Source organism: Mesorhizobium muleiense, assembly GCF_900099905.1.
GTDB lineage: Bacteria > Pseudomonadota > Alphaproteobacteria > Rhizobiales > Rhizobiaceae > Mesorhizobium > Mesorhizobium muleiense.
Genome location: NZ_FNEE01000028.1, coordinates 1 through 56545, shown reverse-complemented (window position 1 = coordinate 56545; position 56545 = coordinate 1). Strand labels below are relative to the sequence as shown.

52 protein-coding genes and 3 pseudogenes (1 of these 55 cut by a window edge) are annotated in these 56545 nt (G+C 63.0%); 33 read left to right on the top strand and 22 right to left on the bottom strand.

Annotated features, from left to right (window positions below):
- Positions 1–765 (top strand): annotated as a pseudogene (locus BLT09_RS29635) (4-aminobutyrate--2-oxoglutarate transaminase); it begins 511 nt to the left of the window's first position.
- 171 nt (positions 766–936) lie between these two features.
- Here BLT09_RS29635 and BLT09_RS29630 read toward each other — a convergent pair.
- Entirely contained in the window at positions 937–2190 is a 1254-nt protein-coding gene (locus tag BLT09_RS29630) for an NAD(P)/FAD-dependent oxidoreductase (RefSeq protein ID WP_091600020.1), read from the bottom strand.
- Positions 2191–2660: 470 nt separating this feature from the next.
- On the opposite strand from BLT09_RS29630, the gene BLT09_RS29625 reads away from it, so the two are divergent.
- The 18 genes from BLT09_RS29625 (at position 2661) to trmB (ending at position 20832) form a co-directional block, all read left to right on the top strand.
- Complete coding sequence (locus tag BLT09_RS29625) at positions 2661–3953, top strand: imelysin family protein (protein ID WP_208602558.1); 1293 nt, start codon at positions 2661–2663, stop codon at positions 3951–3953.
- Positions 3954–4051: 98 nt separating this feature from the next.
- Positions 4052–4363 carry a (2Fe-2S)-binding protein gene (locus BLT09_RS29620; RefSeq protein WP_023802096.1) on the top strand — a complete coding sequence of 104 codons (312 nt, stop codon included), beginning with the start codon at positions 4052–4054 and terminating at the stop codon, positions 4361–4363.
- Entirely contained in the window at positions 4329–4814 is a 486-nt protein-coding gene (bfr, locus tag BLT09_RS29615) for a bacterioferritin (RefSeq protein WP_023802097.1), read from the top strand. The genes BLT09_RS29620 and bfr overlap by 35 nt, the downstream gene beginning before the upstream one ends.
- Before the next feature lie 12 nt (positions 4815–4826).
- Positions 4827–6434 (top strand): di-heme oxidoreductase family protein, encoded by a 1608-nt coding sequence (locus tag BLT09_RS29610; protein ID WP_091600018.1) that lies wholly within the window; start codon positions 4827–4829, stop codon positions 6432–6434.
- Complete coding sequence (locus BLT09_RS29605) at positions 6434–7513, top strand: imelysin family protein (RefSeq protein ID WP_091600016.1); 1080 nt, start codon at positions 6434–6436, stop codon at positions 7511–7513. The genes BLT09_RS29610 and BLT09_RS29605 overlap by 1 nt, the downstream gene beginning before the upstream one ends.
- A 2-nt stretch (positions 7514–7515) precedes the next feature.
- Complete coding sequence (locus tag BLT09_RS29600) at positions 7516–8622, top strand: DUF1513 domain-containing protein (RefSeq protein ID WP_091600013.1); 1107 nt, start codon at positions 7516–7518, stop codon at positions 8620–8622.
- A 181-nt stretch (positions 8623–8803) separates the two neighbouring features.
- Entirely contained in the window at positions 8804–9493 is a 690-nt protein-coding gene (tsaB, locus tag BLT09_RS29595) for a tRNA (adenosine(37)-N6)-threonylcarbamoyltransferase complex dimerization subunit type 1 TsaB (protein WP_091600011.1), read from the top strand.
- Positions 9493–9987 carry a ribosomal protein S18-alanine N-acetyltransferase gene (gene rimI / locus BLT09_RS29590; protein ID WP_023802102.1) on the top strand — a complete coding sequence of 165 codons (495 nt, stop codon included), beginning with the start codon at positions 9493–9495 and terminating at the stop codon, positions 9985–9987. The genes tsaB and rimI overlap by 1 nt, the downstream gene beginning before the upstream one ends.
- Positions 9988–10130: 143 nt before the next feature.
- Positions 10131–10931: a lyso-ornithine lipid O-acyltransferase gene (olsA, locus tag BLT09_RS29585; protein ID WP_023802103.1), complete on the top strand. Its 801-nt coding sequence runs from the start codon at positions 10131–10133 to the stop codon at positions 10929–10931.
- Positions 10932–11030: 99 nt separating this feature from the next.
- Positions 11031–12452: a tRNA (N6-isopentenyl adenosine(37)-C2)-methylthiotransferase MiaB gene (miaB, locus tag BLT09_RS29580; protein WP_091600009.1), complete on the top strand. Its 1422-nt coding sequence runs from the start codon at positions 11031–11033 to the stop codon at positions 12450–12452.
- Between the two features lie 83 nt (positions 12453–12535).
- Positions 12536–13528 carry a PhoH family protein gene (locus BLT09_RS29575; RefSeq protein WP_287305617.1) on the top strand — a complete coding sequence of 331 codons (993 nt, stop codon included), beginning with the start codon at positions 12536–12538 and terminating at the stop codon, positions 13526–13528.
- 12 nt (positions 13529–13540) lie between these two features.
- A complete protein-coding gene (ybeY, locus tag BLT09_RS29570) occupies positions 13541–14047 on the top strand; it encodes an rRNA maturation RNase YbeY (RefSeq protein WP_091600007.1) in 507 nt (168 codons plus the stop codon).
- A gap of 27 nt (positions 14048–14074) precedes the next feature.
- Complete coding sequence (locus BLT09_RS29565) at positions 14075–15148, top strand: hemolysin family protein (protein ID WP_023802107.1); 1074 nt, start codon at positions 14075–14077, stop codon at positions 15146–15148.
- A 158-nt stretch (positions 15149–15306) separates the two neighbouring features.
- Complete coding sequence (locus BLT09_RS29560; RefSeq protein WP_091600005.1) at positions 15307–16131, top strand: alpha/beta fold hydrolase; 825 nt, start codon at positions 15307–15309, stop codon at positions 16129–16131.
- Between the two features lie 180 nt (positions 16132–16311).
- A complete protein-coding gene (gene lnt, locus BLT09_RS29555; RefSeq protein WP_091600003.1) occupies positions 16312–17904 on the top strand; it encodes an apolipoprotein N-acyltransferase in 1593 nt (530 codons plus the stop codon).
- 140 nt (positions 17905–18044) lie between these two features.
- Positions 18045–18464 carry a helix-turn-helix domain-containing protein gene (locus BLT09_RS29550; RefSeq protein ID WP_023802110.1) on the top strand — a complete coding sequence of 140 codons (420 nt, stop codon included), beginning with the start codon at positions 18045–18047 and terminating at the stop codon, positions 18462–18464.
- 326 nt (positions 18465–18790) lie between these two features.
- On the top strand, positions 18791–20104 hold the full coding sequence (gene metK, locus BLT09_RS29545) for a methionine adenosyltransferase (protein WP_236473663.1): 1314 nt from the start codon (positions 18791–18793) through the stop codon (positions 20102–20104).
- Between the two features lie 26 nt (positions 20105–20130).
- The gene (trmB, locus tag BLT09_RS29540; protein WP_091599999.1) at positions 20131–20832 is read left to right on the top strand and encodes a tRNA (guanosine(46)-N7)-methyltransferase TrmB; all 702 of its coding nucleotides are present in this window, start codon (positions 20131–20133) and stop codon (positions 20830–20832) included.
- A gap of 76 nt (positions 20833–20908) precedes the next feature.
- Here trmB and BLT09_RS29535 read toward each other — a convergent pair whose 3' ends face one another.
- Positions 20909–21073 carry a hypothetical protein gene (locus BLT09_RS29535; protein ID WP_091599997.1) on the bottom strand — a complete coding sequence of 55 codons (165 nt, stop codon included), beginning with the start codon at positions 21071–21073 and terminating at the stop codon, positions 20909–20911.
- A gap of 321 nt (positions 21074–21394) precedes the next feature.
- Between BLT09_RS29535 and rimP the strand changes: the two genes are divergently transcribed.
- The 10 genes from rimP to BLT09_RS29485 all read left to right on the top strand — a co-directional run bounded on the left by rimP (position 21395) and on the right by BLT09_RS29485 (position 33811).
- On the top strand, positions 21395–22039 hold the full coding sequence (rimP, locus tag BLT09_RS29530; RefSeq protein ID WP_091599995.1) for a ribosome maturation factor RimP: 645 nt from the start codon (positions 21395–21397) through the stop codon (positions 22037–22039).
- A 48-nt stretch (positions 22040–22087) separates the two neighbouring features.
- Positions 22088–23683: a transcription termination factor NusA gene (nusA, locus tag BLT09_RS29525; RefSeq protein WP_023802116.1), complete on the top strand. Its 1596-nt coding sequence runs from the start codon at positions 22088–22090 to the stop codon at positions 23681–23683.
- A 38-nt stretch (positions 23684–23721) separates the two neighbouring features.
- Positions 23722–24372, top strand: coding sequence for an RNA-binding protein (locus BLT09_RS29520; protein WP_091599993.1), 651 nt, complete (start codon positions 23722–23724; stop codon positions 24370–24372).
- A complete protein-coding gene (gene infB / locus BLT09_RS29515) occupies positions 24369–26936 on the top strand; it encodes a translation initiation factor IF-2 (RefSeq protein ID WP_091599991.1) in 2568 nt (855 codons plus the stop codon). The genes BLT09_RS29520 and infB overlap by 4 nt, the downstream gene beginning before the upstream one ends.
- 226 nt (positions 26937–27162) lie before the next feature.
- Positions 27163–27600 carry a 30S ribosome-binding factor RbfA gene (gene rbfA / locus BLT09_RS29510; RefSeq protein ID WP_091599989.1) on the top strand — a complete coding sequence of 146 codons (438 nt, stop codon included), beginning with the start codon at positions 27163–27165 and terminating at the stop codon, positions 27598–27600.
- Positions 27600–28562: a tRNA pseudouridine(55) synthase TruB gene (gene truB / locus BLT09_RS29505; protein ID WP_091599987.1), complete on the top strand. Its 963-nt coding sequence runs from the start codon at positions 27600–27602 to the stop codon at positions 28560–28562. Before rbfA ends, truB begins: the two co-directional genes overlap by 1 nt.
- 43 nt (positions 28563–28605) lie before the next feature.
- Positions 28606–29700 (top strand): magnesium/cobalt transporter CorA, encoded by a 1095-nt coding sequence (gene corA / locus BLT09_RS29500; protein ID WP_091599985.1) that lies wholly within the window; start codon positions 28606–28608, stop codon positions 29698–29700.
- Positions 29701–29777: 77 nt separating this feature from the next.
- On the top strand, positions 29778–30152 hold the full coding sequence (gene rpsO / locus BLT09_RS29495; protein WP_274609416.1) for a 30S ribosomal protein S15: 375 nt from the start codon (positions 29778–29780) through the stop codon (positions 30150–30152).
- 406 nt (positions 30153–30558) lie between these two features.
- Positions 30559–32706, top strand: coding sequence for a polyribonucleotide nucleotidyltransferase (gene pnp, locus BLT09_RS29490; RefSeq protein ID WP_091599983.1), 2148 nt, complete (start codon positions 30559–30561; stop codon positions 32704–32706).
- 91 nt (positions 32707–32797) lie between these two features.
- Entirely contained in the window at positions 32798–33811 is a 1014-nt protein-coding gene (locus BLT09_RS29485; protein ID WP_091599981.1) for a class I SAM-dependent methyltransferase, read from the top strand.
- 46 nt (positions 33812–33857) lie between these two features.
- Here BLT09_RS29485 and fabI read toward each other — a convergent pair whose 3' ends face one another.
- The 3 genes from fabI to fabA form a co-directional block, all read right to left on the bottom strand.
- Positions 33858–34670 (bottom strand): enoyl-ACP reductase FabI, encoded by an 813-nt coding sequence (gene fabI, locus BLT09_RS29480; protein WP_023802125.1) that lies wholly within the window; start codon positions 34668–34670, stop codon positions 33858–33860.
- A gap of 12 nt (positions 34671–34682) precedes the next feature.
- Positions 34683–35903, bottom strand: a complete 1221-nt coding sequence (gene fabB, locus BLT09_RS29475; protein WP_091599979.1) for a beta-ketoacyl-ACP synthase I — start codon at positions 35901–35903, stop codon at positions 34683–34685.
- 129 nt (positions 35904–36032) lie between these two features.
- A complete protein-coding gene (gene fabA, locus BLT09_RS29470) occupies positions 36033–36551 on the bottom strand; it encodes a 3-hydroxyacyl-[acyl-carrier-protein] dehydratase FabA (RefSeq protein WP_023802127.1) in 519 nt (172 codons plus the stop codon).
- A gap of 243 nt (positions 36552–36794) precedes the next feature.
- Between fabA and irrA the strand changes: the two genes are divergently transcribed.
- The gene (gene irrA, locus BLT09_RS29465) at positions 36795–37226 is read left to right on the top strand and encodes an iron response transcriptional regulator IrrA (RefSeq protein WP_023802128.1); all 432 of its coding nucleotides are present in this window, start codon (positions 36795–36797) and stop codon (positions 37224–37226) included.
- A 70-nt stretch (positions 37227–37296) separates the two neighbouring features.
- Here irrA and BLT09_RS29460 read toward each other — a convergent pair whose 3' ends face one another.
- Positions 37297–37854 carry an SH3 domain-containing protein gene (locus tag BLT09_RS29460; protein ID WP_091600050.1) on the bottom strand — a complete coding sequence of 186 codons (558 nt, stop codon included), beginning with the start codon at positions 37852–37854 and terminating at the stop codon, positions 37297–37299.
- Between the two features lie 158 nt (positions 37855–38012).
- On the opposite strand from BLT09_RS29460, the gene BLT09_RS29455 reads away from it, so the two are divergent.
- Complete coding sequence (locus BLT09_RS29455; protein WP_023802130.1) at positions 38013–39014, top strand: 2-hydroxyacid dehydrogenase; 1002 nt, start codon at positions 38013–38015, stop codon at positions 39012–39014.
- Between the two features lie 28 nt (positions 39015–39042).
- Here the strand turns inward: BLT09_RS29455 and BLT09_RS29450 are convergent, their stop codons facing one another.
- The 15 genes from BLT09_RS29450 to BLT09_RS29380 all read right to left on the bottom strand — a co-directional run bounded on the left by BLT09_RS29450 (position 39043) and on the right by BLT09_RS29380 (position 53421).
- Entirely contained in the window at positions 39043–39525 is a 483-nt protein-coding gene (locus tag BLT09_RS29450; protein WP_091599978.1) for a GNAT family N-acetyltransferase, read from the bottom strand.
- 18 nt (positions 39526–39543) lie between these two features.
- On the bottom strand, positions 39544–40299 hold the full coding sequence (locus BLT09_RS29445; RefSeq protein WP_091599976.1) for a molybdopterin-synthase adenylyltransferase MoeB: 756 nt from the start codon (positions 40297–40299) through the stop codon (positions 39544–39546).
- Positions 40300–40487: 188 nt separating this feature from the next.
- On the bottom strand, positions 40488–41642 hold the full coding sequence (gene recF, locus BLT09_RS29440; RefSeq protein ID WP_091599974.1) for a DNA replication/repair protein RecF: 1155 nt from the start codon (positions 41640–41642) through the stop codon (positions 40488–40490).
- Between the two features lie 128 nt (positions 41643–41770).
- Entirely contained in the window at positions 41771–42889 is a 1119-nt protein-coding gene (gene dnaN, locus BLT09_RS29435; RefSeq protein ID WP_023802134.1) for a DNA polymerase III subunit beta, read from the bottom strand.
- 333 nt (positions 42890–43222) lie between these two features.
- Positions 43223–44695 (bottom strand): chromosomal replication initiator protein DnaA, encoded by a 1473-nt coding sequence (dnaA, locus tag BLT09_RS29430; RefSeq protein ID WP_023802135.1) that lies wholly within the window; start codon positions 44693–44695, stop codon positions 43223–43225.
- 934 nt (positions 44696–45629) lie between these two features.
- A complete protein-coding gene (gene rpsT / locus BLT09_RS29425) occupies positions 45630–45896 on the bottom strand; it encodes a 30S ribosomal protein S20 (RefSeq protein ID WP_023802137.1) in 267 nt (88 codons plus the stop codon).
- Positions 45897–46099: 203 nt separating this feature from the next.
- Positions 46100–46873, bottom strand: a complete 774-nt coding sequence (locus tag BLT09_RS29420) for an enoyl-CoA hydratase (protein ID WP_091599972.1) — start codon at positions 46871–46873, stop codon at positions 46100–46102.
- Positions 46874–46948: 75 nt separating this feature from the next.
- On the bottom strand, positions 46949–47851 hold the full coding sequence (gene mutM / locus BLT09_RS29415) for a bifunctional DNA-formamidopyrimidine glycosylase/DNA-(apurinic or apyrimidinic site) lyase (protein ID WP_091599970.1): 903 nt from the start codon (positions 47849–47851) through the stop codon (positions 46949–46951).
- Positions 47844–49076 (bottom strand): phosphopentomutase, encoded by a 1233-nt coding sequence (locus tag BLT09_RS29410; protein ID WP_091599968.1) that lies wholly within the window; start codon positions 49074–49076, stop codon positions 47844–47846. The genes mutM and BLT09_RS29410 overlap by 8 nt, the downstream gene beginning before the upstream one ends.
- Before the next feature lie 234 nt (positions 49077–49310).
- Complete coding sequence (locus tag BLT09_RS29405; RefSeq protein ID WP_091600048.1) at positions 49311–49931, bottom strand: TadE/TadG family type IV pilus assembly protein; 621 nt, start codon at positions 49929–49931, stop codon at positions 49311–49313.
- 35 nt (positions 49932–49966) lie between these two features.
- Complete coding sequence (locus tag BLT09_RS29400) at positions 49967–50524, bottom strand: TadE/TadG family type IV pilus assembly protein (RefSeq protein ID WP_091599966.1); 558 nt, start codon at positions 50522–50524, stop codon at positions 49967–49969.
- Positions 50525–50676: 152 nt separating this feature from the next.
- A complete protein-coding gene (locus BLT09_RS29395) occupies positions 50677–51099 on the bottom strand; it encodes a pilus assembly protein N-terminal domain-containing protein (RefSeq protein WP_091599964.1) in 423 nt (140 codons plus the stop codon).
- 246 nt (positions 51100–51345) lie between these two features.
- Positions 51346–51705, bottom strand: a complete 360-nt coding sequence (locus tag BLT09_RS29390; protein WP_091599962.1) for a DMT family transporter — start codon at positions 51703–51705, stop codon at positions 51346–51348.
- Positions 51706–51709: 4 nt separating this feature from the next.
- On the bottom strand, positions 51710–52411 hold the full coding sequence (locus tag BLT09_RS29385; protein ID WP_091599960.1) for a class I SAM-dependent methyltransferase: 702 nt from the start codon (positions 52409–52411) through the stop codon (positions 51710–51712).
- A 23-nt stretch (positions 52412–52434) separates the two neighbouring features.
- Entirely contained in the window at positions 52435–53421 is a 987-nt protein-coding gene (locus tag BLT09_RS29380) for a glycosyltransferase (protein WP_091599958.1), read from the bottom strand.
- Between the two features lie 129 nt (positions 53422–53550).
- On the opposite strand from BLT09_RS29380, the gene BLT09_RS29375 reads away from it, so the two are divergent.
- Positions 53551–55356, top strand: a complete 1806-nt coding sequence (locus BLT09_RS29375) for a hypothetical protein (protein WP_091599956.1) — start codon at positions 53551–53553, stop codon at positions 55354–55356.
- 115 nt (positions 55357–55471) lie between these two features.
- Positions 55472–55861, top strand: a pseudogene (locus tag BLT09_RS35595) (diguanylate cyclase domain-containing protein); the annotation flags it as partial.
- On the opposite strand, the pseudogene BLT09_RS35965 reads toward BLT09_RS35595, so the two are convergent.
- A pseudogene (locus tag BLT09_RS35965) lies at positions 55855–56130 on the bottom strand (transposase); the annotation flags it as partial. The pseudogenes BLT09_RS35595 and BLT09_RS35965 overlap by 7 nt on opposite strands.
- Positions 56131–56545 lie beyond the last annotated feature (415 nt).

The following is a 56545-nucleotide window of genomic DNA, read 5'->3' as shown; positions in this document are numbered from 1 at the left end:
CGGTGGCGCTGCATGGGATCACGGTCGCCGATTCGCTGGCCGCGCTCGACCGGCTGTTCAAGGCCGATGTCGATCCGGCCCGCGTCGCCGCCATCATCGTCGAGCCGGTGCAGGGCGAGGGCGGATTTTACGAGGCGCCGCGCGACTTCATGACGGCGCTGCGCAAGATCTGCGACCAGCACGGCATGCTGTTGATCGCCGACGAGGTGCAGACCGGTTTTGCCCGTACCGGAAAGATGTTCGCCATGGATCATCACGAGGTGGCGCCCGACATCACCACCATGGCCAAGAGCCTTGCCGGCGGCTTCCCGCTGTCGGCGGTCACCGGCCGCGCCGAGATCATGGATGCGCCCAGCCCCGGCGGGCTCGGCGGCACCTATGGCGGCAGCCCGATCGGCGTTGCCGCGGCGCATGCCGTGCTCGACGTGATCGAAGAGGAAAAGCTCTGCGACCGCGCCAACACGCTGGGCAACCGGCTGAAGCAGCGGCTGCAATCGATCCGCGACGACACGCCGGAGATCGTCGATATCAGAGGCCCGGGCTTCATGAACGCTGTCGAGTTCAACGATGTGAAGAAGCCTGCCGTCGGCCGAGATCGCCAATGCGGTCCGGCTGAAGGCGCTCGACAAGGGCCTGATCCTGCTCACCTGCGGCGTCTACGGCAACGTCATCCGCTTTCTCGCGCCAATCACCATCCAGGACGGCGTCATGAACGAAGCGCTCGACATCCTGGAAAGCTCGATCCGCGAGGTCCGCGCCGCCTGAGCGGATCTTTCCGGGCGTTGGCGCTGCCCCTCACCCTTACCCTCTCCCCGTGAAAAACGGGGAGAGGGGCGCCAGCGTTGCGATCAGCCCTTCTCCCCGTCCTTCACGGGGAGAAGGGCCCGGCAGGGCGATGAGGGGCAGCGCCGAGATCGACAATTGGCGGGCGGCTCCCTACTCCGCGGCGCGGACGGGCTCTACCTGCTGGAAAGCGGCGAGCGCCGCCTTCAATCCGTCCGGTCCTGTCGCGACCGTCTGCGGCGTCGGCGAAAAGCCGGCGCCGAGCATCTTGCGGCCAAGCATGTGGTCGCCAGGCCGGTTGACCGATTCGATGCCGAGCAGACGATTCCCAGCATAGTGGTAGATGGAGAACCGGTTCTCGTTGACGTCGCCCAGCACGACATGGCTGTCGCCGCCCGAAATCAGGCCGACCATCTGCAGCTTGATGTCACCGATATCGGACCAGAACCACGGCACCGCCGCAAAGGCGTCCGCATGGCCGACAACGGTGCGTGCTGCAAGACGCGCCTGGTCGGTCGCATTCTGCACCGATTCCAGCCGCACATCGCCGCCGGTGAGCCAGTGCCGGTAGGAAGCGGCATCGCCAATGGCGAGGATTTCGGGCACCGACGTGCGCATCTGCTGGTCGACGCGGATGCCGTTGGCGATAATGATGCCGGCGGCTTGCGCCAGTTCGACATTCGGCACGACGCCGATGCCGATGATGACCATCTGGGCCGGCAGCCGATCGCCGGATGCGGTGATTGCCGCCGAGACATGGCCGTTCTCGGCTTCGAGCCGTGCAATCGTGGTGCCGGTGAGAATGCGCACGCCGGTCGCTTCCAGCCGCTGCCGCACGTGGCGCGCGATGATCGGCGCCACCGCCCGGCCGAGCAGCCGGTCGACCGCCTCGACCACGATGACCTTGCGGCCGGCCGCTGTGAGCGTCGCGGCGATCTCCAGCCCGATGAAGCCGCCGCCGAGGATGACGACATCCTCGCTCTGCGCGCTCAATTCGCGGATCAGGCGCGCGTCGGCGAGCGAGCGCAGCGACACCACGCCCGAAAAATCCGAACCCGGCAGCGACAGCATGCGCGGCCGCGAACCGGTCGCCAGGATCAGCCGGTCGAACGGCAGTGTGCCGCCATCCGATAGCTCCAGCCTGCGGCCGCCGGCATCGATGCGATCGATGCGGACGCCCGGCCGGTAGTTGATCGCGCTGCCGGTATAAAAAGCCTCGCCGCGCAGCGGCTGCGGTCTGGCCTCCTGATCCTTGATGAAGGTCTTCGACAGCGGCGGCTTGTGGTAGGGCAGTTCGTCCTCATCGCTGATGAGGATCACGGGTTCGTCGTAGCCGTCCTCGCGCAGGCTGGCGGCCGCTTGCACGCCCGCATGACCCGCACCGACAATGACCACACCGTTTTTCATCGCAGCCCCAATTCCTCATCTCTCCTAGGCGTTATCCAAGTCTAGGACGTCTCGCCAAGTGGCGATTGTCTGACGCCGCCGCAAGACCACCCTTGCGGGTCGCACCCGGAATGGCGGTCTGTCAATCGTTCGTTCGACGGCGGCGCGGCAAATACGGCTAAAGTTGATACTTGCAGTTTAGAATAATTCTAAACTGTTGTTTCAATTGGCTTTTCTCTCTGAAATTGGTTGACTTCCGGCACCTTCATCGCTTTATGGAAGCGTGCGCGTCAAGCGCATCCCTTTGATGTCTGGGCCTTGAACCCTTTCGATTGGAGGCATTTCGATGTCTTTCTTCCGCAAACCGCGCTATGCCGCGGCCTGTATCTCGCTCAATGGCATGGACCTGCCTTGGCGCCGATTGCCTGCCGACGCGCCTTTGGCGCCGGCATTTCACTGAATTCCCGAGGGAGAAGACAATCATGAGAGCGATGATCACGGCGCGATATGGCAGCAGGCTTGCAGCGATCGGCGCCACGGTGGCCTTGACGGCGGCGATATTCGTGCTGCCGGCCAAGGCGGAAACCGATGCCAAGGCGGTCATCAAGACCTATTCCGATATTGCGCTCGCCAAATATGAGGATTCGCTGACCGCGGCGCAGGCGCTCGACAAGGCCGTCGACGCGCTGCTCGCCAAGCCTTCGGTGGAAACGCTGATTGCCGCCCGCGAGGCCTGGAAAGCGTCGCGCGTTCCCTATCAGCAGACCGAAGTCTATCGCTTCGGCAACGCCATCGTCGACGACTGGGAAGGCAAGGTGAACGCCTGGCCGCTGGACGAAGGCCTGATCGATTATGTCGCCGAGAACTACGGCACCGAGTCGGACGCGAATGCGCTGTATACCGCCAATGTGATCGCCAACAAGTCGATCGAGATCGACGGCAAGAAGATCGACGCCACCAATCTTACTCCCGAGTTCCTCTCCGGCACGCTGCAGGAGGCCGGCGGCATCGAGGCCAATGTGGCGACCGGTTATCACGCCATCGAATTCCTGCTGTGGGGCCAGGACCTGCACGGCACCGGCCCGGGCGCTGGCGAACGGCCCTATACCGACTACGACCTCGCCAACTGCACCGGCGGCAATTGCGATCGTCGCGCGCAGTACCTGAAGTCGGCGAGCGAGCTTCTGGTTTCCGATCTGCAGGACATGGTCGACGACTGGAAGGAAGGCGGCGCCGCCCGCAAGAACCTTGCAGATGGCGAGCCGAAAGCCGGCGTCTCGACCATCCTCACCGGCATGGGCTCGCTGTCCTATGGCGAACTCGCCGGCGAGCGCATGAAGCTCGGCCTGCTGCTGCACGACCCGGAAGAGGAGCATGACTGCTTCTCCGACAACACCTACGATTCCCATCTCTACGATGCCGTCGGCATTCGCGCCGCCTATAAGGGCAGCTACACCCGCCTCGACGGCACCGTCGTCGAAGGACCGTCGGTATCCGACATGGTCAAGGAGGCCGATCCGGCGGTCGACAAGGAATTGTCGGACAAGCTAGATGGCACCGTCGCCAAGATGGAAGCCATCAAGGCGCGGGCGCTTGGCGGCGAGGCCTATGACCAGCAGATCGGCGAAGGCAATACGCAAGGCAACGCCACCGTGCAGGCAGCGATCGACGCGCTGGTCGATCAGACCAAGTCGATCGAACGCGCCGTCGGCACCCTGAAACTCAATGCCATCGCCTTCGAGGGCTCGGACAGCCTCGATGCGCCGGACAAGGTGTTTCAGTAAGGCGTCGATGCCCGGAGCCCGAACCGAAAGCCCAGGCTCCACTAAGAAAATAAGCCACATGGCGCCGAGCACGCGCCGTCAGCCACACAGAGCAAATAATGCTGATCTGCCATTGCAACATCATCACCGAGAAGGAGATTGAGCAGACGATCGTCGGGCTGCTGGATCAGGACCCTTGGCAGCTTATCGTGCCGGCGAAGATCTATCATGCCATGCAGAAGCGTGGTCGCTGTTGCGGCTGCTTCCCAAATGTGGTCGAAACGATCATTCGGGTAACCGAAAATTACCACGCCCGCTCGGAGGCGAGCGGCGTGGATGTCGTTTCACACCTGGATCGCGTCAGAGGCCTGCGCGTCCAATACGGGAGCAGAACCCATGAAAGGCGAACAACAGATCATAGAGCGGCTTAACGAGGCTCTGTTTCTGGAACTTGGAGCAGTCAATCAGTACTGGGTGCATTTCCGCCTGCTGGAAGACTGGGGATACGCCAAGCTGGCAAAGAAGGAACGCGCGGAATCGATCGAGGAGATGCACCATGCCGACCGGCTCGTGGCCCGCATCATCTTCCTTGAAGGCCATCCGAACCTGCAGTCGGTAGCGCCGCTGCGCATCGGACAGAATGTCAAGGAAGTGCTCGAATCGGATCTTGCCGGCGAGTATGACGCGCGCACTGCCTACAAACGGTCGCGCGAGATTTGTGACGAAGCAGGTGACTATGTGACGATGAAGCTGTTCGAGGATTTGTTGTCCGACGAGGAAGGTCACATCGACTTCCTCGAGACGCAACTCGACCTGCTCGCCTCGATCGGCGAGGAAAAATACGGCCAGCTCAACGCCGCATCGGCCGACGAGGCGGATTAGGGACATGCCGGAATGCGGCGCCGCTTAGACTACTTGCGCCGCTTGCGGCGGGCCGAGGATTGCGGCCTGTCGTCCCAGCACAACCTGCGATACAGCTGGCTTCGTGGGCTTTCGCCTGCCGTAGTGGTCGCGCTGACCGCCACGGCGCTGGCCGGCGCGCCCGAACCGGCGGGTCTCGCCACCGGCCGTGCCGATCTGACGCCGAAGGATCTGGCGCGCGTCATTGCCATCACCAGGCCGACCAGGGATTTCTCCAAGCCCGAGCAGTTCGAGCCGATGCAGGGTGGCGCCGGCACGTCGCGGAAAGGCGCCAACAAGGACGCTTTCTCGCAATCTTCCGCCAATATCACTTTCGAGGAACAAGGCACCTTCAAGCTCGGCAATGCTCTTTTCCGCAAGAACTGGGTGTCATCGCCCTCGTCGACGCAGGCATCGGACGGGCTTGGTCCGCTGTTCAACGAGCGGGCGTGCCAGAATTGCCATCTGAAGGACGGTCGCGGTCATCCGCCGCAAGCCGACAGCGGCACCACCTCGATGTTCCTGCGGCTGGCGCGGCAGGCGAGCACCGAAGAGGAGAAAGCAGCGCTCGCCGCCGGCAAGGTGCTCAACTTCCCTGATCCGGTCTACGGCTCGCAATTGCAGGAACTGGCCGTTCCGGGCCTTCGCGGCGAAGGCAGGATGCGTGTCGTCTATCAGGAGCAAAAAGTCACCCTGCCGGACGGCACCGTGGTTTGGCTGCGCAAGCCGAGTTATTCGGTCGATGATCTTGCCAACGGGCCGCTCGATCCGCACACCACGCTTTCGCCGCGCTTGACGCCGCCGATGATCGGCCTCGGCCTGGTCGAGCAAATCGCGCCGGCCGACATTCTCGCCAGTGCCGATCCGGACGATCGCAACAGTGACGGCATCTCCGGAAAGCCCAATATTGTGCGCGACGGCCACAGCGGCGAGCCGACGCTCGGCCGCTTTGGCTGGAAGGCGCAGACCCCTTCGATTCGCCAGCAAGCGGCGGACGCGTTCGCCGGCGACATCGGCATTTCGACGCCGGAAGTGCCGAACCACTGGGGCGATTGCACCGCGGCCGAAAAGAACTGCCTTGCCATGGCCAACGGCGTCCAGGAGCGCCTTGGCCCAGTCGAGGCGCCGCCGCCGGTGATGGACCTGGTCACCTTCTATTCGCAAAACCTCGCCGTGCCGGCGCGGCGCGATCTCGACAAGCCCGATGTGCTGGCCGGCAAGAAGCTGTTCTACGACATGGGCTGCATTGCCTGCCATACGCCGAAATTCGTCACCCGCCGCGGCACGCCCAACAAGGCGCAGGCCTTCCAGCTGATCTGGCCCTATTCCGATTTTCTGCTGCACGACATGGGGCCGGGCCTCGCCGACGGGCAAGCGGTGGGCGATGCCAGCGGGAGCGAATGGCGCACGCCGCCGCTGTGGGGCATCGGTCTTACCCAGACCGTCAACGGCAACACCTTCTTCCTGCACGACGGGCGGGCGCGCACCCTGACCGAGGCGATCCTGTGGCATGGCGGCGAGGGGCAGAAGGCGCGCGACCGCTTTGCCGCCGCCGCCGCGCCCGATCGCGCCGCACTGGTCAAATTCCTGGAGTCTTTGTGATGTCGAAGCGTCTGGCGTTTGTTCTGGTTCTCCCGCTGGTCCTCGCCGGCGCATTGCCGGCGTCCGCAGCGGTGAAGGCTTCCGACGTGATCCAGCGAGCGATCGACGGCTTTGTCCGCCCGGCCTATGCACGCCTGAAAGACCATGCCGACAGCCTGAGCAAGGCAGTGCGGACGCTGTGCGACGCGCCTTCGCAGGACCATCTCGATGCGGCGCGTGCCGAATTCTCCGGCACCGTGGATGCCTGGTCGGTCGTCGAGATCATCCGCATCGGACCGATCACGCAGAACAACCGGCTGGAACGCATGCTGTTTTGGCCGGACCGCAAGAGCATCGGCCTGAGGCAGGTGCAGGCGGCGTTGGCCAGTAAAGACCGGACCGCCGCCGATCCGGCCCATCTGGCGACAAAGAGCGTCGCCATGCAAGGGCTCGGCGCGCTGGAATTCGTGCTTTACGGCGATGGCGCCGAGCGGCTCGCCGGCAGGGACGATCCCTATCGCTGCGCTTACGGCGCGGCCGTCGCCGGCAACATCGAAACGATTGCCGCCGAGGTCAGCGACGCCTGGAACAAGCCCGACGGCTTTGCAGCACTTTGGGCCAATCCGGGGCCGCAGAACGCACTCTATCGCGACGGCACGGAAGCGGTGACCGAATTGGTCGGCGTCTTCATCAACGAACTGGAGATGGTCCGTGACGTGCGCCTGAAAGGTTTTCTGGGCAGTAGCCCGCAGGCCGACAAGCCGAAACAGGCGATCTACTGGCGTTCACAAAACACCGCGCGTTCGCTGACCGGAAATCTTTCGGGGATGGACGCTCTGTTCCAGGCTTCGCAGCTTGGCGACGCGCTGTCGCCCGATGCGCGCTGGATGGCGGAATCGATCCACATCCAGCTCGTCAACGGCGCCGCCGACGCCACCGCCATCAGAGGCCCGATCGACAAGGCGCTTGCCGATCCGGCGCTGCGCCAGAAGCTCGACCACTTCTCGCTGGTGACATCCAGCCTCTCGACCCTGATTGGCACCAGGCTAACCGCCGAATTCGGCCTGACCGCCGGGTTCTCGTCGCTCGACGGAGACTGATTCTGAAAACGTCGCTGATCGACCGCCGCGACTTCCTGAGGGCTGCCGGGGCAGGCTTTGTTGCGGCGATGGCGCCGCCGGCATGGGCGAAGACGCTTAGCACGGACGCCGTCTTCGCCACCGCTTTCGTCAAGCGCGACGGCAGCTATGGCGCGGCGATCCTGTCCGAGGCCGGCAAGGTGCTGCATGCCATCGACCTGCCCGCCCGCGGTCACGACGTCACCTTCGATCCGCTGTCGAAACGCTCGGTCGTCTTTGCCAGGCAGCCCGGCACTTTCGCGGTTGTGTTCGACCATACCGGCCGCGACGAGCCGCTGACCTTTGCCAGCATCAGTGGCCGGCATTTCTTCGGCCACGGCGTGTTTTCGACCGACGGTGCGCTGCTCTACGCCACCGAGAACGATTTCGACAATGCCGCCGGCGTGGTCGGCGTCTATGACACGCGTGCGAAATTCAAGCGCGTTGGCGAGTTCCCGACCTATGGCATGGGTCCGCACGAGCTGCTGCTGCTCGGCGATGGCAGGACGATTGCCGTCGCCAATGGCGGCATCGAGACGCATCCCGATTATGGCCGCGCCGAGCTCAACATCGCGACGATGAAGCCATCTTATGTGCTGGTCGACCGCTTTACCGGCGACCTTGTCGAAAAGCACGAATTGCCGCCGGCGCTGCACCAGCTTTCGATCCGGCATATGGATACCGACAAATCCGGCGCGGTCTGGTTCGGCTGCCAGTACAGGGGGCCGGGCGGCGATCGTCCGTTGCTGGTCGGCCGCGCCGCGCGCGGCAAGGATCTGCAACTGCTCGACATGCCGCAGGACGTGCTGTCCGGCTTCAGGAATTACATCGGCTCGGTCGCCGCCAACCCTGCTGCCGGTACCGTCGCAGTGTCCTCGCCGGAAGGCAACTCGCTTGCCATCATCGATGCGGCCAGCGGCCGGATCGTCGCCACCAGCGCACTGGCAGAGGTCTGCGGCGTGGCGCCCGACGGGACGAGCTTCATGGCGACGACCGGCACGGGGCAGATAGCCCAAGCCGGCGGCGCGACACGGTCCGAGCCGGACTATGTCTGGGACAATCACATGCTGCGCATCGACCAGGCCGCATAGTGCGGCACTGGTTCATTGACGGTTGTGGTCGCCGAGAGTTACCTCTTTTTGGGCGAGGTCGAAGCGAAGCCGCCAAACGATTTATGCATTATCCCCTTGCAGGGACGAGCCATGGCAGGCACAGGGAAATTGTCTTTCGAACCCCCTGTGCCCCAAGCGGGCGCTGCCAACCGGCCGTCTCATGAAGTTGCTTGCCATCGATTGTGCCGCCAATCTCTGCGCCGCCTGTGTCTACGACGCGGCGGCCGGGAAGGAACTCGGCCGCTCGGTGCTCGATCTCGGCAAGGGCCATGCCGAACATCTGATGGCAGTGATCGAAGAGGCGTTGACGATCGGCGGCACCGACTATGCCGGTCTTGGCGCCATCGCTGTCTCCACCGGCCCGGGCTCCTTCACCGGCCTGCGCGTCGGCGTCTCGGCGGCGCGGGGCCTGGCGCTGGCGCTGAAAATCCCGGCAATCGGGGTGACGACGCTGGAAGCGCTGGCGGCGCAGGCGAAAGAGACATTTCCCGGCCGCGCCGTGCTGGCCGCGCTCGACGCCGGCCGCGAGGAGATCGATGCAGCGCTTTACGACGAAGCATCCGTTTTGATTTACGGTCCCGCGGTGGCCACGCTTTCGCAAGCCGCCGCCATGGCGGTTGACGGGTTTCCGGTTCTGGCCGGCACCGCGGCCACGCAAATTGCTGCATCGGCCGGGCGCGCCTTCGACGTCGGCCCGACAAGCGCCACTACGGATATCGCAATCTATGCCCGGCTGGCCGCTGCCAAGGGTGAAGGCGAAAAGCCGAAACCGCTTTATCTGCGCGGAGCTGACGCCAAGCCGCAGGCCGGGTTTATCCTGTCCAGGAAGAGAGCCGGGAAGATAAACTGATGCGCATTCCTTTCCTCCAGCCGCGCCGCAGGGACTTTGCGCTCGAGCCGCTGACGGTCGCCGACAGTGCGGCCCTGTCGGTGCTGCATCGCGAGGATTTCGTCCGGCCGTGGAGTGATGACGAATTCGCCGCGCTGATCGAGCAGGACACGGTGTTCGGCTATGCCGCGCGCGAGACCGGCCAGGGTGCCAAGCCGCCGGTCGGTTTCGTGCTGGCGCGCCTGGCGGCCGGCGAAGGCGAGGTCCTGACTGTCGCGGTGGCGCGCTCCCATCGCCGCCAGGGCCTTGGCTGGCAACTGATGGATGCGGTGCTGCGCGAACTGCATGCGCAACGCGCCGAGGCGCTTTTCCTCGAGGTCGACGAGACCAACGTCGCCGCGATCGCGCTCTATCGGCGGCTGGGATTCCGCGAGGTCGGCAAACGTGCCAACTACTACAGATCGCCCGAGCACGGCCCGACCGGAGCGCTTGTCATGCGCCGCGATCTTCGCTAGCGCATCGGCCCGCAAATCGGAACCGATTCTCGGAAAGCACGATGCGCAGGTTGAGATGCGTAGATTAAAAAGCGCTAGAGCGTGCTTGGACGTCCAGTTGGACGCGTCGCTCCAGCCAGAACTCGGGACAGGGCCAAGAGCGAATGATCGGAAAAATCAGGATTTTCCTGGCGCTGGGCCTCGTTGTCGCAGGCTCGTTGATCCTCGTGCCGTTGCAGATCCTGTCGATGAAGACCGGCCTGTGGCGCGAGACGTTCATCCTGAAGATCTGGCACCGGCTCATCATTCGGGCGCTCGGCATGCGCATCCACGTCAAGGGGACCTTGTCCAATCAGCGCCCGTTACTGGTTGCGTCGAACCACGTTTCATGGACCGACATCATGGTGCTGGGGTCGATGGCCGACGTGACGTTCATCGCCAGGGCCGACATGGCCGGCTGGCCGTTGATCGGCATGTTGTCGAAGCTGCAGCGCACCGTTTTCATCGAGCGCGAGCGCAAACGTTCGTCGGGCGACCAGGCGAGCGAGATCGCCAGCCGCATGGCCAAGGGCGACGCCATGGTGCTGTTTGCCGAAGGTTCGACCAGCGACGGCAACATGATCTTGCCGTTCAAGAGCACGCTGTTCGGCGCCGCCTCGATGGCGATTTCGGAAGGGGCGGCCGAAACGGTCTTCATCCAGCCGGTGGCGATCGTCTATACGCGCCTGCACGGCGTGCCGCTCGGCCGCAGGCACCGGCCGATTGCCGCCTGGATCGGCGACGAGGATTTGATGCCCCATCTCAAGGTGCTGATGGCGGAGGGCGGGCTCGATGTAGAAGTGCATTTCGGCGAGCCGGTCGCCTTCTCCAAGGGCTCCAGGCGCAAGGAAACGGCCAGGCTGATGGAAAGTCAGGTGCGTGATATGGTGCAGGCGGCGCTCGCCGATCCGCGCCCGAGCCGGTAAGCCGGAAAAGCTCCAGCGCTTTGCGCGTCCAAAGGAGGCGCGGCGCTGTAAGGCAGAATCGTCTGTTTTTTGTCGGGGAAAGGCGTTAGAAGCCGCCAGATGGAATTGAACACGATCGAACGGGACGACATCGATACTGCGACCGAAACTGCGGTCGTGCCGCCTGCCGCGAGCCGGAAGGTCTTCGTCAAGACCTATGGCTGCCAGATGAACGTCTACGATTCGCAGCGCATGACCGACGCGCTGGCCGCCGACGGCTATACTGCGACGGATGCGATCGGCGAGGCCGATCTGGTGCTGCTCAACACCTGCCATATCCGCGAGAAAGCCGCCGAAAAGGTCTATTCCGAACTCGGCCGCATTCGTGAGATGAAGGCCGAACGGGCTCGGGCCGGCCGCGAGATGCTGGTCGGCGTCGCCGGCTGCGTGGCGCAGGCCGAGGGCTCCGAGATCATCCGCCGCTCGCCTTCTGTCGATCTGGTCATCGGCCCGCAGACCTATCATCGGCTGCCCGACGTGCTGGCACGGGTGCGCGGCGGCGAAAAGATCGTCGAGACGGACTACGCCATCGAAGACAAGTTCGAGCATCTGCCGCAGCCGAAGCGCGCCGAGATCATCAGGCGCGGCGTCACCGCGTTCCTGACGGTGCAGGAAGGCTGCGACAAGTTCTGCACCTTCTGCGTGGTGCCCTATACCAGAGGCTCGGAAGTGTCGCGGCCGGTGGCGCAGATCGTCGCCGAGGCCGAGCGGCTGGCGCAAGCCGGCGTGCGCGAGGTGACGCTGCTTGGACAGAACGTCAATGCCTGGCACGGCGAAGGCGAAGCCAAAGGGGGCAAGACCGAGGAATGGGGTCTTGGCCGCCTGCTGTTCCGGCTGGCCGAGATTCCCGGGCTGGCGCGGTTGCGCTACACCACCAGCCACCCGCGCGACATGGACGACGAATTGATCGCCGCTCACCGTGACTTGCCGGCGCTGATGCCCTATCTGCATTTGCCTGTGCAATCCGGCTCCGACCGCATCCTCAAGGCGATGAACCGCAGGCATACGGCAAAAGATTATTTGACGCTGCTCGACCGGATCCGCGCCGCACGGAGCGATATCGCCCTTTCGGGCGACTTCATTGTCGGCTTTCCCGGCGAGACGGATGCGGATTTCGAGGCGACGATGGACCTTGTCCGCCAGGTGAACTATGCCTCGGCCTTCTCGTTCAAATATTCGCCGCGCCCCGGCACGCCGGGCGCGGAAATGGCCGATCATGTGCCGGAAGCGGTCAAGGACGAGCGCCTGCAGCGACTGCAGGCGCTGTTGCTGACCCAGCAGCAGGAGTTCGGCGCCAGCCTGGTCGGCAGCACCATCGACACGCTGATCGAGAAGCCGGGCCGCCAGGCTGGCCAGAAGGTCGGCCGCTCACCGTGGCTGCAGCCGGTTATTGTTGATGAAAAGTCCGGCGAAATCGGTGAGATTATCCAGGTACGAATCACGAAGACGGGTTACAACAGCCTGTTCGCCGAATTGGCCTGAAGGTCTCGGCAGATGAGGAGAGACGGTTGAGCGCTGCGGAAGTGAAGAACCTGCCCCAGAATCTACCATCGGGGGCTTCGGATATGGCGCACATCGTTCTGACTTTCGACAACAACAAGCTTGCCAGCGCCCTTTATGGCCAGTTCGACGAGAATCTGGCCAGGCTCGAGCAGAAGCTTGGCGTCGATATCCGCTCGCGCGGTAACCAGCTGACCATCAAGGGCTCCGCCTCGGCCGCCGAGCAGGCGCGCCGCGCCCTGGATAATCTCTACGGCATTCTCCAGAAAGGCGCTGACATCGGCCAGTCGGACGTCGACGGCGCCGTGCGCATGGCGATCGCCGCCGACGACCAGCTGACGCTGCCGACGCTGGAGCGCAAGGGCAAGGTGTCAGCCGCCCAGATATCGACGCGCAAGAAGACGATCTATGCCCGCTCGCTCAACCAGGACGCCTATATGCGCGCGCTGGAGCGGTCCGAGCTCGTCTTCGGCATCGGCCCGGCTGGCACTGGAAAAACCTTCCTGGCGGTGGCGCATGCGGCGATGCTGCTCGAACGTGGCATGGTCGAGCGCATCGTGCTGTCGCGGCCTGCCGTCGAGGCCGGCGAGCGGCTCGGCTTCCTGCCCGGCGACATGAAGGAGAAGGTCGATCCCTATCTGCGGCCGCTCTATGACGCGCTTTACGAGATGATGCCGGCCGACAAGGTCGAGCGGGCGATTGCCGCCGAGGTGATCGAGATCGCGCCGCTGGCCTTCATGCGCGGCCGCACACTGGCGCACTCCGCCGTCATCCTCGACGAGGCGCAGAACACCACGCCGATGCAGATGAAGATGTTCCTGACCCGTCTCGGCGAGAATTCGCGCATGATCGTCACCGGCGATCCGACCCAGATCGACCTGCCGCAAAACACCAAATCCGGTCTGGTCGAGGCGCTCAGGATCCTCGACGGCGTCACCGGCATGGTGACGGTGCGCTTCAACGAAGGCGACGTCGTCAGGCATCCGCTGGTCGCCGAGATCGTCAAGGCCTACGACCGCGACGGCAAGCTGGCCCGGGGCCTGGGCGCCGAAGGCTGAAGATGCAGCCTTATGGCTGAGGACAAAAAATCTGTAGGCGGGGATCTTCCGGTCCCCGTCGACATCGATATAGCAGTCGAAGCGGGCGACTGGCCCGATGAGGCCGCGCTGACGCGGCTGGTCGATCGCGCCGTTGCCGCCGCGTTTGCCGAAACCGGCGCGGCCGGCCGTTCCGAGCTCAGCATCGTTTTTTCTGACGATGCCCACATCCGCAGTCTCAATGCGGGATGGCGCGGCAAGGACAAACCGACCAACGTCCTGTCTTTCCCGGCTTTTCCGCTCGCCAAGGGCCGTCCGCTGCCGCCCATGCTCGGCGACATTGTGCTGGCCGCCGAGACGGTCGCGCGGGAAGCCGCACTGGAAGACAAGCCTGTCGACAACCATATCACCCATCTCGTCATCCATGGCCTGCTGCATTTGCTGGGCTACGATCACGAGACCGACGCCGAGGCCGAAGAAATGGAAGCCGTCGAACGCGCAGCACTTGCAAGGCTTGCCATTCCCGATCCCTACGCGTAACTAAAAAGATCAAATGACCGGACGACGATGAACGACAAACCAGAGACTGCCGCCCACCCAGACGCCGGCAGTGCGACCAAGCCATCCGAACAGACGGAAGAGGACTCTAGTCCGAGTACCACGACCGGCAGCTTCGCCAGCGAGCCATCGCCTGCCGGTCCTTCCCTGTTCGATCGCGTGCTCGGCCTGTTCAGGCAGCGCAACGGCACCAGCCTGCGCGAGGAGATCGCCGACGCGCTTGCCGAAACGGCGAGCGATGCCGGCGCCTTTTCGCCCGGCGAACGGGCCATGCTCAACAACATTCTGCGCCTGCGCGAGGTTCGCGTCGAGGATGTCATGGTGCCGCGCGCCGACATCGAGGCGGTCGAGATCACGACGAACCTGGGCGATCTTCTGGGGCTGTTCGAGCAGTCCGGCCATTCCCGCATGCCGGTCTATTCGGAGACGCTCGACGACCCGCGTGGCATGGTCCACATCCGCGACGTGCTCGCTCACATCACCAAGCTGGCCCGCGTCAGAAAGAGCAGGACGACCAGGAAAGCCGCCCCTGCCACGCTTCTCGATCTCGCCAAGGTCGATCTCACGCGCACCATCGGCGACCTGACCCTGATCCGCCCGGTGCTTTTCGTGCCGCCGTCGATGCTCGCCTCCGATCTGATGGGGCGGATGCAGGCGATGCGCACCCAGATGGCGCTGGTCATCGACGAATATGGCGGCACCGATGGTCTGGTCTCGCTCGAGGATATCGTCGAGATGGTGGTCGGCGACATCGAGGACGAGCACGACGAGGACGAGCCGATGATCACCCAGACCGGCGAGGGCGTGTTCGTCGTGGACGGCAAGGCCGAGATCGACGATGTCGCCAAGATGATCGGCGAGGATTTTGCCGCCGGCGAGCATGGCGAATATGTCGACACGATCGGCGGCATGATCTTCAACACGCTTGGCCGGGTCCCCGCACGCGGCGAAGTGGTGCAGGCCATCCCCGGCTTCGAATTCCATGTGCTCGACGCCGATCCACGCCGCGTCAAGCGTGTGCGCATCGTGGAGACCCAGAAAAGCGAGCGCCGGCGGCGCGCCGTCCGCGCCGAGCAGGCGTGAAAGACGCCGCTCGCCAGATGACGGTCGACGATCCGTTCAAGCACTTGCGAACCAATTCGTACGGACGGCTCTGTCCTGAATACCAGCTTTATTTGAGCGTCGGATTTTCCCAAAAACCGGTTTCCACCTTTAGGGCCGACGCTCTATGAGAATATCTGATGTCGTGGAAACTCGATGAGACCGTGGAAACATCTGCGGGCACTGTGGCAGCGGGGCGATCTGGTAGCGGGCCTGCGCTCATGCTGGCGCACGGCCGGCCGTGGTCTTCGTTCTCATGGCATCGGATTATTCCAGATCTTGCAAGGCGGTATCGTGTCCACTGGTACGATATGCCCGGATACGGGCGATCGGACAAAGGCGCGGAGCAACGCACCTCACTCGACGTGCAAGGAGAAGTATTCGCCGAGATGCTCGCGCATTGGGACCTGGAGCAGCCCATCGTTGTTGCCCATGATTTCGGCGGAGCGACGACGCTACGGGCGCATTTGCTGCATGGCTGCGACTTCGAGCGGTATGTCCTGATGAATGTCGTCGCCATGCGCCCTTGGGGATCGGAGTTCTTCGATCATGTCGGTCGCCATGTGGATGCCTTTCTGGGCCTGCCGCCGCATATCCACAGAGCGGTCGTGGAAGCATATATCAAGGGGGCGATCGTAAATGACATCGCGCCCGGAGATTTCGAGAGGCTTGTCGAGCCGTGGCTTGCCGAAGAGGGACGCGGAAGCTTCTATCGGCAATTCGCGCAAGCCGACGAAAAATATACCGCCGAAGTCGAGCCGGCGTTCGGGGATATCAGGTGTCCGGTAAAGATAATTTGGGGCAAGGACGATCCATGGATCCCGCTGGAGCGAGGCAAAGCGCTTCATGCGCTGATCCCGCAGGCATCGTTCGAAACATTACCTGGCGTCGGTCACTTGCCTCAGCTCGAAGCCCCGGATCTCGTGCTGGAGCGGCTGAACGCTTTTCTATCGCGCGCATTATAGTGATACACCGGCACGAGCGGTCTGCGCGACAATTCACATGCGACACTTATCTTGCCGGCGTCGGTCGCCCCACCTATCCAGCAGACCTAATCCGGCACGCTGGCTGAAGTCGTGGCGTTTGGAGCGCGGACTGCGGCCTGATAAATCTTCTGCCGTGATTCGCACGACTCGGAAGCATCGATGAAGCGCCTGGCCGGCCGGATAATTCTGCTGTGGGGCTGGCGCCGCGCGCTTGTGGCGTTTCTTGCCGGTGCGCTGGCGGTTCTTGCCCAGGCGCCTTACGATTTCTTCGCCGTCTGTTTCGTTTCGTTTCCGCTGCTGGTCTGGCTCCTCGACGGCGCAACCGGCGAAGCCTCCGATGGCTGGTTCCGGCATTTGCGGCCGGCCTTCGCCGTCGGCTGGTGGTTCGGCTTCGGCTATTTTCTAGCCGGCCTATGGTGGATCGGCTCAGCACTTCTGGTCGAGGCCGACAGTTTCGCCTGGGCGCTTCCCTTCGCAGTGGTCGGAATTCCGCTGGCGCTCGCTTTTTTCTATGGCTTCGCGACAGCGGTTGCCCGGCTGCTGTGGAGCAACGACATCGGCCGCATCGCCGCCCTTGCCTTCGGCTTCGGCCTGGCGGAATGGCTGCGCGACTTTCTGTTCACCGGCTTTCCCTGGAATGCCGTCGGCTACGCGGCGATGCCGGTGCCCTTGCTTATGCAGAGCGTGTCGGTGACCGGCATGGTCGGCATCAACGCGCTGGCGGTCTTCGTCTTTGCCTTGCCGGCCCTGCTTGCGGCGCGCCGGCATATCCGCCTTGGGGGTGCACTGGCTGCCGTCCTCGTCGCGGCCCATGTCGGCTTCGGCTATGTCAGGCTTGCTGCCAAGGTCGAACCCGCAACCCGCGCAATCGACGTCCGCATCGTGCAGCCGGCCGTCGACCTCAGCGAAAAGTGGGACCCTTCAGTGCCCGACCGGATTTTCGCTACACTGATGGGGCTTTCGGCCAAGGCGCCAGAGACTGGTCATGCCAAGCCGCAATTGATCCTGTGGCCGGAAACCTCCGTGCCGTTTTTTTTCGCCGAACGTCCCGATGCGCTGACCGCGCTGGGAGAGATGCTTGGCGACGGCCAGACGCTGATCGCCGGCGTCGTCCGGGAGGAAGGCGGGTCGGCGGAAGATGCCGACAGGCGGTACTACAATTCGGTGGTGGCAATCGACGACAAGGGTCAAATCGCCGATGCAGTCGACAAGGTTCATCTGGTGCCCTTTGGCGAATATCTGCCTTTTGCCGACCTGCTTGGCCGTTTGGGGCTCAAACAACTCGTCGCCGGGCCGACAACCTACGCGGCGGGCAATGAGCGGCACCCGATCGCGTTGCCCGGCGGCATCCGCGTGCTTCCGTTCATTTGCTACGAAGTCATCTTTCCCGATCTGGTGGCGGTTGACGCAACGTCAGCTGAGCTTATTGTGAATGTCACGAACGACGCGTGGTTCGGTGACACGCCGGGTCCGTACCAGCATTTCAGGCAGGCGCAGATTCGTGCGGTGGAGAACGGGGTGCCATTGTTGCGTGCAGCCAATAACGGCATTTCCGCTGTCGTCGATCCGCGCGGACACATCCTCGACGCGCTGGCAATCGACGCCCGCGGAGCCATCGATGTCCACGTGCCGATTTCCAATCGAGCCATCGTTTCTTCCAGCCAAAGACGCATTAATGGACTGATGATCATGTTGCTGTTCGCTCTCGCCGCTTTCACAATGAATGTAAGGCAACGGCTACGGGCGAATTGACAGTCGACACATTAGAAACTCATACTGTAACCGCCTGAAATTTCTCGAAGTCAGCACGTCGGTTCTGTTGGGGCACTGGCCGCCGGCTTCGTTTTGGGCAGAAAAAACACAAAAAGCCGGAAAAATTCGGCGAGGAAAAAATGGCAGAAGAAAACAAGAAGAAGCCGAATCCTATCGACATCCATGTCGGAAGTCGCATCAGGCTTCGTCGCAATATGTTGGGAATGAGCCAGGAAAAGCTGGGCGAGAACCTCGGCATAACGTTTCAGCAGATACAGAAATACGAAAAGGGTACCAATCGCGTTGGCGCCAGCCGTTTGCAGGCAATCGCCTCGATACTGGGTGTGCCTGTCGCTTTCTTTTTCGAGGACGCGCCGGGCCAGGAGGCCGTGGGCAACCGCGGATTTGCGGAGGATGCATCAATGGCTTCTGCCGTCGAATTCTGCGGCAGTCCTGAAGGTCTTCAACTCAACCGGGCCTTCGTCAAGATCACCGACGTGAAGATACGCCGCAAGGTTATCGAGCTTGTGAAGGCCCTTTCCTCCGACGCAGTCGATTGATTACGCAGATTGGTCTGGGTCGATTGATTGGCAGCCGTTGAAACGTCGAAGATAGCAAAGCCGTCATTGCGGGCATGCAAATTCTTGCGATCTCGCGCATCGTGGAATTTACATCCCGCAGGTATGCCGGAGAGCGGATCGATTTTGCTCGACAGCCATGCTTAAAGTCTTTCTCATCAACGTGTTGAAGCTAAAGCACGTGCTGGAGCCAGGCAGGCTGGCGGCATCCTGCCGGCGGTCAAAGTGGTACAAGATAATGGCACCCACCGCTTGACGAGCGCTGCTCGGCACAGCTAACACGTGGCGCGCCAATCGGCAGCGTGCCGATGATTTTTCAAGAGGGGACACCCGTGACGCGGCAAAACTATCTATTCACCTCGGAATCCGTTGCCGAGGGTCATCCCGACAAGGTCTGCGACCGTATCTCCGACGAGATCGTCGATCTGGTCTATCGCGAGGCCAGAAAGACCGGCATGGACCCCTGGAAGGTCCGCGTCGCCTGCGAAACGCTGGCGACCACGAATCGCGTCGTCATCGCTGGCGAGGTGCGCGTCCCCGAGACCCTGCTCAAGAAGGACAAGGCCGGCAACATCCTGATGGATGCCGCCGGTCATCCGCTCGTCAATCCGGCGAAGTTCAAGTCGGCCGCCCGCAAGGCGATCCGCGAAATCGGCTATGAACAGGCCGGTTTCCACTGGAAGACGGCAAAGATCGAGGTTCTGCTGCACGGCCAGTCACCGGATATCGGCCAGGGCGTCGACAATGCCTCCGACCGGCAAGGCGAGGAAGGGGCTGGCGACCAGGGCATCATGTTCGGCTATGCCTGCCGCGAGACCCCGGATCTGATGCCAGCGCCGATCTACTACAGCCACAAGATCCTCGAACTGCTGGCCGCCGCGCGCCATGAAGGCAACGGCGATGCCGGCCGGCTCGGGCCGGACGCCAAGAGCCAGGTCACCGTCCGCTATATCGACGGCAAGGCGGCGGAAGTGACGCAGATCGTGCTGTCCACCCAGCATCTCGACGCCAACTGGGATTCGAAGAAGGTCCGCAACGTCGTCGAACCCTATATTCGTGAGGCGCTGGGCGACCTTAAGATCGCCGACAACTGCAACTGGTACATCAACCCGACAGGCAAGTTCGTCATCGGCGGGCCCGACGGCGACGCCGGCCTGACCGGGCGCAAGATCATCGTCGACACTTACGGCGGTGCTGCGCCTCATGGCGGCGGGGCTTTTTCCGGCAAGGACACCACCAAGGTCGACCGTTCCGCGGCCTATGCGGCCCGCTACCTCGCCAAGAACGTGGTGGCGGCGAAGCTCGCCGATCGCTGCACCATCCAGCTTTCCTATGCCATTGGCGTGGCCCAGCCGCTGTCGGTCTATGTCGACCTGCACGGCACCGGCAGGGTCGATGAGGCAAAGCTCGAGCAGGCGCTGCGCACCGTGATGGATCTGTCGCCGTCCGGCATCCGTCGCCATCTCGATCTCAACAAGCCGATTTATGCCAAGACGTCGTCTTATGGTCATTTCGGCCGCAAGGCCGGCCGCGACGGGTCCTTCTCCTGGGAAAAGACCGACCTCGCCAAGGCTCTCAAGGACGCACTCGCCGAAGCGCCTGCCGAAGCAGTCGCGGCCTAGCCGCGGCGTCCATAGATCCGGAAGACATGGATCCGAAAGACCGGCCAAGCCGTGCGACCGAAGCATTTTTCGGTCGCCGGCGCGGCAAGGCCATCCGTCCGCAGCAGGCAGCGGCACTGGAAAGCGGTTTTAGCACTTACCGGCTTGATCTGACGGCCGGACCGCCGGCCGACTTGCGCAGCCTGTTCGAAGCCGATGTCCGCGCCATTCATCTCGAAATTGGTTTTGGTGGCGGCGAGCACCTGCTGCATCGGGCGACGGCGGCTCCTGAGACCGGTTTTGTCGGCGTCGAGCCTTTCGTCAACGGCATGGCCAAGATGATGATGGCGGTCAGGGAACGGCCGCTTGCCAATCTTCGGGTCTATGACGACGACGCCACGCGCCTGCTCGACTGGCTCCCGCAAGCCTCGCTCGACGGCATCGACCTTCTCTATCCCGATCCCTGGCCGAAGAAGAAACACTGGAAGCGCCGCTTCGTCAGTCCGGTCAATCTCGACCGTTTCGCGCGCGTGCTGAAGTCAGGCGGAACATTCCGCTTTGCGTCCGATATCGATAGCTATGTGAACTGGACGCTGCTGCACTGCCGGGCACATGAAGCGTTTGCGTGGCAGGCTGAAGAGGCAGCCGACTGGCAGCGGCCCTATAAGGGTTGGCCGGGCACACGCTACGAGGCGAAGGCCGTTCGCGAAGGCCGGCGGCCAGCCTACCTCACCTTCGTCCGAAGATAGTCCTATTCAAAGCGCGCCTAGGCGCGCTTTGACGTCGACGAGGACCAGAGATGTCCTCGTCCCTGCGTCGCCGGACTTAGACGCGGCCGATCTTGTTGAAGGCGGCCGGATCCATGCCGAGATTGCGCAGATCGCGTGCGCGCGGCTTGCGGCCGGCTTCGACGGCGTGCGAAGCGGCGACAGCGCTGCCGAACACGGTGAAGAAATCGCCGATAGCCGAGAAAACCTTGCGGTTGGTCATGATTATGCCCTTTCGCCTGCTGCAATGAGTGATTGATTTTGTGCAACGCAACATAGATAGGCGTGTACCGCCTGATATCACAGGGACGTTGGCGCATGGCCGCCATGCACCCTGTGCAACGCTGCCGCCCCCGACAGTTTCGCCCACCCTGCAAGCGGACAATTCATCTGCTTACCGACACGGACTGCATGCGGACTTGAAACGACGGCTGCGATCGTCTATATCAGGCTCAAATTCTTGGTCGGTATGGCGAAGAGTGGGTCCACCCGGTCCCGCTCTTTTTTGTTACCTTCCGGCCGCCGACGAAGCGACAGGAATAGAATGACGGCAACGGTACCCGACAGCGACGACCGCATCATCCGCGAAAGCGGCATCGATGCACGCATCGCGCTGATCGTGCAGCCGGTTCTGCGTGCCATTGGATTCCGCCTTGTCAGGGTGCATCTGACGGGCCAGAACGGGCTGACGCTGCAGATCATGGCCGAACGCGAGGACGGCACCATGACCGTCGAGGATTGCGAAGAGGTCAGCCGGGCGGTGTCGCCGGCGCTCGATGTCGATGATCCGATCGAAAAGGCGTATCATCTCGAAGTGTCGTCGCCGGGAATCGACCGGCCGCTGGTCCGCAAGTCGGATTTCGCGACCTGGACGGGTCATCTGGTGAAGATGGAAACCTCGGTCCTCGTCGCCGACCGCAAGCGCTTCAAGGGCAAGATCGCCGAGAGCGACGCGGACGGCGTGCTGATCGAGCGCGACAAGGCGGCCTATGGCGAACAGCCGACGGTGCGTGTGCCCTACGATGCGATTGCCGAAGCACGGCTGATCCTGACCGACGACCTTATCCGCGACGCACTGTCGAAGGACAACAGGGCGCGCAAGGAAGCCAAGAAGCGCCGCGGCGAGCCCGAAGACGCGCCAGAGGGCGTGGAAGCGGGCGTAGAAGATGAAACCGAACAGGAAATGTGATTGGGCTGCCGGGCGCAAAGCCACGGCAACAGGCTCGGGAGAAAAGAGATGGTTGTAAGCGCCAACAGGCTTGAACTGCTGCAGATCGCCGATGCGGTCGCGCGTGAGAAGTCGATCGACAAGTCGATCGTCATCGCCGCCATGGCCGATGCGATCCAGAAGGCGGCGCGCTCGCGCTATGGCCAGGAAACCAACATCCGTGCCGACATCAATCCGAATACCGGCGAGATGAAGCTGCAGCGGCTGATGGAAGTGGTCGAGAAGGTCGACGATTATGCGACGCAGATCGCCATATCCTCGGCGCGTGAGCGCAATCCCGACGCCCAGCTCGGCGACTTCATTGCCGAACAGCTGCCGCCGATGGATTTCGGCCGCATCGCCGCCCAGTCGGCCAAGCAGGTCATCGTGCAGAAGGTGCGCGAGGCCGAGCGTGACCGCCAGTACGACGAGTACAAGGACCGTATCGGCGAGATCGTCAACGGTACTGTCAAACGCGTCGAATACGGCAACGTCATCGTCGATCTCGGCCGCGGTGAGGCGATCATCCGTCGCGACGAGCTGATCCCGCGCGAAAATTACAAATATGGCGATCGCGTCCGCGCCTATGTCTATGACGTGCGCCGCGAGCAGCGCGGTCCGCAGATATTCCTGTCTCGCACCCATCCGCAGTTCATGGCGAAGCTGTTCACCATGGAAGTGCCGGAGATCTACGACGGCATCATCGAGATCAAGTCGGTCGCCCGCGATCCAGGTTCGCGCGCCAAGATCGCCGTCATCTCGCGTGACAGTTCCATCGATCCGGTTGGCGCCTGCGTCGGCATGCGCGGCAGCCGCGTTCAGGCGGTGGTCGGCGAATTGCAGGGCGAGAAGATCGACATCATTCCGTGGTCGCCTTCGGCCGCTTCCTTCATCGTCAACGCGCTGCAGCCGGCGGAAGTCGCCAAGGTCGTGCTCGATGAGGACGCCGAACGCATCGAGGTCGTGGTGCCGGACGACCAGCTGTCGCTGGCCATCGGCCGCCGCGGCCAGAACGTCCGGCTCGCCTCGCAGCTCACCGGCTGGGACATCGACATCCTGACCGAACAGGAAGAGAGCGAGCGCCGCCAGAAGGAGTTCGTCGAACGCTCGGCGCTGTTCATGGATGCGCTCAACGTCGACGAGATGGTCGGCCAGGTGCTCGCCTCCGAAGGCTTCACCAGCGTCGAGGAAGTCGCCTATGTCGATGCCGACGAGATCGCGTCGATCGATGGCTTCGACGAGGACACCGCCTCGGAAATCCAGGCCCGCGCCCGCGAATATCTGGAGAAGATCGAAGCCGAGCATGACGAGAAGCGCAAGGCGCTCGGCGTCAAGGACGAGTTGCGTGAGATTCCAGGCGTGACCACCGCCATGATGGTGACGCTCGGCGAGGACGGCGTGAAGACGATCGAGGATTTCGCCGGCTATGCGGCCGATGATCTGACCGGTTGGAAGGAACGCAAGGACGGCGAGACGAAGGTATTCCCGGGCGTGCTCGCCAATCACGGCGTGTCGCGGGCCGATGCTGAACAGATGGTTCTGGCTGCCCGCCTCAAGGCCGGCTGGATCACCGAAGACGAGCTTGCAGCCGAAGACGTGCCGGCTGACGAAGCCGTTGGTGCGTGAGGTGAAACCGCATCGCACACAAGCCGCCCTTGGACGAGATGAACGATCGCACTTGCATCGTCACGCGCAAACAGGCCGAACCGGATGAACTGATCCGTTTCGTCGTCGGCCCGGATTCGGCCGTCGTTCCGGATATCAAGAAAAACCTGCCCGGACGCGGTTGCTGGGTGACTGCCGACCGCCTACATATCGACAAGGCGGCAGCGAAAAACCTGTTCGCTCGCGCCTTCAAGGCGCAGGTGACCGTGCCGACCGACCTCGGCGACATGGTCGACGGGCTGCTTTCCAGATACGCTCTGGGCATGCTCGGTCTTGCCCGCAAGGCAGGCGCGATCGCGCTCGGCGCCACCAAGGTTGAGAGCGCGGTGCGTGGCGGGCTGGCGCTTTTCGTGTTGCATGCGACCGAGGCGTCAGATGACGGCGTCCGCAAGATCAGCCAGGCGCGACGGGCAACCGTCCACCTCGGTGGCCCCGCCATCCTTGCCTACAAACTTTTCTCCGAGGCCGAGTTGAGCTTGGCATTGGGGGGTACAAATGTGATACATGCTGCCGTTCTCGCGGGAGACGCGGGCAGGGCGGTCCAGAAGCGCATGGTTGCGCTCGACCGGTATCGGGGCGGTTCCCCGGACGATCTGGCAATGCTTGCGGCCGTTGCTGACGAAGATGATGCCGCAGAGGATATGGAATGAGCGATACGAAATCGGGCGACGACAAGACGTTGAGTGTTACGCCGAAGAAGACTTTGACGCTGAAGCGCCCCGGTACGGAACAGGGCACCGTGCGCCAGAGCTTCTCGCATGGCCGCACCAAGGCGGTCGTGGTCGAGACCAAGAAGCGCAAGTTCTCGCTGCCCGGTGACAAGCCGGAGCCGGCTGCTGCCCCTGTGTCCGTCCTCACGCCGAAGCCACCGGTCGCGGCAGCGCCGGTTGTGCAGGAAGCGCCCAAGGCGCCGCCGCCTCCGCCGCCGGTCGAACGCGGCGGCATGGTGCTGAACCAATTGTCGCGCGATGAAATGGAGGCGCGCCGCCGGGCTCTTGAGGGTTCGAAGGTGCGCGACGTCGAGGATCGACAGCGCGCCATCGACGAGGCCAAGCGCCGCGCCGAGGATGAAGAGCGCCGCCGTCGCGAGCGCGAGGAATCCGCGCGCCGCCAAGCCGAGGAAGAAGCCCGGCTGCAGGCCGAGGCCGAGTCCCGCCGGCGTGCCGAGGAAGAGGCGCGCCGCCGCGCGCCGCTGACCGCCGAACTGGCGACAGTCGACGACGAGGACATCAAGCCGAAGCGGACCGGCGCCGGCGCCCCGGTGCGCCGTCCGGTCACGCCGGAAGTGGCGCGTCCGGCCAAGCCGACCAAGGGCGAGGAAGATCGCCGCCGCGGCAAGCTGACGCTGAATGCCGCACTTTCCGATGAGGATGCGCGTGCGCGTTCGCTGTCGTCGATGCGTCGGCGCCAGGAGAAATTCAAGCGCGCGCTGCATAACGAACCGCGCGAGAAAGTCATGCGCGAAGTGATACTTCCCGAAACCATCACCATCCAGGAACTGGCTCAGCGCATGTCCGAGCGCGCCGTCGATGTGGTCAAATTCTTCATGAAACAGGGCCAGATCCTGAAGCCGGGCGACGTCATCGACGCCGACACGGCCGAACTGGTCGCTACCGAATTCGGCCACACGGTTCGCCGCGTCGCCGAGTCCGACATCGAGGAAGGCCTCTTCAACATCGCCGATCGTCCCGAGGATCTCGAGCCGCGTCCGCCGGTGGTGACCATCATGGGCCATGTCGATCACGGCAAGACGTCGCTGCTCGATGCCATCCGCAATGCCAATGTTGTGTCCGGCGAGGCCGGCGGCATCACCCAGCATATCGGCGCCTATCAGGTCGAGAAGAACGGTAACAAGATCACCTTCATCGACACGCCTGGCCACGCCGCCTTCACGGCGATGCGCGCCCGTGGCGCTCAGGCGACCGACATCGCCATCCTGGTAGTGGCGGCCGACGACAGCGTGATGCCGCAGACGATCGAATCGATCAGCCATGCCAAGGCGGCCGGCGTTCCGATCATTGTGGCGATCAACAAGATCGACAAGCATGACGCCGACCCGCAGAAGGTGCGCTCGGAACTGCTGCGCCACGAAGTCTTCGTCGAATCGATGGGCGGCGAGGTGCTGGACGTCGAAGTGTCGGCGACCAAGGGCACCAATCTCGACAAGCTACTCGAAGCGATCCTGCTGCAGGCCGAAATCCTCGACCTGAAGGCCAATCCGGACCGCACCGCCGAGGGCGTCGTCATCGAAGCCCAGCTCGACAAGGGCCGCGGCCCCGTCGCCACGGTGCTGGTCCAGACCGGCACGCTGATGCCTGGTGACATCCTTGTTGCCGGTAACGAATGGGGCCGGGTGCGCGCGCTGGTCAACGACCGCGGCGGGCAGATCAAGGAAGCGCCGCCGGCGATGCCCGTGGAAGTGCTCGGACTGCAGGGAACCCCGCAGGCCGGCGACCGCTTCGCCGTCGTCAACAACGAGGCCCGCGCCCGCGAGATCACCGAATATCGCCAGCGTCTGGCGCGTGAGAAGGCGGTGGCCAAGCATGCCGGCCAGCGTGGTTCGCTCGAACAGATGATGTCGCAACTGCAGACGAGCGGGCTGAAGGAATTCCCGCTGGTCATCAAGGGCGACGTGCAGGGCTCGATCGAGGCGATCAGCGCGGCGCTGGACAAGCTCGGCACCGACGAGGTGCGTGCGCGCATCGTTCATGCGGGCGCCGGCGGCATCACCGAAAGCGATGTCTCGCTGGCGGAAACCTCGGGCGCCGCAATCATCGGCTTCAACGTTCGCGCCAATGTGCAGGCGCGTGCGGCGGCCGCGGCTGCAGGCATCGAGATCCGCTACTACTCGATCATCTACAACCTTGTGGATGACGTGAAGGCGGCGCTGTCCGGCCTGCTGTCGCCGGAGCGTCGCGAGACCTTCATTGGCAATGCCGAGATCCTTGAGATCTTCGACATCACCAAGGTCGGCAAGATCGCCGGCTGCCGTGTCACCGAAGGCAAGGTCGAGCGCGGTGCGGGCGTTCGCCTGATCCGCGACAACGTCGTCATCCACGAAGGCACGCTGAAGACGCTGAAGCGCTTCAAGGACGAAGTTGCAGAGGTTCCGGGTGGCCAGGAATGCGGCATGGCGTTCCAGAACTACGAAGACATGCGCGTCGGCGACGTCATCGAGTGCTTCCGCGTCGAGATGGTGACCAGGACGCTCTGAGTTCGAGCAACTTGAGTTCGAGCATTTACAGACCGGGCGGTGGTCGAAAGGCTGCCGCCTAAACCATGATCCCGAAAAGTGGTATCCGGTTTTCGGAGAAGATCATGGTCAACAAAAAATAGAGCCTGATCCATCCCGATTTCTATCGGGATGGATCAGGCTTTAAAGCATATGAGACATGCGGCGCGGTCCCATCCCGTGCCTCACGATTTCAGGATAGAGAAAAATGCCCCGTTCAACCACGTCAGGTCCATCCCAGCGCATGCTTCGCGTCGGCGAGCAGGTGCGGCATGCGCTGTCGGAAATCTTGCAACGTGGCGAGATCCTCGATCCGCTGATCGAGAATTCGGTGGTTTCGGTCTCGGAGGTGCGCATGTCGCCCGATCTGAAGATCGCCACCGCTTTCGTCTCGCCGCTTGGCGCCAGTGATGCCGATGCGGTGGTCGAGGCGCTCAACAAGCATGCGAAATTCGTGCGCGGCCGCGTTTCCGGCGCGCTCCGGCAGATGAAGTACATGCCGGAATTCCGCTTCCGGCTCGACACCAGCTACGACAATTTCCAGAAGATCAACGAATTGTTGCACTCGCCCGAAGTGGCGCGCGATCTCGGCCCAGACGCCCAGATCGGCGACCAGAACAAAGACAACGACAAGGACGAAAAATAGTGGCGCGTCGCGGCAAGAAGACGGGTCGGCCGATCTCCGGCTGGCTGGTGCTGGACAAACCCGTCGGCATGGGTTCGACCGAAGCCGTCTCCAAGATCAAATGGCTGTTCCAGGCGGAAAAGGCCGGCCATGCCGGCACGCTCGACCCGCTCGCTTCCGGCATGCTGCCGATCGCGCTCGGCGAAGCGACCAAGACCGTCCCCTATGTCCAGGATGGCGCCAAGGTTTACCGCTTCACGGTTGCCTGGGGTGAGGAGCGTTCGACCGATGACCTCGAAGGGCCGGTGACGAAAAGCTCCGACCAGCGTCCGGCTGAAGCCGATGTGCTTTTGCTGATGCCGAAATACACCGGCGTCATCATGCAGACGCCGCCGCAATTTTCGGCCATCAAGATCGCAGGCGAGCGCGCCTATGATCTTGCCCGCGACGGCGCGACGGTCGACATTCCGGCGCGGGAAGTCGAGATCGGCCGCCTCGACCTGATCGAGCACAGTGCTGACAGCACCATTTTCGAGGTCGAATGCGGCAAGGGCACCTATGTCCGCTCGCTGGCCCGCGACATGGGCCGCGATCTCGGCTGTTTCGGTCACATCGCCCAACTGCGCCGGATCGAGGTCGAGCCGTTCACGCAGGAAGACTTCGTCACCATCGCCGAGCTGGAAGCCGCCCGCTTCGGCGAACAGCCCGATGAGGGTTCGGATTCAGCGGCCACTATGCCGGTCGACTTCGACGCCATCGACGCGTTTCTGGTCGACACGTCAGCCGCGCTCGACTGCCTGCCGCAGATCGCGATCAGCGACGACGCGGCAACAAAAATCCGCCTCGGCAACCCGGTCATCATCCGTGGCCGCGACGCGCCGGTGGAAGCCGAGGAGGCCTGCGCCACGGCGCGCGGCAAGCTGGTCGCCATCGGCGCCATCGAGCAAGGCATGTTCAAGCCGAAGCGGGTCTTTGCCGGCTGAGCCCCCTCGTCTAATCTCGATCAGAGGTACATTCGAGGGGCACATGGCAAAGGCCGAGACGATCAGGAAGCGGGCGCCGGTGACAGCACGGCGGCCGCCGATCGGCGCATCACCAGGCACACTGATCGCCGACCCTGCGGCGCGGCGCAGTGAACTGCGACTGACACTGATGTCGCCCGACAAATTCGAGACAATCGAAGATGCCAGCATCAACGACCTGAATGCTCATTGCAACGCATGGCCGGTCGTCTGGCTCGATTGCACCGGTCTCGCCAACATCCCGCTGATCGAGGAGATCGGCCGGATTTTCAGCCTGCATCCGCTGGCGCTGGAAGACGTCGTCAACACCGGCCAGCGGCCGAAGGTGGACTTCTTCGAGGACCATGCCTTCGTCGTCGTCAGGATGATCGACGACGTCACCGCGCATCGCTACGAGCAGATCGCGGTCTTCTTCGGCAGGAACTTCGTCGTCACGTTCCAGGTGCGCGAAGGCGATCCGTTCGATCCCGTGCGCAAGCGCATCGAAAGCTCGATGCCCAACCGGCTGCGCTCACGCGGCGCCGACTATCTCGCCTATGCGCTGATCGACGCCATTGTCGACAGTTATTTCCCGCCGATCGAGACCGCCGGCGACTTGGTCGACAGCATCGAGGACCAGATGCTGCGCGCGGCGGACAGGCACCAGATGCGGCGGCTTCACGAGTTGCGGCGCGACGCCAACGTGCTGAAGGGGGTGCTTTGGCCGATGCGCGACGCGCTGGCGACGCTGATCCGCAACGACGTGCCCTACGTCAAGCCCGAGACCAAGATCTTCCTGAACGACACGCTCGATCACTCGCTTCGGCTCATCGAACTGGTCGAAACCCAGCGCGACATGCTGACCGGTCTGATCGAGATGCATCTGTCGCTGAGTCAGGCACGCACCAGCGACGTCATCAGCTATCTGACGATCGTCTCGGTGATCTTTATCCCGCTCACCTTTCTCGCTGGCGTGTGGGGCATGAACTTCGATCCCGAAGCCTCGCCATGGAACATGCCGGAGCTGAAGGCCCAATACGGCTATCCGGCAGCGCTGGTGTTCATGGCCGTTGTCGCGCTCGGGCTTGTCGCCTTCTTCAGATGGAAGAAGTGGCTTTAGCCGAGGCGAAATCTTCGTTTGTGCAGCAAAAAGCCGGCTTGTGAATTGGGCTGGTGTTTTTGCCTGAATTGCCCTATATGCGCCGCAGCATCGTGCAATGCCACGTTGCTTGTACCGGCCCCTGCTGGACGACATCCCGGCCGAGGGCGTCCCGTTTCCTCAAACAGATAAGGAAAAACACGATGTCGATTACTGCCGAGCGCAAGAAGGAATTGATGGGTGAATTCGCAACCGCCAAGGGCGATACCGGGTCTCCGGAAGTCCAGGTGGCCATCCTTTCCGAGCGCATCAAGAACCTGACCGACCATTTCAAGGACCACAAGAAGGATAACCATTCCCGCCGTGGTCTGCTCGCTCTCGTCTCCCAGCGCCGCAGCCTGCTTGATTATCTCAAGCGCAAGGACGACGCGCGCTATCAGACGCTGATCGAGAAGCTCGGTCTGCGCCGTTGACGAATTGACCGGCGGGTTCTTTCGAGAGCCCGCCGGTCGCGCATTGGAGCAGTCCATTGCTCCAATGAAGGAAGTAGAGCGCCGCGCTTCGAGTTGCACGCGCACATGGGACGCTCTGAAACTTTGAATTTGCGCAAGGCATTTCCGAGAGCCGCGGTTTTCGGGTCATGCGCAAGGCCAGTCGGATCGATTGGCCAGACCCGGTTTCGATATAGCACAGGGCCATTCGAAACCGCCCATGGACGGTCATGGGGCAGGATTGCAGGACGCTCGCGCGGCACCCGCGCCGGATTTACCCGAGCTTCCCGTTGTCTTGCCCGTGGCTGCCCGAGAAACGAAGCCAAGGGAAAGGGGCACTCGCGCACGGTGAAATGGCGCGGCCCTTTCCGCATATGAAGGACAAGACATGTTCAATCACCACAAAGTGGAAATCGAATGGGGCGGCCGTCCGCTCATCCTCGAAACCGGCAAGATTGCGCGCCAGGCTGACGGCGCGGTGCTCGCCACCTACGGCGAAACCAAGGTTCTCGCCACCGTCGTTTCGATGAAGGAACCAAAACCCGGCCTCGATTTCTTCCCGCTGACCGTCAACTACCAGGAAAAGACCTATGCCGCCGGCAAGATCCCGGGCGGCTATTTCAAGCGCGAAGGCCGTCCGAGCGAAAAGGAAACGCTGGTTTCCCGTCTCATCGACCGTCCGATCCGCCCACTCTTCGCTGACGGTTACAAGAACGACACGCAGATCGTTGTCACCGTCGTCCAGCATGATCTCGAAAACGACCCGGACATCCTGTCGATCGTCGCCACCTCGGCGGCTTTGACGCTGTCCGGCGTCCCTTTCATGGGCCCGATCGGCGGCGCCCGCGTCGGCTACATCAACGGCGAATATGTGCTCAATCCGCATGTCGACGAGATGCAGGAATCCAAGCTTGACCTGATCGTCGCCGGCACCTCCGACGCCGTGCTGATGGTCGAGTCCGAAGCCAAGGAACTCGGCGAGGATCTGATGCTCGGCGCCGTCATGTTCGGCCATCGCGGCTTCCAGCCGGTGATCGACGCCATCATCAAGCTTGCAGAAGTCGCCGCCAAGGATCCGCGTGACTTCACCGCGCCGGATTATTCGGCGCTTGAAGCCGAGATGCTGAAGATCGTCGAAGGCGAGCTTCGCGATGCCTACAAGATCACTGACAAGCAGAAGCGCTATGCCGCCGTCGACGCCGTCAAGGCGAAGGTCAAGGCTGCGTTCGCACCCGCAGAAGGCGAAGAAGCCAAGTATACGTCCGAGCAGATCGGCACCGTGTTCAAGGAGCTCCAGGCCAAGGTCGTGCGCTGGAACATCCTCGACACCGGTTCGCGCATCGACGGCCGCGATCTGAAGACGGTTCGCAAGATCGTCTCCGAAGTCGGCGTCCTGCCGCGCACCCACGGCTCGGCGCTGTTCACCCGCGGCGAGACCCAGGCGCTGGTCGTCGCCACGCTCGGCACCGGCGAGGACGAGCAGTATGTCGATTCGCTGACCGGCATGTACAAGGAGAAGTTCCTCCTTCACTACAACTTCCCTCCCTATTCGGTCGGTGAAACCGGTCGCATGGGTTCGCCCGGCCGCCGCGAAATCGGCCACGGCAAGCTCGCCTGGCGCGCGATCCGCCCGATGCTGCCGACATCGGACCAGTTCCCCTACACGCTGCGCGTCGTCTCGGAGATCACCGAGTCCAACGGCTCGTCGTCGATGGCTACCGTCTGCGGCACCTCGCTGGCGCTGATGGATGCCGGTGTGCCGCTGGCCAAGCCGGTCGCCGGCATCGCCATGGGTCTGATCAAGGAAGGCGAGCGCTTCGCGGTGCTCTCCGACATCCTCGGCGACGAGGACCATCTCGGCGACATGGACTTCAAGGTTGCCGGCACCGCCAACGGCATCACCTCGCTGCAGATGGACATCAAGATCGAGGGCATCACCGAGGAGATCATGAAGATCGCGCTGGATCAGGCCAAGGACGGCCGCCAGCATATCCTCGGCGAAATGGGCCATGCGCTGTCCGGCGCGCGCTCCGAACTCGGCGAATTCGCGCCGCGCATCGAGGTCATGCACATCCCGACCGACAAGATCCGCGACGTGATTGGCTCGGGCGGCAAGGTCATCCGCGAGATCGTCGAAAAGACCGGCGCCAAGATCAACATCGAGGACGACGGCACGGTCAAGATCGCTTCGTCCAACGCCAAGGAGATCGAGGCGGCGAAGAAGTGGATCCACACCATCGTCGCCGAGCCGGAAGTCGGCGAAATCTACGAAGGCACGGTCGTCAAGACCGCCGAATTCGGCGCTTTCGTCAACTTCTTCGGTCCGCGTGACGGCCTCGTCCACATCTCGCAGCTTGCCAATGATCGCGTCGCCAAGACTTCGGACGTCGTCAAGGAAGGCGACAAGGTCTGGGTCAAGCTGATGGGCTTCGATGAGCGCGGCAAGGTCCGCCTGTCGATGAAGGTCGTCGACCAGGCCACCGGCAAGGAAATCGCCCGCGACAAGAAGGCCGACGGCGAAGAAGACGCCGCCTGAGCGATCTGACCGAACAATCGAAACGGGCGCGCCGACAGGTCGCGCCCGCTTTCATTTTTTGATCAAGCCAGCTGCACTTCGAGATCGAAAAATGTCCGCTGAGCCGCTGAAGACACTGTTCCATCCGTTCGAGGCGGAGGCTGTTTCCTTGCCGCGTAAGGGCGAGCGTGTCCTCTTTCTGGGCGCTGAGCCGGGCTTCCGCCTGCCCGAAGGTTTTGATGCAGCACTGCATCTTGTGCAAGGCTTCCGGCCGCACTTTCGCGCGCTGCAGGCGGCCGGTTTCACCGTCACGCCGCGCCTGGAGGGCGAAGGTTTCGATGCGGCATTGGTGCTTGCCGGCCGCCATCGCGGGCAGAACGAATTGCGCATCGCCGAGGCGATTGAGCGTGTGCGGCCGGGCGGATCGATTGTCGTTGCCGGCGCCAAGGACGATGGCATTGCCAGCCTGCGCAAGCGCATCGACGAGCTTGTGCCGCTCGACGGCCATTTGCCGAAACATCACGGGATCGCCTTCTGGTTTCATCGACCTGCCGATGCTGCGGTCGCGGCAGCGCTTCGCGCTGCCAATCCCGCCCTTCTGGTCGAGGATCGGTTCCGCACCGCACCAGGCATGTTTTCTTTCGACAAGATCGATGCAGGTTCGAGATTGCTGGTCGACAATCTCCCCGGCGACCTGCGTGGCAGCGTTGCCGATTTCTGCGCCGGCTGGGGCTATGTGGCGGCCGAGGTCGCCGCCCGCTCACCTGGCATATCGGCGCTTGATCTCTACGAGGCCGAGTTCGATGCGCTGGAGGCGGCGAAATTCAATATCGGCAACACGGCGGCGGAACCCAACTTCTTCTGGATCGATCTTTTGAGCGAGCCGGTCGAGCGGCGCTATGACGCCATCGCCATGAACCCGCCCTTCCATCGCAGCCGGGCGGCCGAGCCCGAGATCGGCGCCGGCATGATCCGCGCCGCGGCAAAGGCGCTGAAGCCGGGCGGTCGGCTGTTCGTGGTGGCGAACCGCCAGCTTCCCTACGAGCCGGTGCTGGCGGCCGCCTTCTCCAGCCATGCCGAGATTGCCCGCGACGGCATGTTCAAGGTTTTCGCGGCGCGCCGCTGAAGGCTGGTTCACGCGGACAACGGCATCTTCTGCGGCCGAAATTAAATTACTCTCGTCCGCTGTCGGTCCGCTTCAGCTCGTCGAGCGCCGGCATCGATACGATGTGGTAGCCGGAATCGACATAGTGGATTTCGCCGGTGACGCCCGACGACAGGTCGGACAGCAGATAGAGCGCGGAACCACCGACTTCGTCGATGGTCACTGTGCGGCGCAGCGGCGAGTTGCGCTGCTGGTAGGAAAACATGTGGCGTGCGTCGGAAATCCCGGCGCCGGCCAGTGTCCGCACCGGTCCGGCGGATATGCCGTTCACCCTGATGCCGCGCGGGCCGTAGTCGTTAGCGAGATAGCGGACGCTGGCTTCAAGCCCGGCCTTGGCGACGCCCATGACGTTGTAGTTCGGCATGACGCGGACCGAACCGGCATAGGTCAGCGTGATCATCGAGCCGCCGTCCTTCATCAGCGCGGCCGCATGACGGGCGACCTCGGTGAAGGAGTAGCAGGAGATGACCATGGTACGGACGAAATTGTCGCGGCTGGTGTCGGCGTAAAGGCCTTTCAACTCGTTCTTGTCGGAAAAGCCGATGGCGTGGACGACGAAGTCCAGGCCGCCCCAGGCCTCGCCCAAGGTCTCGAAGGTGGCGGCAACCGATGCGCTGTCCTCGACGTCGCAAGGGACGACCAGCGAGGAGCCTAGCTTGTCGGCGAGCGGCTTGACCCGGCGGCCGAAGGCTTCGCCCTGATAGGTGAAGGCGAGTTCCGCCCCATGTTCGGACAGTTTCCGGGCGATGCCCCAGGCGATCGAATGGTCGTTGGCGACACCCATGACAAGCCCGCGCTTGCCCTTCATCAATCCGTCCATGGTTGGCAGTCCTTATGCGGAATAGCGCTGGAAAATCAGCGTTGCGTTGGTGCCGCCGAAACCGAACGAGTTGGACAGGACGGTGTCGATCCTGGCATCGTCGATGCGCTCTCTCACGATCGGCATACCCTCGAATTCCGGATCGAGCTGCTCGATGTGGGCGCTCTCGCCGATGAAGCCGCCTTGCATCATCAGGATCGAGTAGATCGATTCCTGCACGCCGGCCGCACCCAGCGAGTGGCCGGTCAGCGATTTCGTCGAGGTGATGAACGGCATGTTTTCGCCGAACACCTCGCGGATCGCGCCCATTTCCCTGGAGTCGCCGACCGGCGTCGAGGTGCCGTGCGTGTTGATGTAGTCGACCGGCGAAGAGACGGTCGCCAGCGCCTGCCGCATGCAGCGCACCGCGCCTTCGCCCGAGGGCGCCACCATGTCGAAGCCGTCGGAGGTCGCGCCATAGCCGACGACCTCGGCGTAGATCTTGGCGCCGCGCGCCTTGGCGTGCTCGAGCTCTTCCAGCACCAGCACGCCGGCGCCGCCGGCAATGACGAAGCCGTCGCGATCGACGTCATAGGCGCGCGAGGCAGCCGATGCCCGGTCGTTGAACTTGGAGGACATGGCGCCCATCGCATCGAACAGGTCCGACATCGTCCAGTCGAGGTCCTCATGGCCGCCGGCGAAGACCATGTCCTGCTTGCCCCACTGGATCAGTTCGTAGCCATTGCCGATGCAATGCGCCGAGGTCGAGCAGGCCGAAGAGATCGAATAATTGACGCCGTGGATCTTGAACCAGGTGGCGAGCGTCGCCGAAGCGGTCGACGACATCGCCTTCGGCACCGCGAACGGGCCGATGCGCTTGGGGCTGCCGTTCTTGAGCGTGGTTTCAGCGGCTTCGACGATGGTTCTGGTCGATGGTCCGCCCGATCCCATGACGATGCCGGTGCGCTCATTGGTGATGTCGTTCTCGCCAAGTCCAGCGTCCACGATCGCCTGGTCCATGGCGACATGGTTCCAGGCCGCACCTTGCGACAGGAAGCGCATGGCGCGGCGATCGATCAGCGCGGCGGGGTCGAGCGTCGGCGCTCCCCAGACCTGGCAGCGGAAGCCGTGTTCGGCGAAGGAATCCGAGAAGCTGATGCCGGATCTGGCATCATGCAGCGAGGCCTGCACCTCGTTGGCATTGTTGCCGATCGACGACACGATGCCGAGGCCTGTCACTACGACCCGTCTCATTCGCTACTCCTTCCAGCGCGTGAACCCGAAACCTGCCGGACCGAAACCTGCCGGACAAGGATGCGCAAATTAAGTTCTACAGCTTCCTTTGCGCCTCCCGCGGACTTGGCGGTGCTGCGCAGGCGCCGGTCAGGCGGCAGCCGATTGCTTGGACAGACCCACCTTGAGATCCGTTGCTGCGTATATGGGTTCGCCATCGGCCTTCAGCCAGCCATCGGCGATACCCAGCACCAGCCGGCCGCGCATCACGCGCTTGAAATCCACGCCATATTCTACCTTCTTGACCGACGGCGTCACCATGCCTTTGAATTTCACTTCGCCGGTCGACAGCGCCATGCCCTTGCCCGGCTCGCCGAGCCAGCCAAGGTAGAATCCCGTCAATTGCCACATGGCGTCGAGGCCCAGGCACCCCGGCATGATCGGGTTGCCGATGAAGTGGCAGGCGAAAAACCACAAGTCCGGCTTGATGTCGAATTCGGCGCGGATGAAGCCCTTGTCGAAGGCGCCGCCGGTCTCGCTGATTTCGGTGATGCGGTCGAACATCAGCATCGGCGGATAGGGGAGCTGGGCGTTTCCAGGTCCGAACAGCTCGCCGCGGGCGCAGGCAAGCAGTTCCTCGTAATCGTAGCTGGATTTCGAAACCGCCATCAGTCTCCGTCCCCAATAATCGTCCGGGCGGTAGCGCGCCCTTGTCGTTGGTTTCCTAACACAATCTATTTCAGGCCGGAAACCGGCGTTTGCGCTTAACCTGCCCGCCTGCCGGGGTCAATGCGCGCTATTGATCGTATTCGGCCGACAGAATATATGTCGGGTTATGTCCAGGTTCGGTCAATGTTCGTTTTTTGCCGTTCTGGGCAGCTCTTGAGGCGAAACTTGAGCTTGGACGGATAGATGGATCTGGGCTGCCGGAAGGAAAATGTCGCTGTGGACAAGCGGGTTCGCGAAGCTGGCCTGAGGCCGACGCGTCAGCGCATTGCGCTGGCCGATCTGCTTTTTGCCAAAGGCGACCGCCATCTGTCGGCCGAGGAACTGCACGAGGAGGCGATCGCCGCCGGCGTGCCGGTATCGCTCGCCACCGTCTACAACGCCCTTCATCAATTCACCCAGGCGGGCCTTCTGCGCATCCTGGCCGTCGAGGGGTCGAAGACCTACTTCGACACCAACACCTCCGATCACCATCATTTCTACATTGAGGGCGAAAACAGGATTTTCGACATCGCCAGCGGTCCTGTCACGGTTTCCAACCTGCCGGAGCCACCGGAGGGGATGGAGATCGCCAATGTCGATATCGTGGTGAGGCTGCGCCCCAAACGCTGCGAGTGATCGGCTCGTCATAAGGCCGCGAGATACCGTTTCGCCGGTATCGGCCTCCGGACTCGACCGGCAAGAAGAGTCAGTCCTTGACCCGTTCGCCGGGATAGGCGCCCCAGACCAGCGACTGGGCGAGCCAGCCGGTGTGGCCACTGAAGGTCATTTCGCACCACTGGCCGTCACAGGACTTGATCGTGCCCATGGCGCCAGGCTCGACGATTGCGACGATGCCGGCATCCTTTTGCGGGTCGTCGAGTAGGTTGATTCGGGCATCTTTGCCGCGCTGCCAGGGTGCTACGATCGCCGTGCGGCGACCTGAAAGCAGCGACTGGTTGATCCAGCCTTCCGAGCCGTCGGCATCGCGCACCCGACGCCAGGTGTCGAATTCCTGGATGATCTCCATCGGCAAGCCGGGCTTCATATACATCCAGTCGACGGAATAGTTGACGCCTGGTCCGACGCGGGAGTTGACGCGGCCGGCTTTCAGGCTGACGAAGCGCGGCAGCGGCAGGCCGCTCGGCCCGAGCGTGACGCTCTGGGTCGGTGCTGCCGCATTCTGTGCCGCCAAATCCGGGGAATAAAGCAGAGCGCCGAGAAATGCTGCGCTGAGGGCCAGGCGGAGCGACGCGAAACCAGACACTTTCGTTCCCTTTCGGCGCCGGCTCATCGGCCCTGGCGCCCCTTTTTCTTTGTCTTCGGCGGAACCTCTTGTTACATGGAGAACTGGCACCGCGACCGGCCTGCAGTTTCGCCTGTCTTGGTTAAAGAGGTCTCAACGAGGTCGGGTTCGAGGAAACAATGGTAGGCAGAAAAAGGCCCCTCGTCGTCATCACGCGCAAGCTGCCCGACCCGGTCGAGACCCGCATGCGTGAGCTGTTCGACGCCCGGCTGAATGTCGAAGACCGGCCGATGACGCAGCCGGAACTGGTCGCGGCGGTCAAGGAAGCCGACGTGCTGGTGCCGACCATAACCGATCAAATCGACGCGGCGCTGATCGCCCAGGCCGGCGACAACCTCAAGCTGATCGCCAATTTCGGCAACGGCGTCGACAAGATCGACGTGTCAGCAGCAGCGAAGAAGGGCATTACCGTCACCAACACGCCGAACGTTTTGACCGAAGATACCGCCGACATGACCATGGCGCTGATGCTGGCGGTGCCGCGGCGGCTGGCGGAAGGCGCCAATGTGCTGACCGGCGACAAGAAATGGGCCGGCTGGTCGCCGACCTGGATGCTCGGCCGGCGTATCTGGGGCAAACGCCTCGGCATTGTCGGCATGGGCCGCATCGGCACCGCCGTCGCCCGGCGGGCCAAGGCCTTTGGCCTGTCGATCCACTATCACAACCGCCATCGCGTGCTTGCCGCGGTCGAGGACGAACTGGAGGCGACCTATTGGGAAAGCCTCGACCAGATGCTTGCCCGCATGGACATCATATCGGTCAATTGTCCGTCGACGCCGGCGACCTTCCATCTGCTTTCGGCGCGGCGGCTGGCGCTTCTGCAACCGTCCGCTTACATCGTCAACACGGCGCGCGGCGACATCATCGACGAGGACTCCCTGGTCAAGCTGATCCAGGACGGCAAGATCGCCGGCGCCGGGCTCGACGTCTACGAGCATGAGCCGGCGCTGAACAGCAAATTGCTGAAGCTCGCCGCCAAGGGCAAGGTCGTGCTGTTGCCGCATATGGGGTCGGCGACGCTCGAAGGCCGGATCGACATGGGCGAGAAGGTGATCATCAACATCCGCGCCTTCTTCGATGGCCATCGGCCGCCGGATCGCGTGCTGCCGCTGCGGACGTGACCGGCTACCATCGTAAGTTAGCGTAGGCTTACGAAAGCACCTTGCGCATGGTGATCGAGGTCGGACGGTCATAGCCACTGTGCGCTGTCCGTGCCGTTTCGTGAAAGCCGAGGCGGGCAAAGGCCGCGTGATTCGCGGTCAGTTCGATCCGCGTCTGAAGCTCGATCGCAGGCTTGCCGCGGTTGCGGGCAAGATCCTCGACAGCTTGCATCAGCCGCCTGGCAATGCCTTGTCCCTGAAAGTCCGCTTCGACCGCGAGCTTTCCGACATAGAAATCGTTGGCCTGCTCCAGGACAAAAACGCAGCCGACAGTCCTGCCGCCCTTCAGCGCCGCAAAGCCCGTCTCCTGCCGGGCCTTGTCCCGGAGATTTTCGACCGTGAGCCGATGCGCCGAGGATGGCGGATCGATGACGCCATCCATGGCAGCGAAGGCGCGCATGATCAGCGCCAACACCTCGTCCCAACGGTCGAAATCGGCCGGAAGCTGCGCGACGGAATCCAGGCTGTCCAAAATCTAGCTGCTCTTGTTCTAGCTGCTCTTGTAGCGGATCGTGTCGAAGCGGGCGGCCAATGCATCGTAAAGCAGCAGCCGGCCGACCAGCGGTTCGCCGATGCCGGCGATCAGCTTGATCGCCTCCATGGCCTGCAGCGTGCCGACGACGCCGGTCAGCACGCCGAGCACGCCGGCCACGGCGCAGGATGGCACCAGGCCGGCCGGCGGTGGTTCCGGGAAAAGATCGCGATAACTCGGATTCGGCCTGCCATCCGTGCCGGTTTCGAACGGTTTCAGCACGGTCACCGAGCCGTCGAAGCGGCCGACGGCGGCATGGACCAGCGGCCGCTTTTCCGCGGCGCAGGCGTCGGCCATCGCATAACGGGTTTCGAAATTGTCGGAGCCGTCGACGACGATGTCATATCGGGCGACTAGGGCAGGGGCGTTGTCCGCCGTCAGCCTGAGATTGTGCAGTTCCACGGCGACGTTGGGGTTGATGCGGGCGATCGCCGCCTTGGCGCTGTCGGTCTTCGCCATGCCGACAGCGCCGGTGCCGTGGATCACCTGCCTTTGCAGGTTCGACAGCGAGACGCTGTCGTCGTCGACGATGCCGAGTGTGCCAACGCCGGCTGCGGCAAGATATTCAAGCACCGGCGCTCCCAGCCCGCCGGCGCCGATGACCAGGACCCGAGCCCGCTTCAGTCGCTGCTGGCCGGCGCCGCCGATCTCGGGCAGCACGATGTGGCGGGCGTAGCGTTCGAGTTCTTCGTCGGTGAGCGCGGTGGTGATCATCGCCGGACCATATAGGGGGTGAATAGTGAATAGTGAATGGTGAATGGTGAATAGTGAGTAGTGAGTAGGGAGTAGCTGGTAGCCGGTAGTGGGGGACAGTGGACAGTGGACAGTGGACAGGGGAGTGAGGGTACACTCACTACCATTCACCATTCACCATTCACCATTCACCATTCACCATTCACCATTCACCAAACCGTGCCATGATCGACGGTCAAAAACTGCGCGCGTCCGTTGAGACTGGAAAACAGCGCCGCATCGGTCCCGGTCATGAAAGCCTGGCAATTCAGCTCTTCGAGGATCGAGAACAGCGCGGCGCGTCGGCCCGCGTCGAGATGGGCGGCGATTTCGTCGAGCAGCAGGATCGGCGTCATGCCAGACATCTCGCCGGTCAGCCGGGCGTGCGACAGGACCATGCCGACCAGCAGCGCCTTCTGCTCGCCGGTCGAGCAGAGTTCGGCCGGCATCGCCTTTGGCCGGTGCCGCACCACGAGATCCGACCGGTGCGGGCCGTCGAGCGTGCGCCCGGCGGCGCGGTCGCGATCGCGGCCGTCGGCAAGAGCGCGGCGGAATCGCTCCTCGACATCGACAGCCGCGGAGGTGCCGACCTCGCTTTCCAGCCCGCCGGACAGGCCGATGTCGGCTTGCGGAAACGGACCGGAGCTTGGCAGCCTGTCGATCATGGCGGCGAGCAGGCGCACCAGTTCGGCACGCGCCGCGGCAATCGCCACACCGGTTTCGGCCATTTGCGTCTCGATCGCATCGAACCAGGCGCCGTCGCGCGAGCCTTCGGCGAGCAGTCGATTGCGGCCGCGCATCGCTTTTTCGTAGTCGAGCGCGCGCTGGCCGTGGCCCGGATCGATCGCCAGCACCTGCCGGTCGAGAAAGCGCCGCCGATCCGCGGCCGGCCCGGTGAACAATGCATCCATCGCCGGTGTCAACCAGACGACGCGCAGCCATTCCAGCATGTCCTCGGCCGAGCGCGCCGCCGCGCCGTTGATCCGCACCCGCCGGCCCCCTTCGGCGGCGTCGCCGCCTGCGATGCCGGTGCCGATCTCGACCGGGCCGTCCGGTCCATCGAGCCGGGCATGGATGGCAAAGCCGCCATCGCCGCCTTCGCGCGCCACGTCGGCATAAGGCGCACGGCGCAGGCCGCGCCCCGGCGTCAGCAGGGAAATCGCCTCCAGCAGATTGGTTTTGCCGGCGCCATTGTCGCCGGAAAAAACCACGGCGCCGGGGTCGAGGCCGATCGACAGTGTTGCGTAATTGCGGAAATTGGTAAGTGACAGCTTACTTATATAAGTCTGCTGATCGTGCTCAGGCTGCTTCGCAACTCCGGTCATGACAGCAAGATGGCCTCGTTCCGGCCTAAAGCGCGCCGCGTTTGACCGGCCTCATGCGACGCGCTTTAGGTTGTTGTTTTATGCATGTCGTTATCGCAAAACCGCTGCACACTTTTGCGCGACATGCATCAGACCCGCATCGGCATCAGCACGTAGAGCGTGGTTTCGTCGGCCATGTCGTGGATCAGCGTTGGCGAGCCGGCATCCGCCAGCATGAATTTTGCCTCGGTGCCGGTCAACTGGGCGGCGACGTCGAGCAGATATTTGGCGTTGAAGCCGATTTCGATCGCGTCGGACGAATAATCCGCGGCCAGTTCTTCGGTGGCGCTGCCCGAATCCGGATTGTTGACTGCAAGCGTGACCTGGCCTTCTCCAATCGAAAGCTTCACCGCCCGGCCGCGTTCGGACGAAATGGTCGAGACGCGGTCGACGGCGGCGGCGAAACTCTGGCGGTCGATGATCAGCTTCTTGTCGTTGCCGGTCGGGATCACCCGCTGATAGTCCGGGAAGGTACCGTCGATCAGCTTCGAGGTCAAAACGACGCTGCCGATGGTGAAACGGATCTTGGTGTCGGACAATTCGGTGGTCACCGCGATATCAGGGTCGTCGACGAGCTTTTGCAATTCGCTGACCGTCTTGCGCGGAATGATGATGCCCGGCATGCCTTCCGATCCTGCCGGCGCGTCGATCTCGGCGCGCGCCAGCCGATGGCCGTCGGTCGCTACCGAGCGCAGCTTCAGCTTGCCGTCGGCGTCATGCGTGTGCAGGTAGATGCCGTTCAGGTAGTAGCGCGTCTCTTCGGTGGAGATGGCGAATTGGGTCTTCTCGATCAGGCCCTTGAGCGCGACCGAATCGAGCCGGAAGATATGCGAGAACGATCCGGCCGAAAGCTCCGGGAAATCGGATTGCGGCAGGCACTGGAGGCGGAAGCTCGAGCGGCCCGAGGTCACCGTCATGGCGTTGCCGTCCTCGTCGGTCTTCAGCATGACCTCGGCGCCGTCGGCGAGCTTGCGCACGATGTCGTAGAGCAGATGCGCCGGAACCGTCGTCGCGCCGCCGCGCTCGACCTTGGCGGGCGTGGCTTCGGTCACCTCCAGGTCGAGGTCGGTCGCCTTCATTTCAAGGGTGGCGCCTTCGGCGCTCAGCAGCACGTTCGACAGGATCGGTATGGTGTTGCGCCGCTCGACCACGCGATGAACGTGGTTGAGCGACTTCAGGAGATTTGACCGTTCCAGGATAACACGCATGACGAAACAGGCTCGCTTGAATGAATGAGCGGGTCTCCGGCAAGCGGCAACCCGCGAAAGGTCTGAACAGGTCAGAATCTGCACAAACTGACAGGAAAAAACCGGTGAACGCAAGCCCGTGCTGACGGTTCGGGCCGGTTACACGGGCTTTCCCAGGATAAAACTGGGCAAGCCCGCAAGCCAACGCTCGTCGCCCAAAAGTATGCCCTCGGGTCAGGCCCGGGTCAGGCCCGAGGGTGCGCAGCGGTTTTGCGGCAACGACGTGCATAAGGACGAAGATAACAAGCGCGTCGCGGCCATCCAGACGCGACTCGCCTTTGTTTTTCGGGCCGGTCAGGCCTGATCGTTGATCAGTCTTCTCAGCAATTCGAGTTCCTGCGCCAGCGTGTTGTCGACGCCTGAAAGATCCTCGATCTTGCGCACGGCGTGCAGCACCGTCGTATGGTCGCGGCCACCGAAACGCCGCCCGATCTCCGGCAAGGAGCGCGGTGTCATCACCTTCGACAGGTACATGGCGACCTGCCGCGGCTTGACGATGGTGCGGGTGCGCCGGTTGGACAGAAGTTCCGTCTTCGACACATTGTAGTGGCGCGCGACAATGCGCTGGATGTCCTCGATGCGCACCCGCTTCGGCTCGCCCGAACGATAGATGTGGCCGAGGATCTCATCGATGCGGTCGATGGTGATCTGCGGTTCGAACGACTGGCGGAACAGGAGCTGGTTGAACGCACCTTCGAGTTCGCGCCCGCTGCCGGTCACCGTGCGGGCGACATGGTTGAGGATCTCCTCCGAAATGTCGAGCGATTGATCGTCGGCCTTTGCGGTGGCAAGGCGCAGCTTGAGCATGCCGATCCGCATGGCGAAATCCGGCGCCGACATTTCGAGCGCGACGCCGCCGTTGAGGCGCGAGCGGACGCGGGGCTCCAGTGATTCCAGTTCCGACGGCGGCCGGTCGGCAGCGACCACCACCTGCTTGGCGCTGTCGAGCAGCATGTTGATCAGATGGCAGAATTCATGCTGGATCGACTTGCCTTGCAGGAACTGCATGTCGTCGATGATGAGGAGGTCGATGTCGCGCAATTGTTCCTTCAGCGTCAGCGCGTTGTTGTCGCGGATCGCGGTGGCAAACCGCCACATGAAATATTCGGCCGTGAGATAGACGACGCGCGATTTCGGATTCTGCTTCAGCGATTCCGCCGCGATCGCCTGCAGCAGGTGCGTCTTGCCCAGCCCCACCGTCGCGTGCAGAAACAGCGGATTGAAGCGCACCGCGCTCGACTGCGATTCCGCCACCGCCTTGGCGGCGGCGAAGGCCACCCGGTTCGACGGTCCTTCGATGAAGGAGCCGAACGTGTAGCGCGGGTCAAGCGGCGAACCGAGCACATTGTGCCGGAACTCGGTCTCGGCAGGCATTCCCGGGCGAGGTGCCGGTACCCGCTCCACCCTGCCGGGGGCCGCTGTTCCCGCGGCCAGCGCCGTTTGCGCCTGCCTGGTCATCTTGCGCGCCGGGGCCACTTCGGGCTCGACGCCGTTGCGCCCCGGGCGGGTAGCGGTGCGCACGACGATCTCGATCTTGAGGATTTCAGGATCCTCGTGTTTCCACAGCTCGGCGATGAGGTCGAGGTAGTGGCCGTTGATCCACGAGCGCAGGAAGGCGGTGGGCACCGAGATGCGGACAATGCCCCGGGACGCCTCGGCGACCTTCATGCGCCCGAACCAGCTCGAATAGACTTCGGTTCCCAGACGCGCCTTCAACTGGGCCTTGACCCGGTCGAACTTTTGTTCCGCGTCGATGGAAGCCGACATAGCGTCCCCTCCGGTTAAGGTCCCAGGGAATGGGAGGTCGCCCGTAAGCTCCCTTTCGATGCCGCTCTGCATGATCGAGTTCCTTGTCCTTTTGTACCTTTTTCCGCCGGGAATGCGCCTCCTGCATCCATGTTTCCGGCGACCGTGTCCTCACAGCGACACCATCGCCGCCGCCGGCAGCTGATGTCGCCTCATTGTCGGGGAACCGGCGCCGGCTCCTCGGAGCCAGCCCGCTTTGGTCATGTCAGGGCAATACAATTCCGCCCGGCGAAACGCCGGCGCGTCATTGATCTGCCATGTACAATTACGCCATTCCCCTACCGTATCGAAAAGGCAAACCAAACCCGTACGCGGAGATGATCCGCGTCATGAATTCTGCCATTTTGTGCTGGCCGATTCAGGCTGGGTTAAGGGCCAACGGCCCGTCCCTCTCGATAGACAGACCTTAGCGAAATCGCTGTGGATAGGGCAAGGCCACGACTAACGGATTTTTAAGGAATGTGGTTAGCGCAAACGTGTTCGGAGCCTGCGTTGCACTGGCTTGTTTTGACAAACCCATTGTGATTCAAACCCTTTTCCGGCGAATGTGAAAAAGGCCGCGTCGCGCGAAATTTTATCAAATAATTTTCTTGACAGGCAATTGTCCCCCATCCCTCGCACCCGATGTGAACAAGCTGTGGATGACCGTCCGCAACCGTTTGAAAAATAAAGGTGATTGTCGACAGTTGATATTTTCGCCGTGAACGCTTTCAGCGGCTGCGCCTGTCAGCCGGCATGTATATGCCGGCAAAGCAATTCGAACTTCGAAATCGTGCGGGGTGTTGCTTGCGGGCTTTCTTTTTAAGTACTTGCCGGCAAACGAAAAAACCCGGCACGAGCGGCCGGGTCTGAAAAGGACAAGTTTAGTAAAGGTATATCGGCCCGGATATCCGGGTTAGGCCGACAACACCTTGAGGCGCTGGGCCAGGCGCGACACCTTGCGGGATGCCGTATTCTTGTGCACCACGCCCTTGCTCGCGGCGCGCATCAATTCCGGCTCAGCCACCTTGAAAGCAGCCTGCGCGGCCGCCTTGTCGCCCGAGGCGAGCGCCTCTTCGACCTGGCGGATGTAGGTCCGCACGCGCGAGCGGCGGTTCTTGTTGATCGCCGTGCGGCGGGCGATCTTGCGCGTTGCCTTTTTGGCCGAGGAGGTATTGGCCATGATGCCTCTCTTCTGATCTGGTGGGCGCATGCGGGACGCCGCAAGGCGCAAAAAACAAACGGGCAGCCACAGGGCCGCCTCGGTTGGTGCGGCTTATAGTTCAGCTTTTCCGGCGCGTCAACGCTGCTTCGCCTTCTTTTTGGCCGCTGCTGTCGCTCGCTCCCGGCTGATGTCGTCGCCATCTACCAGTTCGAGAAATTTGGCTACCGGTTCGAGAAATTTGGCTTCCGCTTCTCGACAAAGGCCGCCATGCCTTCCTTCTGGTCATCGAGCGCAAACAGTGAGTGAAACAGCCGGCGCTCGAACCGCAGCCCCTCGGCCAGTGTCGTTTCATAGGCGCGGTTGACGGCCTCTTTCGCCATCATCACCGACGGCAGCGAAAAATCGGCTATCTTGGCCGCCGCCTTCAACGCCTCCTCGAGCAGCTCGCCGGCGGGCACGACACGCGACACCAGGCCGCAACGCTCGGCTTCCGCCGCATCCATCATCCGTCCGGTCAGGCACATGTCCATCGCCTTCGACTTGCCGACGAAACGGGTCAGGCGCTGCGATCCGCCCATGCCCGGCATGACGCCGAGCGTGATCTCGGGCTGGCCGAACCTGGCATTGTCGGCGGCAATGATGAAATCGCACATCATCGCCAGTTCGCAGCCGCCGCCGAGCGCATAGCCGGCCACCGCCGCGATGACAGGCTTGCGCGCCCGGGTGAGCTCTTCCCAGCCGATAAAGAAATCCTGCACATAGGCGTCGACAAAGGAGATCGCCTGCATTTCCTTGATGTCCGCACCTGCCGCGAAGGCTTTTTCGGAGCCGGTGATGACCATCGCGCCGATGTCGGCATTCGCGCAGAAGCCGTTCACGGCCGCGACCACGTCCGCCAGGACCTGCGAGTTCAGCGCATTGAGCGCCTTCGGCCGGTTCAGCGTGATCAGCCCGACCTTGCCGCGGGTTTCGACGATAATCGTTTCATAGGCCATGACTGTATCTCCTCACTCGGTCATCTCCTTGCATCAGGCATCGTTCACCCTGGCACCTGGCTTACACCCCCTAAGTCACAACTGACAGCTCCGGCAATAGAAGGTGGAACGCCCGCTTTGCACGATGCGCTCTATATGGCCGTTGCAGCCGTGCTTGGAGCAGGGCTCGCCCTCGCGATCATAGACCGCGAACGAATGCTGGAAATAGCCCAGGGACCCGTCGGTCTGCACATAGTCGCGCAGCGACGATCCGCCGGCGGCGATCGCATCGGCGATCACCGCCCGGATTGCTTCGGCCAGGGCGTCGCGCTGCTGTTTGGCCTTCTTTCCAGGCTTTGCGATGGTGCCCGCCTCGCGCAACGGCGACAGGCCGGCGCGCCACAGCGCCTCCGACACGTAGATATTGCCGAGCCCGGCGATCAGCCGCTGATCGAGAAGTGCTGCCTTTAGCGGCGACTTCCGGCCTTTCAGCAGCGAGGCGAGCAGTTCGCCGTCCAACGCATTGCCTGTCGGCTCGACGCCAAGACCCGCCAGCATCGGATGCGTGTCAGGCGCTCCTTCGGAAAACAGCATGAAGCCGAAACGGCGCGGATCGTTGAAAGTCACCCGGGACCGAGCGCCTTGGGGAGAGACGATATGGAAGACGACATGGTCGTGCACCGCGCTTTTCGGGCGCTCATGAGAGAACGCGCGCAGCATTTCGCTGCTTTCGGGCGTGTCATCAGACGTTTCGATGCGGAACGAGCCCGACATGCCGAGATGGCAGATCAGCACCGGACCGCCTTCCAGGTGCATCGTCAGGTATTTGGCCCGGCGGCCGAGCGCCGTAATCGTCTTGCCGGTCAGCCTCTCCAAAAAATTCTCGGGAAATGGAAAGCGCAGGTCGGGCCGGCGCGCCTCGACGCGGGCGATGCGGGCGCCTTCCAGAACCGGCTGCAGGCCCCGCCGCACCGTTTCGACCTCAGGCAACTCAGGCATGGCCGCCTATCGCTGTGTAGAAGGAGGTGCCGTGACGGCCGCGTGCCAACCCAAGATGCTCGGCGACGGTTTCACCGATGTCGGCGAACGTCGCTCTCAACCCGATGTCGCCGCCTAAGCCAGGTCCGGCACCGATCACCGGAATGCGTTCGCGCGTATGATCGGTGCCGTGCCAGGTCGGATCGTTGCCATGGTCGGCCGTGAGGATGAGAAGGTCGCCTTCCCTGAGCCGTGCAAGCGCCTCCGGCAGCCGCCGGTCGAAGGCCTCGAGCGCAGCGGCATAGCCGGCAACGTCGCGCCGATGGCCGAACTCGGTGTCGAAATCGACGAAATTGGCGAAGACGAGGTCGCCGTCGCCCGCGTCATCCATCGCGCGGAGCGCCTTGTCGAACATCGCCATGTTGCCGGCGGCCTTGCGCACTTCCGAAATGCCGCGATGGGCGAAGATGTCGCCGATCTTGCCGACCGCGATGACCCGGCTGCCGCGCGCCGTCAGCCGGTCGAGCAGGGTCGGTTCGGGCGGCGGCACCGAATAGTCCCGGCGGTTGTGCGTCCGTTCGAAGCTGGCGGCGGTTTCGCCAATGAAAGGCCGCGCGATCACCCGTCCGATGTTCAAGGGATCGACCAGCCTGCGCACCACCTTGCAGAATTCGTAGAGCCGCTTCAGGCCGAAGTGAACTTCATGCGCGGCGATCTGCAGGACGGAGTCGACCGAAGTGTAGCAGATCGGCTTGCTGGTGCGGACATGCTCCTCGCCGTACCGCTCGATGATCTCGGTGCCCGGAGCATGGCAATTGCCGAGAATGCCCGGCACCTTTCCTTCGCGAATGATCGCTTCGGTCAGGTCGGCTGGAAAGGCGGGAACCGTGTCCGGGAAATAGCCCCAGTCGAAGCGGACCGGCAAGGCGGCGATTTCCCAATGGCCTGACGGCGTGTCCTTGCCGCTGGAAATCTCCTGCGCCGCGCCGTGGAAGGCGGAGGCAAGCAGGCCGCCGCTGTCGAAGCAGAATCCTGTCGCGGTTTTCGCCGCCTGCGCCAGGCCGAGCGAGAGCATGTTGGGTACGAAAAGCGGGCCTTTGCGCAGCCCCTCGCGATCCGCCCGGCCTTCCGCGCAGGCTCGAGCGATGTGTCCGAACGTGTTGGAACCGGTGTCGCCATAGCGCTCGGCGTCGGCCGCGCCGCCGATGCCGAAGGAATCGAGAACAAAAAGGAAGGCGCGCGCCATTGCAGGGGATCATTATTATCGTTTGTCTGTCCGCCCAGACATAGGCGGCCGCGCCGCCATTGGCAATTCGGAACCAGACGGCTGTGTGCACATCCGGGCGCGATGGCGGAACTGTCGCCGGCATCGGCGTGGATCGACGAAAACGAAAGGGAACTCACTTGCGACATGCAAGGCATCCGCGGCTATCGTGCGCCTGGTGTCAGGCCGATAGCAATGGCGATCGGGCGCCGTCGTTCAGCAGGTGTCGCAGGTAATCGTCGGGCTCCTGCGGGGCCTGAGATAATAAGTTTCGCCCATCGATATCGAGTTGAAAGCCGAACTGAAGCCAAGCCGCTTTTCACTATCCGCCGACCAGGTGATGATCGGCTCGTATGCCAGATTGCTTTCGACGCGAACGAGAAACGTGCCCTTGACCCCAAGCTGCGGTGGAACCGTGGTGATGGATTCCTTGGCGGCGCCGGCACTGAAGGCGTCGCCGACCATCTTGCGTGACCAGGCGACCAGCACCCGCGGCGTCGGTTCGTTCGTCACCTGGATCGCGGTGATGATGATTTCCGGGTCCGATCGGTTGTACGGCTGAAGGGTGGAGTTGCCGATCTGCATGATCGCATCGAGTTCGGCTGGCGTGACGGTCTGCTGCTGGGTGACGAGATCCGCCACCATGCTGCCGATGCGACTGACCTTCTTGTTGGTCTCGATGGCTTGCGAGGCTTCCATGGTCAAGAAGTACATCATCAGCAGGACGGGCACGATGAAGGCAAACTCAACCGCCGCGACACCGCGGCGATCACGGCAGAACCGTATGGCTTTCGCGCAGATCCCAGCGGTCCTCATATGTGCCCCCGCACGCCCCATGCTATCGTCCTTTTCCCACGCAGCGGTTTGCATTTTCAGTCGTCGAACGGCTCGTTCTTCCAGGTCATCGATGCGAAATGCAGCGTGTTGCCGTCTTTCAGATTGGCCATCGACTTGGCCATGAAATCGGTCATGACGGGCCATTTGTAAAAAACCCGCAGCATGTTTATCGATTCAGCCAAGCCCGGGGATACCGTAAAAGTCGCGGGGGTCGTACCGGTCAACGCGATTTCGCCGTCTTGGATATTGAAGCCCGCCTGGGCCGCAGCGGCGAAGCTCGGATACGCGCGCAGATCCACTTCCAATCCCGGGCAGTCCTTGGCGACCATGATCTCCAGCCGGCTGCAGATCATGGACTTCAGCGTCGCCTCGGTCACGTTGGCCTGCCTTATCTGGCCAGTCCGCAGCTGGCGCGCGACATCGTCGGTGATATTGGCCATCACCTCTTGCCCGGCAAATGAAATGCAGCTCTCCAGTATGGCAAAGACGAGGAGCGCAAATGGCACCGCAAGCATCGCGAACTCCAAAGCGGTGCTGCCGCGCCGGTCGCCAAGGAAGCGCGCTGAAAGGCTTGATCGTCCTGCTTTGCTCATGTCCCGTGCCTGCCGATCCCTTAGGGGGTGTCGGGCAACATTAGCGCAAACCCATTGAAGTGCGGTTTTGATGATCGTTAAATTCGAAGGGGAGGTTTTAACAGGCCGATAACCGAAGCGGCTTTTTCAGCGAGACGAAACGGTCGGGTCGCTTACTGGCCGGCGCTCATCTCGGCTTCCGAGGTCTTCTCCGCCTCGCTTTTATATGAGCTTTCGCAATACGGCGTGCACGACATGGTCTGTATTTCGGCGCGTCGATAGATGCGCACCGAGGACGCGTCCTGTCGCACGACGGTGATCTGCTCGTCGACGATCGGACGGCCCTCCTGATCGAGGACGACGAGATTGGTGACGCCGAAGCCCTTGCCCGTCAGCACGATCGTCGAAGCATCCTGCACCGAGGCGTCGGCGATCGCCGGATTGCCGACGACGATCGTATCGGCAGCGCGCGACAATTTGACGATCTTCGCCTGGTTCATGGTGACCTCGATGCCGGCGCCGGCCTTGGCCGGCACGATAAGAGCCGTGGCGGCAAGCAGCGCGGCAAACGGAAAGGACGATCTCGGCCCGGTCATTGAAGCGCTCCACGGCGGCAATTTGCTCAACGGAACATGAACGAGATTGGTGAAGCAAGGGTTAAGCGGAGGGGAGCTGTGAAGATGTCGGCTCGGCAGTTTGATCGCCTGGGAGCTGGGATCGCCAGGAGCGGCCCGCCCTCTCCTAGTTCCTCTGCACAGGGAATTAGGTTCTTTGACTGACGGTCGCGCTGCCGGCCGGCCTGCAGCCGCCATGTCTGACGCTGGGGATTAGCTAAAGGGGCGTCAACCGTTGACGACGAGCAGTCCGGCGATGATCAGCGCGGCACCGAGCCCGTAGCGCAGGCTGAGTTGTTCGCCGAGCAGCGACCAGGCGAGCAGCGGCACGGCGCAAAAGGTCAGCGCCATGAACGGATAGGCGACCGTCAGCGGAACGGATTTCAGCACATAGATCCAGACGATGGTGCCAAAGCCGTATATGGCGAAGGCGGCGATCAGGTAAGGGTCGGCGAACAGCGCGAGCACACTCGGAACGTCCGTGCCGCCGGCCCGCGCGCTGGTCAGTTTGAACAGCACCTGACCCGCCGAGATCAGCAGAGGCGTCAGCACGAGCCCTGCGAGAACGGGAAACGAATAGACTCCCACGGCTTCAGGCTTCCAGCCGGTCTTCCGAGTAATAGATATCGCGGCCGATATCCACGCACGCATGATTCCGCGGCACCGGATGCACGGCCCGCAGGAAGGAATGCGTGTAGGGGAAGAAGTTGAAATGCGGGTTGAACGAATAGCGGTATTCGCGCTCGCGCGGCACGACGATGATCAGGCGCGTGCGGCAGATGCGGCGCAGTTCGGCGATCGCCTGCCGGTACTCCAGAACGTGTTCGATGACATGCGTGCAGATGACCGTGTCGAAGGCCGCATCTGGAAAGGGCAGATATTCTATACGAGCGGCAACGTAGTCGACGCCGGGGATCGCCGCCGCGTCCGCCACCACGAAGTCGACGCCGGTATAATGGCCGGCGCCATCCCGCGCCTCGCGGATGCGCTTGATCAATACGCCGGTGCCGCAGCCGACATCGCAGACGCTGTCGCCGACCGTGTCGGCGATGATGCGCTCGATGCAGGCTTCGGAATTGTCCGTGCCCTCATGCACGCGCGGATGCTCGCGATAGAGCGTTTCGTATTCATCGGCCGTCAGGAACGGCGCACGCTCACGGAAGGCCGCAAGCCGGGTGATGTGGCCGCCCCAGGCCATACTGGCGACGCCCCGGAACAGGGCGGAGTCCCGCACGATCGGCGGCAGCACATCCTCGAGGACGAAGCGGATGCGGTTTGTGGTTTCTCTATTCACGGGTGCGGCTCCGATGGTGGACGTCAGGCTACGTCGCGGCGGCTGGCGCCGATGATCGCGTCGGGTTTGCCCGCGCCGAAAGTCGGAAGGGAGAGATAAAAGATACGCTTCTGTTCCGCCCGGCCGCGCGACACCGAGTCGAGAATGAGCCCGGTCATGGCCATCAGTACCGAGAGCAGCAGCAAGCCGATGGACAGCACCCAGGTCGGCATGCGCGGGACCAGGCCAGTCTCGAAATATTCGACCAACACCGGCGCCATCAGGATCAGGCTGGCAACCAGGAGTACGGCGGCGATGGCTCCGAAGAAACGGAAAGGCTGTGTCTCCTTCATCAGCATCGCGAACATCAGCAGGATTTTGGCGCCATCGCGGACGGTGGACAGTTTCGACGACGACCCTTCCGGCCGGCGGCCATAGTCGAGCAGGATCTCGGCGACCGGCAGTTTGAGCTGCGAGGCGTGGACGGACATTTCCGTCTCGATCTCGAATCCGCCGGAGACGGCCGGAAAGCTCTTCACAAAACGTCGCGTAAAAGCGCGATAGCCGGAGAAGATATCGGTAAAGTCGCGTCCGAAAAGGCGTTTGTAGAGGCTGTTGAAGATGCGGTTTCCGAAGGCATGTCCGGATCGGCCAGCATCCGCGGTCACGCCGCGACGCGTGCCGACCACCATGTCGCAGCGCTCGGTGATCAGCGTGTTGATGAGAAGCGGCGTGTCTTCCGGCGCATAGGTGCCGTCGCCATCGGCCATGAGATAGATATCGGCGTCTATATCGGCGAACATGCGCCGTACGACATTGCCTTTTCCTTGCCGCGCTTCGCGGATCACGATGGCGCCGGCGGAGCGCGCCTTGAGCGCGGTGAGATCGCGCGAATTGTTGTCGTAGACGTAGACTGTTGCGGCCGGCAGCGTCTCGCGAAAGCGACGCACGACGTCGCCAATGGTTTGTTCCTCATTGTAGCAAGGAATCAGGATCGCGATTGTCAGGTCGGGACGCGTGCTGTGTGGCATCGTGGAACTCCGGCGGGGTGGAGAATGGGCCGCGACCGGTCCGCGTCCGCTCCGCACCTGGAGCTTTACTATTTATTGAAGCCGTTAAGGCTAGGTTTAAGTTGGGACGAATTCACCGGAACCATCGACATGTCCAACGCCACCACGCTCGCTATCGCGCGGCCGTCGCGTCTTGAAGGTTGGAAGGCCGACCTCGCCGCGAGCCTGCTCGCGGCGCTGGTGATGGTCGGTGCGCAGGCCGCGACCGGTTTCCCCGCATTGTTCGATTCTGGCGGCGATAACGACAGCATGATGCGGCTGGCGCAGATCCGCGACTGGCTGGGCGGACAATCGTGGTTCGACCTCCACCAGTACCGCATGGGGCCGGACGGCGGCTTCGTCATGCACTGGTCGCGCATCGTCGACGTGCCGATTGCGGCGATCGTTTTGGCAGTGGCGGCGCTGACCGGCAGCATGGCCGCGGGCGAGGTGGTTGCCGAGATACTTTGGCCGGCCTTGCTCAGCATCGCGGCGCTGTTTCTCATCGTCCGGGCGGCGCGGTTGCTGGCCGGTCCACACACAATGCTTCCGGCGCTGGTGATCGGCGCCATAACGCTGAATGCCATGGGCCTGTTTACCGCGCGGGCGCTGGACCATCACAACCTCCAGGTCGTGTTCGCCCTGGCCATGGTGAAGCTGCTGCTGGCGCCCGGATGGCGCAGGGCAGCGGGCAGCGGCGTTTGCGCTGCCCTGATGCTGGCGATCGGCATGGAGACCGCGCCTTATGTCGTGGTGGCAGGCGCTTGCGCGGCGGCGGCGCTGTTGTTTTCACGCAAGGACGGTCCCGGCGATGCGATCGGTTTCGGCCTTGGCTTCGCCGGCGCGGCCGCTCTCGCGCTCGTTGCGACCGTGCCGCCATCGTCATGGTGGATCGCGCAGTGCGACGCCTATTCGGCACGGCTGGCTGTGGTCGCCCTGCTGGGCGGGCTCGGGCTTGCCGCCACTGCCACCGTCACTATTTCGAAGGGGATGCCGGCGCGGCTTGCCGGTCTCCTGATCCTGGCGATCACCGTCGGCGCCGCCGCGATCCTGATCGCCCCGCAATGCTTGGGCGACCCTTTTGTCGGACTCGATCCAAGGATGCGCGATTTTTGGCTGAATTCTGTGGCCGAGGCGCAACCGCTATGGAACATAGTCGCGTTGCAACCCGAGAATGTCGCCCAGAATTATGCGACGCCGGCCATTGCTGTGGGGATACTTGTCACGGCGACGCTGCGGCACGGCGTGCGACGGCCTGAAGTGATGCTTCTCGGCTTCCTGGTGGCAGCCACCGCCGTCAGCGTCTGGCAGATACGCGGTACGAGTTTCTCGCTGCCGTTCGCCATCATCCCGCTTGCCGCAATGGTGGCAGCCGCGAGGCGCGATGCGCAGGGGCGCACCGCCAAGGCGACGCTCAAAATGGTCTTCGCCTGGCTGATTTCGCTGACGCTGGTATGGAGCGCCGGTTCGCATGCGATCGCCAATGCCATCGCGCCGAAGCAGAACGCTGGCGCCACAACCGCCGGCAAGGGCAAACTGTCCTGTACCGCCGATGCAACTTATGCCTTGCTGGCCCAACAGCCGCCGACCACGGTGCTGACGATCTCGAACCTTGGCGCACCGATGATCGCGACGACGCCTCACCGGGTTCTCGCAGGGCCTTATCACCGCAACAATGCTGGCAATATCGCGGTGCTCGATGCCTTCATGGGAACGCCTGATCAGGCGCATGCAGTCATGCGACGCGAGAAGATCGGACTGCTCGCCTTCTGTCCCGGAAATGACGAGACCGGGTCGCTGGTGGATTGGGCGCCCAACGGCCTGATGGCGGATATCGTCAAGGGGGACGCTCCGTCCTGGCTTGAGCCGATATCGGAGACGCTGGACCAGCCACTCGTCCTCTACCGGGTTCACTGAACCGGCAGCCGCGCGCCAATCGAACGATCATCGATTCGGCAAGTGGTGCCGATACGTTTCATCAATGTTTTGCTGCCACGATCACCCCGTATTTTGCGCGCACACAGGAATTTTGATGCAGCCGTCCTTCGCTCACGGCCCGGACCGCAGCGAAAGCACTGATCTTGCTTTCACCGATCCGTTGACGGCGCTGGGCAATCACCGGCGTTTTTCCGACAAGATCGACCGGCTCATCAGTAACCGGGCAGACGACCCCGCTCCCTTTACGGTCGGCATCCTCGATCTCGACGGCTTCAAGCCGATCAACGACCTGTTCGGCCGCAAGGCCGGCGACGCGATCCTCGTCCAGGTCGCGATGCGGCTGCGCGCGGCGATGGACGCGGGCTCGACCGTCGCGCGCGTCGGCTCGGATGAGTTCGCATTCCTGTATCCGATGGTGTTCTCCGAGGAAGCCGCCGCCGAGCGCGCGATCATGCTGATCGAGATTCTTTCGGCGCCCTACGACCGCGCATTTCTGGGGACGCCGCGCCTTGAGTTTGCCGGCCAGCACCGCCATCACCGGATCGTGGCGCAACTCGTCGTGGTCGTTCAGGTCTTCATAGCCGAGCGCCATGGCGAAGATGCGCTGGCCAACCAGTGTCTTCACTTCATGCTCGATCAAGTCCCCGTTGCGCGCGTCCGTGAAGCAACGGCAAAGCGGCCGACCAGTCCGATCGCCCGGTCCGTCAGCCCCAGCAGAAGCGCGCCGGCATCCGAAGTGATCGTCCCGCCGTCTGTGTGAGATATCCGGGTTAGCCACAAGCCACCATGTCTTCGTCATCCTAGGGCGGAGCAAGGAGCGAAGCGACGCAGCGCAGACCCTGGGATCCATGCGTGCGCCAGGCATGGCGCGTAGCGCCGTGACTGGCGCTGTTTCGGCCGCTGTGGTGGCGGTCGAGGTGACTTGGAGGTGCAAGTCCTCTGCGGGCCCGGGTGATGGGAACCGCTAGCCGAACAGCAAGGGCGTCGCCGCGAGGCGGGGTCTGAAGGAAGCTGCAAGCAAAGTGCCGGCCTGACGAACAGCAAGCGCATATGAGGCGGCCGCAACCGGGCGAGGGGGCGCATGGACCCGAAGCCCGATATCACCCCGGAGGGTGCGGCCGTAGATGCGACAGGCACATGGCACGAAGGTCACGCGTCTTACCCTGGG

What these genes read in the sequence shown, in the direction of transcription:
- BLT09_RS29630 (WP_091600020.1), bottom strand. Translation starts at nt 2,190, where the DNA reads ATGAAAAACGGTGTGGTCATTGTCGGTGCGGGTCATGCGGGCGTGCAA.
- BLT09_RS29625 (WP_208602558.1), top strand. Translation starts at nt 2,661, where the DNA reads ATGATCACGGCGCGATATGGCAGCAGGCTTGCAGCGATCGGCGCCACG.
- BLT09_RS29620 (WP_023802096.1), top strand. Translation starts at nt 4,052, where the DNA reads ATGCTGATCTGCCATTGCAACATCATCACCGAGAAGGAGATTGAGCAG.
- bfr (WP_023802097.1), top strand. Translation starts at nt 4,329, where the DNA reads ATGAAAGGCGAACAACAGATCATAGAGCGGCTTAACGAGGCTCTGTTT.
- BLT09_RS29610 (WP_091600018.1), top strand. Translation starts at nt 4,827, where the DNA reads ATGCGGCGCCGCTTAGACTACTTGCGCCGCTTGCGGCGGGCCGAGGAT.
- BLT09_RS29605 (WP_091600016.1), top strand. Translation starts at nt 6,434, where the DNA reads ATGTCGAAGCGTCTGGCGTTTGTTCTGGTTCTCCCGCTGGTCCTCGCC.
- tsaB (WP_091600011.1), top strand. Translation starts at nt 8,804, where the DNA reads ATGAAGTTGCTTGCCATCGATTGTGCCGCCAATCTCTGCGCCGCCTGT.
- rimI (WP_023802102.1), top strand. Translation starts at nt 9,493, where the DNA reads ATGCGCATTCCTTTCCTCCAGCCGCGCCGCAGGGACTTTGCGCTCGAG.
- olsA (WP_023802103.1), top strand. Translation starts at nt 10,131, where the DNA reads ATGATCGGAAAAATCAGGATTTTCCTGGCGCTGGGCCTCGTTGTCGCA.
- miaB (WP_091600009.1), top strand. Translation starts at nt 11,031, where the DNA reads ATGGAATTGAACACGATCGAACGGGACGACATCGATACTGCGACCGAA.
- BLT09_RS29575 (WP_287305617.1), top strand. Translation starts at nt 12,536, where the DNA reads ATGGCGCACATCGTTCTGACTTTCGACAACAACAAGCTTGCCAGCGCC.
- ybeY (WP_091600007.1), top strand. Translation starts at nt 13,541, where the DNA reads ATGGCTGAGGACAAAAAATCTGTAGGCGGGGATCTTCCGGTCCCCGTC.
- BLT09_RS29565 (WP_023802107.1), top strand. Translation starts at nt 14,075, where the DNA reads ATGAACGACAAACCAGAGACTGCCGCCCACCCAGACGCCGGCAGTGCG.
- BLT09_RS29560 (WP_091600005.1), top strand. Translation starts at nt 15,307, where the DNA reads ATGTCGTGGAAACTCGATGAGACCGTGGAAACATCTGCGGGCACTGTG.
- lnt (WP_091600003.1), top strand. Translation starts at nt 16,312, where the DNA reads ATGAAGCGCCTGGCCGGCCGGATAATTCTGCTGTGGGGCTGGCGCCGC.
- BLT09_RS29550 (WP_023802110.1), top strand. Translation starts at nt 18,045, where the DNA reads ATGGCAGAAGAAAACAAGAAGAAGCCGAATCCTATCGACATCCATGTC.
- metK (WP_236473663.1), top strand. Translation starts at nt 18,791, where the DNA reads ATGATTTTTCAAGAGGGGACACCCGTGACGCGGCAAAACTATCTATTC.
- trmB (WP_091599999.1), top strand. Translation starts at nt 20,131, where the DNA reads ATGGATCCGAAAGACCGGCCAAGCCGTGCGACCGAAGCATTTTTCGGT.
- BLT09_RS29535 (WP_091599997.1), bottom strand. Translation starts at nt 21,073, where the DNA reads ATGACCAACCGCAAGGTTTTCTCGGCTATCGGCGATTTCTTCACCGTG.
- rimP (WP_091599995.1), top strand. Translation starts at nt 21,395, where the DNA reads ATGACGGCAACGGTACCCGACAGCGACGACCGCATCATCCGCGAAAGC.
- nusA (WP_023802116.1), top strand. Translation starts at nt 22,088, where the DNA reads ATGGTTGTAAGCGCCAACAGGCTTGAACTGCTGCAGATCGCCGATGCG.
- BLT09_RS29520 (WP_091599993.1), top strand. Translation starts at nt 23,722, where the DNA reads ATGAACGATCGCACTTGCATCGTCACGCGCAAACAGGCCGAACCGGAT.
- infB (WP_091599991.1), top strand. Translation starts at nt 24,369, where the DNA reads ATGAGCGATACGAAATCGGGCGACGACAAGACGTTGAGTGTTACGCCG.
- rbfA (WP_091599989.1), top strand. Translation starts at nt 27,163, where the DNA reads ATGCCCCGTTCAACCACGTCAGGTCCATCCCAGCGCATGCTTCGCGTC.
- corA (WP_091599985.1), top strand. Translation starts at nt 28,606, where the DNA reads ATGGCAAAGGCCGAGACGATCAGGAAGCGGGCGCCGGTGACAGCACGG.
- rpsO (WP_274609416.1), top strand. Translation starts at nt 29,778, where the DNA reads ATGCGCCGCAGCATCGTGCAATGCCACGTTGCTTGTACCGGCCCCTGC.
- pnp (WP_091599983.1), top strand. Translation starts at nt 30,559, where the DNA reads ATGTTCAATCACCACAAAGTGGAAATCGAATGGGGCGGCCGTCCGCTC.
- BLT09_RS29485 (WP_091599981.1), top strand. Translation starts at nt 32,798, where the DNA reads ATGTCCGCTGAGCCGCTGAAGACACTGTTCCATCCGTTCGAGGCGGAG.
- fabI (WP_023802125.1), bottom strand. Translation starts at nt 34,670, where the DNA reads ATGGACGGATTGATGAAGGGCAAGCGCGGGCTTGTCATGGGTGTCGCC.
- fabB (WP_091599979.1), bottom strand. Translation starts at nt 35,903, where the DNA reads ATGAGACGGGTCGTAGTGACAGGCCTCGGCATCGTGTCGTCGATCGGC.
- fabA (WP_023802127.1), bottom strand. Translation starts at nt 36,551, where the DNA reads ATGGCGGTTTCGAAATCCAGCTACGATTACGAGGAACTGCTTGCCTGC.
- irrA (WP_023802128.1), top strand. Translation starts at nt 36,795, where the DNA reads ATGGATCTGGGCTGCCGGAAGGAAAATGTCGCTGTGGACAAGCGGGTT.
- BLT09_RS29455 (WP_023802130.1), top strand. Translation starts at nt 38,013, where the DNA reads ATGGTAGGCAGAAAAAGGCCCCTCGTCGTCATCACGCGCAAGCTGCCC.
- BLT09_RS29445 (WP_091599976.1), bottom strand. Translation starts at nt 40,299, where the DNA reads ATGATCACCACCGCGCTCACCGACGAAGAACTCGAACGCTACGCCCGC.
- recF (WP_091599974.1), bottom strand. Translation starts at nt 41,642, where the DNA reads ATGACCGGAGTTGCGAAGCAGCCTGAGCACGATCAGCAGACTTATATA.
- dnaN (WP_023802134.1), bottom strand. Translation starts at nt 42,889, where the DNA reads ATGCGTGTTATCCTGGAACGGTCAAATCTCCTGAAGTCGCTCAACCAC.
- dnaA (WP_023802135.1), bottom strand. Translation starts at nt 44,695, where the DNA reads ATGTCGGCTTCCATCGACGCGGAACAAAAGTTCGACCGGGTCAAGGCC.
- rpsT (WP_023802137.1), bottom strand. Translation starts at nt 45,896, where the DNA reads ATGGCCAATACCTCCTCGGCCAAAAAGGCAACGCGCAAGATCGCCCGC.
- BLT09_RS29420 (WP_091599972.1), bottom strand. Translation starts at nt 46,873, where the DNA reads ATGGCCTATGAAACGATTATCGTCGAAACCCGCGGCAAGGTCGGGCTG.
- mutM (WP_091599970.1), bottom strand. Translation starts at nt 47,851, where the DNA reads ATGCCTGAGTTGCCTGAGGTCGAAACGGTGCGGCGGGGCCTGCAGCCG.
- BLT09_RS29410 (WP_091599968.1), bottom strand. Translation starts at nt 49,076, where the DNA reads ATGGCGCGCGCCTTCCTTTTTGTTCTCGATTCCTTCGGCATCGGCGGC.
- BLT09_RS29405 (WP_091600048.1), bottom strand. Translation starts at nt 49,931, where the DNA reads ATGGGGCGTGCGGGGGCACATATGAGGACCGCTGGGATCTGCGCGAAA.
- BLT09_RS29400 (WP_091599966.1), bottom strand. Translation starts at nt 50,524, where the DNA reads ATGAGCAAAGCAGGACGATCAAGCCTTTCAGCGCGCTTCCTTGGCGAC.
- BLT09_RS29395 (WP_091599964.1), bottom strand. Translation starts at nt 51,099, where the DNA reads ATGACCGGGCCGAGATCGTCCTTTCCGTTTGCCGCGCTGCTTGCCGCC.
- BLT09_RS29380 (WP_091599958.1), bottom strand. Translation starts at nt 53,421, where the DNA reads ATGCCACACAGCACGCGTCCCGACCTGACAATCGCGATCCTGATTCCT.
- BLT09_RS29375 (WP_091599956.1), top strand. Translation starts at nt 53,551, where the DNA reads ATGTCCAACGCCACCACGCTCGCTATCGCGCGGCCGTCGCGTCTTGAA.